Annotated in this window: 39 protein-coding genes and 1 pseudogene; 16 read left to right on the top strand and 24 right to left on the bottom strand. The window is 73.9% G+C overall.

What is annotated here, in order from left to right; all coding sequences use genetic code 11:
• Both F8274_RS11230 and F8274_RS11225 read right to left on the bottom strand, forming a co-directional pair.
• Nucleotides 1-1141, bottom strand: a pseudogene (locus F8274_RS11230) (transposase); the annotation flags it as partial.
• Nucleotides 1142-1181: 40 nt separating this feature from the next.
• On the bottom strand, nucleotides 1182-2153 hold the full coding sequence (locus tag F8274_RS11225; protein ID WP_151462232.1) for a DNA primase: 972 nt from the start codon (nucleotides 2151-2153) through the stop codon (nucleotides 1182-1184).
• Between the two features lie 147 nt (nucleotides 2154-2300).
• Between F8274_RS11225 and F8274_RS11220 the strand changes: the two genes are divergently transcribed.
• Nucleotides 2301-2642, top strand: coding sequence for a PadR family transcriptional regulator (locus F8274_RS11220; RefSeq protein WP_151462231.1), 342 nt, complete (start codon nucleotides 2301-2303; stop codon nucleotides 2640-2642).
• A 62-nt stretch (nucleotides 2643-2704) separates the two neighbouring features.
• On the opposite strand, the gene F8274_RS11215 is transcribed toward F8274_RS11220, so the two are convergent.
• The 10 genes from F8274_RS11215 to deoC form a co-directional block, all read right to left on the bottom strand.
• A complete protein-coding gene (locus tag F8274_RS11215) occupies nucleotides 2705-3394 on the bottom strand; it encodes a permease prefix domain 1-containing protein (RefSeq protein ID WP_151462230.1) in 690 nt (229 codons plus the stop codon).
• Nucleotides 3395-3452: 58 nt separating this feature from the next.
• Nucleotides 3453-5195, bottom strand: coding sequence for a thiol reductant ABC exporter subunit CydC (gene cydC, locus F8274_RS11210; RefSeq protein ID WP_151462229.1), 1743 nt, complete (start codon nucleotides 5193-5195; stop codon nucleotides 3453-3455).
• Entirely contained in the window at nucleotides 5192-6868 is a 1677-nt protein-coding gene (cydD, locus tag F8274_RS11205; RefSeq protein ID WP_151462228.1) for a thiol reductant ABC exporter subunit CydD, read from the bottom strand. The genes cydC and cydD overlap by 4 nt, the downstream gene beginning before the upstream one ends.
• The gene (locus F8274_RS11200) at nucleotides 6865-7896 is read right to left on the bottom strand and encodes a cytochrome d ubiquinol oxidase subunit II (protein ID WP_151462227.1); all 1032 of its coding nucleotides are present in this window, start codon (nucleotides 7894-7896) and stop codon (nucleotides 6865-6867) included. The genes cydD and F8274_RS11200 overlap by 4 nt, the downstream gene beginning before the upstream one ends.
• An 11-nt stretch (nucleotides 7897-7907) precedes the next feature.
• Nucleotides 7908-9155: a cytochrome ubiquinol oxidase subunit I gene (locus F8274_RS11195; protein WP_151462226.1), complete on the bottom strand. Its 1248-nt coding sequence runs from the start codon at nucleotides 9153-9155 to the stop codon at nucleotides 7908-7910.
• Between the two features lie 100 nt (nucleotides 9156-9255).
• Nucleotides 9256-10161, bottom strand: coding sequence for a M56 family metallopeptidase (locus F8274_RS11190; protein WP_151462225.1), 906 nt, complete (start codon nucleotides 10159-10161; stop codon nucleotides 9256-9258).
• Between the two features lie 10 nt (nucleotides 10162-10171).
• Complete coding sequence (locus F8274_RS11185) at nucleotides 10172-10600, bottom strand: BlaI/MecI/CopY family transcriptional regulator (protein WP_151462224.1); 429 nt, start codon at nucleotides 10598-10600, stop codon at nucleotides 10172-10174.
• A gap of 32 nt (nucleotides 10601-10632) precedes the next feature.
• Nucleotides 10633-11457 (bottom strand): aldehyde dehydrogenase family protein, encoded by an 825-nt coding sequence (locus tag F8274_RS11180; protein WP_151462223.1) that lies wholly within the window; start codon nucleotides 11455-11457, stop codon nucleotides 10633-10635.
• Entirely contained in the window at nucleotides 11450-12880 is a 1431-nt protein-coding gene (locus tag F8274_RS11175) for an aldehyde dehydrogenase family protein (RefSeq protein ID WP_151462222.1), read from the bottom strand. Before F8274_RS11175 ends, F8274_RS11180 begins: the two co-directional genes overlap by 8 nt.
• Before the next feature lie 5 nt (nucleotides 12881-12885).
• Entirely contained in the window at nucleotides 12886-13845 is a 960-nt protein-coding gene (gene deoC / locus F8274_RS11170; protein WP_151462221.1) for a deoxyribose-phosphate aldolase, read from the bottom strand.
• A gap of 127 nt (nucleotides 13846-13972) precedes the next feature.
• Between deoC and upp the strand changes: the two genes are divergently transcribed.
• Complete coding sequence (gene upp, locus F8274_RS11165) at nucleotides 13973-14605, top strand: uracil phosphoribosyltransferase (protein WP_151462220.1); 633 nt, start codon at nucleotides 13973-13975, stop codon at nucleotides 14603-14605.
• Between the two features lie 97 nt (nucleotides 14606-14702).
• Nucleotides 14703-15380 carry a GPP34 family phosphoprotein gene (locus F8274_RS11160; RefSeq protein WP_151462219.1) on the top strand — a complete coding sequence of 226 codons (678 nt, stop codon included), beginning with the start codon at nucleotides 14703-14705 and terminating at the stop codon, nucleotides 15378-15380.
• Nucleotides 15381-15450: 70 nt separating this feature from the next.
• Here F8274_RS11160 and F8274_RS11155 read toward each other — a convergent pair whose 3' ends face one another.
• Nucleotides 15451-17115: a phospho-sugar mutase gene (locus F8274_RS11155; protein WP_151462218.1), complete on the bottom strand. Its 1665-nt coding sequence runs from the start codon at nucleotides 17113-17115 to the stop codon at nucleotides 15451-15453.
• Nucleotides 17116-17164: 49 nt separating this feature from the next.
• A complete protein-coding gene (locus F8274_RS11150; protein WP_151462217.1) occupies nucleotides 17165-19201 on the bottom strand; it encodes a serine/threonine-protein kinase in 2037 nt (678 codons plus the stop codon).
• Between the two features lie 204 nt (nucleotides 19202-19405).
• Here F8274_RS11150 and F8274_RS11145 point away from each other — a divergent pair, with 204 nt between their 5' ends.
• Both F8274_RS11145 and F8274_RS11140 read left to right on the top strand, forming a co-directional pair.
• Nucleotides 19406-20989, top strand: coding sequence for a methylmalonyl-CoA mutase (locus F8274_RS11145; protein WP_151462216.1), 1584 nt, complete (start codon nucleotides 19406-19408; stop codon nucleotides 20987-20989).
• Nucleotides 20990-21627: 638 nt separating this feature from the next.
• Nucleotides 21628-22887, top strand: a complete 1260-nt coding sequence (locus tag F8274_RS11140) for an amidohydrolase (protein WP_151462215.1) — start codon at nucleotides 21628-21630, stop codon at nucleotides 22885-22887.
• Here F8274_RS11140 and F8274_RS11135 read toward each other — a convergent pair.
• Nucleotides 22844-23803, bottom strand: coding sequence for a DUF4349 domain-containing protein (locus F8274_RS11135; RefSeq protein ID WP_192579785.1), 960 nt, complete (start codon nucleotides 23801-23803; stop codon nucleotides 22844-22846). The two genes, F8274_RS11140 and F8274_RS11135, sit on opposite strands and share 44 nt — an antisense overlap.
• A 122-nt stretch (nucleotides 23804-23925) precedes the next feature.
• On the opposite strand from F8274_RS11135, the gene F8274_RS11130 reads away from it, so the two are divergent.
• The 4 genes from F8274_RS11130 to F8274_RS11115 are packed head-to-tail and all read left to right on the top strand — an operon-like array spanning nucleotide 23926 to nucleotide 27292.
• The gene (locus F8274_RS11130) at nucleotides 23926-24555 is read left to right on the top strand and encodes an MBL fold metallo-hydrolase (RefSeq protein WP_151462214.1); all 630 of its coding nucleotides are present in this window, start codon (nucleotides 23926-23928) and stop codon (nucleotides 24553-24555) included.
• A 6-nt stretch (nucleotides 24556-24561) separates the two neighbouring features.
• Entirely contained in the window at nucleotides 24562-25503 is a 942-nt protein-coding gene (locus tag F8274_RS11125; RefSeq protein WP_151462213.1) for a hypothetical protein, read from the top strand.
• Between the two features lie 43 nt (nucleotides 25504-25546).
• On the top strand, nucleotides 25547-26287 hold the full coding sequence (locus F8274_RS11120; RefSeq protein WP_151462212.1) for a hypothetical protein: 741 nt from the start codon (nucleotides 25547-25549) through the stop codon (nucleotides 26285-26287).
• A 42-nt stretch (nucleotides 26288-26329) separates the two neighbouring features.
• Nucleotides 26330-27292: a GNAT family N-acetyltransferase gene (locus F8274_RS11115; protein ID WP_151462211.1), complete on the top strand. Its 963-nt coding sequence runs from the start codon at nucleotides 26330-26332 to the stop codon at nucleotides 27290-27292.
• Between the two features lie 72 nt (nucleotides 27293-27364).
• On the opposite strand, the gene F8274_RS11110 is transcribed toward F8274_RS11115, so the two are convergent.
• A complete protein-coding gene (locus F8274_RS11110) occupies nucleotides 27365-27820 on the bottom strand; it encodes a gamma-glutamylcyclotransferase (RefSeq protein WP_151462210.1) in 456 nt (151 codons plus the stop codon).
• Nucleotides 27821-27985: 165 nt separating this feature from the next.
• Between F8274_RS11110 and F8274_RS11105 the strand changes: the two genes are divergently transcribed.
• Nucleotides 27986-29389, top strand: coding sequence for an NAD(P)H-quinone dehydrogenase (locus tag F8274_RS11105; protein WP_151462209.1), 1404 nt, complete (start codon nucleotides 27986-27988; stop codon nucleotides 29387-29389).
• Here the strand turns inward: F8274_RS11105 and F8274_RS11100 are convergent.
• From F8274_RS11100 to F8274_RS11085, 3 genes are all read right to left on the bottom strand, one after another.
• The gene (locus F8274_RS11100) at nucleotides 29367-30050 is read right to left on the bottom strand and encodes a DUF998 domain-containing protein (protein WP_151462208.1); all 684 of its coding nucleotides are present in this window, start codon (nucleotides 30048-30050) and stop codon (nucleotides 29367-29369) included. The two genes, F8274_RS11105 and F8274_RS11100, sit on opposite strands and share 23 nt — an antisense overlap.
• A gap of 98 nt (nucleotides 30051-30148) precedes the next feature.
• Complete coding sequence (locus tag F8274_RS31895) at nucleotides 30149-30847, bottom strand: helix-turn-helix domain-containing protein (RefSeq protein ID WP_225853720.1); 699 nt, start codon at nucleotides 30845-30847, stop codon at nucleotides 30149-30151.
• Between the two features lie 68 nt (nucleotides 30848-30915).
• Entirely contained in the window at nucleotides 30916-31530 is a 615-nt protein-coding gene (locus F8274_RS11085) for a DedA family protein (RefSeq protein WP_151462206.1), read from the bottom strand.
• Nucleotides 31531-32053: 523 nt separating this feature from the next.
• On the opposite strand from F8274_RS11085, the gene thrS reads away from it, so the two are divergent.
• Nucleotides 32054-33271: a threonine--tRNA ligase gene (thrS, locus tag F8274_RS11080; protein WP_151462205.1), complete on the top strand. Its 1218-nt coding sequence runs from the start codon at nucleotides 32054-32056 to the stop codon at nucleotides 33269-33271.
• 46 nt (nucleotides 33272-33317) lie between these two features.
• Here thrS and F8274_RS11075 read toward each other — a convergent pair whose 3' ends face one another.
• From F8274_RS11075 to F8274_RS11065, 3 genes are all read right to left on the bottom strand, one after another.
• A complete protein-coding gene (locus tag F8274_RS11075; RefSeq protein WP_151462204.1) occupies nucleotides 33318-35408 on the bottom strand; it encodes an ABC transporter ATP-binding protein in 2091 nt (696 codons plus the stop codon).
• A gap of 76 nt (nucleotides 35409-35484) precedes the next feature.
• Nucleotides 35485-37218, bottom strand: coding sequence for an ABC transporter ATP-binding protein (locus F8274_RS11070; RefSeq protein ID WP_151462203.1), 1734 nt, complete (start codon nucleotides 37216-37218; stop codon nucleotides 35485-35487).
• On the bottom strand, nucleotides 37212-37733 hold the full coding sequence (locus F8274_RS11065; RefSeq protein ID WP_151462235.1) for a MarR family winged helix-turn-helix transcriptional regulator: 522 nt from the start codon (nucleotides 37731-37733) through the stop codon (nucleotides 37212-37214). The genes F8274_RS11070 and F8274_RS11065 overlap by 7 nt, the downstream gene beginning before the upstream one ends.
• Nucleotides 37734-37884: 151 nt before the next feature.
• Between F8274_RS11065 and F8274_RS11055 the strand changes: the two genes are divergently transcribed.
• Entirely contained in the window at nucleotides 37885-38433 is a 549-nt protein-coding gene (locus F8274_RS11055) for a TetR/AcrR family transcriptional regulator (protein ID WP_151462202.1), read from the top strand.
• Nucleotides 38434-38470: 37 nt separating this feature from the next.
• On the opposite strand, the gene F8274_RS11050 is transcribed toward F8274_RS11055, so the two are convergent.
• Nucleotides 38471-39910, bottom strand: coding sequence for a GuaB1 family IMP dehydrogenase-related protein (locus F8274_RS11050; protein WP_151462201.1), 1440 nt, complete (start codon nucleotides 39908-39910; stop codon nucleotides 38471-38473).
• An 81-nt stretch (nucleotides 39911-39991) separates the two neighbouring features.
• Complete coding sequence (locus F8274_RS11045; protein ID WP_151462200.1) at nucleotides 39992-41743, bottom strand: biotin carboxylase N-terminal domain-containing protein; 1752 nt, start codon at nucleotides 41741-41743, stop codon at nucleotides 39992-39994.
• Between the two features lie 132 nt (nucleotides 41744-41875).
• Between F8274_RS11045 and F8274_RS11040 the strand changes: the two genes are divergently transcribed.
• From F8274_RS11040 to F8274_RS11025, 4 genes are all read left to right on the top strand, one after another.
• A complete protein-coding gene (locus F8274_RS11040; RefSeq protein WP_151462233.1) occupies nucleotides 41876-42475 on the top strand; it encodes a PadR family transcriptional regulator in 600 nt (199 codons plus the stop codon).
• 121 nt (nucleotides 42476-42596) lie between these two features.
• Entirely contained in the window at nucleotides 42597-43556 is a 960-nt protein-coding gene (locus F8274_RS11035) for an ATP-binding cassette domain-containing protein (RefSeq protein ID WP_151462199.1), read from the top strand.
• Nucleotides 43557-43573: 17 nt separating this feature from the next.
• Entirely contained in the window at nucleotides 43574-44329 is a 756-nt protein-coding gene (locus tag F8274_RS11030) for an ABC transporter permease (protein ID WP_151462198.1), read from the top strand.
• 63 nt (nucleotides 44330-44392) lie between these two features.
• Nucleotides 44393-44986: sugar MFS transporter (locus tag F8274_RS11025; RefSeq protein WP_151462197.1), on the top strand; the 594-nt coding region annotated here is incomplete at its 3' end.

The raw sequence follows: 44986 nt of genomic DNA, 5'->3' as shown, positions 1-44986 counted from the left end.
CGAGCGGCCGCGGTGAGGGCGGGGCGGCCGGACCGGCCGGCTCGGGACGGCTGCGCCGACCCACCAGCCCGGAGACCGGCTCGGGACGGCCGCGTCGCGCGGCCTGCTCCGCGACGGGCTCGGGCTCGGCGGGGCGCACCGGGCGCAGCCCGGCGGCGGCCGACGGGACCAGCTCCTCGACCTGCTCGCCGCGGCGCGCGGCGGCGCGGCGGCCCGGCGCCGGAGCGGGCGTGGTGACCCGGGCGCTGAGCGCGCCGACCAGCGCGTCGCAGCCGGCGTCGCAGGCTCGGACGGAGGCGACGGCCTGCCGCACGGTCTCGGCGACGGCGGTGGTGAGCGCCCGGTTGACGGCGGCCCGCCGGGGCGTCTCGGAGATCGCGACCCGCAGCGCGGTCACCGCGTCGTTGATGGTGTCCGCGTCGGCGACACCCTCGGCGGCCAGGTGGGCGGCGACGGCGTCCGCCGCCACGGCGACCTCGCGGCCCCGGGCCACCGTGCCGGCGAGCATGCCCGGCTCGGGCAGCGCGTCGAGGATGGCCAGGGAGACCGGCTCGGCCGGGTCCGGGTAGGCGCGCAGCGCGGCCGGGTAGAGCTCGCGGAGCACCTCGCGCAGCGCCACCGCGGCGGAGTGCCGGCCGCTGGCCAGTGCCGCGTGCGCGGAGAGGACCTGCTTGTAGTTGGCGAGGTCGCGTGGCGCCGGGAGGGTCACCGCGGAGAGCGCGCCGGCCTGGAGCGCACGGGCCAGCCCGACCGCACGACGCTCGGCCGGCGGGGACTGCATCTCCTCCAGCGAGTCGTCGTCCGCGAAGCGCTCGGCGAAGTCGTCGACCGAGTCGTCGTCCGCGATCGCCAGCGGCCGACCCGCCGCGCTGAGCAGCGAGGTGACCGTGTGGTCGTCGCTGTCGGCCGCGATGGCCGCACCGCTCGGCCCGCCCGACCGCTCCACGAGCAGCGCGACCAGTTGGGCGTAGCCAGCCGGGTCGTCACCGATCTCACAGACATGCAGCAGACGGCCTGCGTCGTCGACCACAGCGGACGTCAGCGTCGATTCGACCGAAGCCGACCGGTCGGCCGAATCCGCCGAGGCCAGACCGCAGTACACGCGCACGAGCGCCACGGCGTCGTCCTCCTCCCGGGACACAGGTCTTGCTCTGCCAGAGACTGATGCTCCCCGCTCCGGGTCAGTCGCGCCAGTCCACAACAGCAGAGATCTTGCCGACAATGGTGCGCCAACCCAAACTTGCGGTTTGTGCCCCGATTTTCTTCAGCCGGCGCCGGCCCAGGAATCCACCGATTCCGCCGTTGACAGAACTGCGCAGCGCCTCGTCCAGGTCATCCAGGCTGGAGCCTGCGGAGAGCATGTCGAGCACCGCCGGTAGCCGCAGCGCGTACGCCAGGTCACGGGCGACCTCACCGGCTTCGATCAGCAGCGTCGGGTCCCACGCGTCGTGGCCGCCGCGGAGGTTCTCCACTACCAGGTCGAGCTCGTAGGTGTCCTCGTCCAGCGGGGCGATGTCGGCGGGTTCAACCCGTTCGGACAGTTCATTCCAGCTGTCCAGTTGAGACAGGTCGTTCGGCGCACCGGAACGGATGAAACTGACCAGCGACTCCGGGGTCTTGAACAGCAGCAGCTTGCCGCGGTGGGTGAGGAAGACGGGCACCTCCTCGTCACCCGCGGCGTCCGCCTCGTCCTCGTCCTCGTCCGCCTCGTCCTCGTCGGCGGCCTCGGTGGCCTCGTCGGCGTCCTCGTCGGCGGCCGCCTCGGCCTTGCCGCGGCGGCGGCGCCCGGCCCGCTTCTCGGCGTCGGCGTCCTCGTCCTCCTCGGCGGCGAGGGCGGCGAACTCCTCGTCGAGGATCACCACCTCCTCGTCGTCCTCGGTCTCGACGACCTGGCGACGGGCCAGGAAGGGGTCGTCCTCGTCGCGCTCGGCGACGTCGGTCGGGGTCAGCTCGCGCGCCGGCCGGTACGCCCGCAGCGTGAAGCCGGTGCCGGCGGGCAGGGCGATCTCCACCGGGTCGATCCGCAGCTCGTCCCAGAGCGCGCGGTCGGCCGCCGGGCGGTCGACCTCGACCTCGTCTGCTGCGGTCGACGCGGTGGTGTCGTCGAGCTCGGGCTCGTCGGCGTCGGGCCGTTGGGGCGACTGGCGGGCCACGCTGACCTCCGTGTGCTTTCGGGTTGCCCACCCGGCGACGGTCGGCCGCCGAGTGACTCTGCGCACATACCCTAGTGGGCGTCCCGCCGTCGCCGGGAGCCGCACCCCGGTGGCGTCCCGACCCGCGGACAAGTAGTCTTGCTACGCATGAAGGCCCAGGCGCTGCACGGACACCTCGATGCGCTGCTGCTCGCGGTGCTGGAGCAGGGCGCGCTGCACGGTTACGCGATCATCGAGGCGCTCCGGGCCCGCAGCGGCGGCACCCTGGACCTGCCCACCGGCACCATCTATCCGGCGCTGCGCCGCCTGGAGCGGGCCGGCTACGTGGCCAGCGCCTGGAGCACCGTCAACGGCCGGGAGCGGCGCACCTACGAGCTCACCGACGCCGGCGGCCTGGCGCTCGCCGGGGAGCGCGCGGGATGGCGCGAGTTCAGCGCCACGGTCGGCCGCTTTCTCGGCACCGACGAACCGCCGGCCACCCCGGCCTGAGCGAGGCCCGTGGCGGGACAGCGGGTCACCCGCCGCGCACGCGGGGGCCGGCGATCCGGGGGTCAGCCGGCGACCCGCAGGCCGCGGGCGCTCAGCAGCCAGTAGCGGGCCGCCCGGGCCAGCGCGAACCAGGCGGCGCTGACGAGCACCGCCCCGATGATCATCGGGGGCCAGGTGAGCGCCGCGTCCCAGAGGTGGACCGACCAGCCGAACAGCGCCACGCCGGCCCCCGCGCCGACCGCCAGCCCGCCGGTCAGCCCGAAGCCCACCGCGCGGGCCAGCCGGGGCAGCCGTGGTGTGGCGTACCGGGCGGCGAGCAGGTTGAGCAGCAGCCCGACCAGCGCCAGCCCGGCGACCACGGCCCAGATGCCGTTGACCGAGGCGGAGAGGAGCAGGTAGGCCTCCGGCGGGCGCGGGCCGTCGCTCCAGCTCGCCCCCCGCCAGGTCAGGTCGCCGCCGACCATGAGCACCGCGGCCACCGCCAGCGCCCGCAGGGCCAGCCCACGCAGCGCGCCGGCGGCCAGCTCGGCCTGGTAGCCGGGCGCGAGCTGAGCCGGACTGCCGAAGTCGGCCACCGCCCGCCGCTCGGCCTCCGCCACCGGCAGGCCCCCCTCGCGGTACGCCTCGACGGCATCCTCCAGGGCGTGCCGCGCCTCGGTCAGCAGGTCCGCCTTGAGCCGGGCCGGCCCGTGCAACTGCCCGGCCAGCTCGCGCAGCCGTTCGTCGACGTGGATCTCCTCGTACCCCCGCATGGCACCACCCTGCCACCGCACCGGGCCGGCCGCGTCGGGGAAAATCCCGGAAAGCGGCTCAGGGGGCCAGGGCCAGGTAGCCGCGCTCGGCCGCCTCCTGGAGCAGCCACTGCTCCCGGTACCAGCCCGGCCGGGCCACCAGCTCCTCGTGCCGGCCGCGCTGCACCACCCGGCCCGCGTCGAGCACCACGATCTCGTCCAGCCCGGCGAGGCCGCTGAGCCGGTGGCTGATCAGCAGCACCGAATGCCCGGCCGGGGTGGCGGCCAGCGTCGAGGCGAGCACCGCGTCCGCGGCCGCCGGGTCGAGCCCCTCGGTCGGCTCGTCGAGCACCAGCACCGGCGGGCCGGCCAGCAGCGCCCGGGCCAGCGCGAGCCGCTGCCGCTGCCCGCCGGAGAGCTGCCCGCCCTGCTCGCCGACCAGGGTGTCCCAGCCGTCGGGCTGGGCGCGTACCCAGTCCAGCAGGCCGGCGGCCCGGGTGGCGGCGGCCAGCTCCGCCTCGTCGGCGCGGGGCCGCCCGAGCAGCAGGTTCTCCCGGACCGTGGCGTGGAAGACGTACGCCTCGGCGAGCAGGCCGCCGACCACCCGGGGCAGTTCCTCGTCCGCCAGGTCAGACACGTCCACGCCGTCCACGGTGATCCGGCCGGTGTCGGGGCGTACCGAGCCGGTGAGCGCGGCGGCCAGGGTGCTCTTACCGGCGCCGCTCGGCCCGACCACGGCCACCCGGCGGCCGGCGGGCAGGTCCAGGTCGACCCCGGCGAGGGCGGGCGCCGCCCCCTCCCGGTAGCGGACGGTCACGCCCGAGAACCGGACGTCGTGCCCGCCGGACGCCGGTCCGACGGGTGCGGTGGGCGCCGGTTCCCCGGCCTCGGTGAGCAGGTCGGCCACCCGGGCCAGGCCGGCGCGGAGCTGGGTGCGCTGCCGGGCCGCCCCGACCAGCGCGAGGGACACCTCGACGGCGGCCAGCGTGCCCACCGCCAGGACGCCGACGAGCACCCCGCCGACGCCCGCGCGCAGGGCCACGACCACCACGGCGGCGGCGGTGAGCCCGCCGACCAGCACCCCGGCCGCGTCCACCGCGAAGCCGGTCGCGGCGAGCCGGCGCTCCAGCCGGGCCAGGCGACCGGCCCGGGTCTCGGCGGCGGTCAGGGCCGTGCCGGTCGCGCCGAAGGCGGCCAGGTCGGCGGCGCCGTGGGTCAGGTCGACCGCGTCCACCGCGAGCGCGCCGCGCAGCGGGGCCACCTCGTCGGCGGCCCGCCGGGTCAGCCCGGCGGCCAGCACGGGCAGCGCCACCCCGGCCACCAGCAGCCCGGCGGCGAGCACGCCCGCGGCCGGCAGCGAGATCAGCGCGGTGCTCCCGACGGCCAGCACGCTCACGAGCGCGGCCGCCGCGCCCGGCACCAGCACCCGCAGCAGCAGGTCCTGCACCGCCTCCACGTCGGAGACCAGCCGGCTCAGCGCGTCGCCGGTGCGCTGGGCGGTGGCGTCGCGCCGGGCCACCAGGGTGGCGAAGACCCGGGCCCGGACGTCGGTGATCATGCGCAGCACCGCGTCGTGCCCGGCCAGCCGCTCGGTGTAGCGGAACACGCCCCGGCTCACCGCGAGCGCGCGCACGGCGACGATCGCCACGGTCAGCCGGTCCAGCGGCGGCCGGCCGGCGGCGCTCATCAGCAGCCACGTGGCCGTGGCCATGAGGGCCAGCCCGGCGAACTCGGTGGCCGCGGCGAGCAGCCCGGCGCCCAGCAGGCGGCCCAGGTAGGGCCGGGCCAGCCGCAGCACCGCCCGCTCGGGTCCGTCGGTCATGGCGTCCCCTTCCCGGCCGGTACGCGGCTCAGCTCGGTGACCCGGCCGTCCTCGACGCGGAGGATCCGGTCGGCGTCGGTCAGCAGCGCGGGCCGGTGCGCGACCAGCAGCGCGGTACGCCCGGCGACCAGGCGCCGGGTGGCCGCGAGCACGACGGCCTCGCTGGCGCTGTCCAGGCGGGCGGTCGGCTCGTCGAGGAGCACGAGCGGGGCGTCCCGGAGGAACGCCCGGGCCAGCGCGACCCGCTGCCGCTGCCCGCTGGACAGGCCGTGCCCGCGCTCGCCGAGCGTGGTGCGGAGCCCGTCGGGCAGGGCGGCGACCACCTCGTCCAGCGCGGCGTCGGTGACCGCGCCGGCCAGCGCGGCGTCCGGGGTGTCGGGGGCACCCAGGCGGATGTTGTCGGCCAGCGAGCCGGCGAAGAGGTGGGCCCGCTGGGGCACCCAGGCCAGCTCCCGCCGCCACGCGTCGAGGTCGACCCCGGCGAGGTCCACCCCGTCGACGGTCACCCGGCCGGCGGTCGGGGTGACGAAGCCGAGCAGCAGGTTGAGCAGTGTGGTCTTGCCCGCCCCGCTGGGCCCGATGACGGCGATCCGCTCGCCGGGGCGGATGGTGAGCGTGACGTCCCGCAGGGCCGTGGTCCGCTCGTACGCGACGGTCACGCCCTCGAAGCGGATCTCGCCCCGGCCGTCCGGCGCCGGCCCGGCGGTTCCCGGTGCGGCGGCCTCCGGCGTCGCGGAGAGGGTGAGCGCCTCGTCCAGCGCGGTGAGCCCCTCCATGCTGGCGTGGAACCGGCTGCCGGCGGCCCGTAGCGGCAGGTAGGCCTCCGGGGTGAGCAGCAGCACCAGCAGCGCGGTGGAGAGGGTGATCCCGCCGCCGAGCAGCCGGATGCCGACCGGCACGGCGACCAGCGCCACGGAGAGGGTGGCGACCAGTTCGAGGACCAGCGCGGACAGGAAGGCGATCCGCAGGGTCTTCATGGTGGCCTGGCGGTGCCCGTCGGCCATCCGGCGCACGACGTCGACCTGGGCCCGGGCCCGGCCGAACGCTCGCAGCGTGGGCAGCCCGGCCACCATGTCGAGGAAGTGCCCGCCGAGCAGCGACAGCCGCCGCCACTGCCGCTCGGTGGCGGCCTGCGCCTGCCAGCCGAGCAGCGCACCGAAGACCGGGATGAGCGGGATGGTCAGCGCGATGATCAGCGCGGAGCTCCAGTCGGCGAGCACGATCCGGGCCAGCACGGCCAGCGGCACGGTCACGCTCAGCACGAGCTGCGGCAGGTAGCCGGTGAAGTACGGGTCGAGCGCGTCCAGGCCGCGCCCGGCCAGGGTGGCGAGCTGCCCGGCCCGGCGGCCGGCGACCCAGGTGGGGCCGTGCCGGCCGACCGCGCGCAGCAGGTCGGCCCGGAGCGCCGCCTTGACCGTGGCCGCCGCCCGGGCCGCCACGGTGCCCTGCGCCCAGCTCACCAGCGCGCGGGCCGCGACCGCCGCCCCGAAACCGGCAAGCGCCGGTCGGTGCAGCCGCCCGTCGATCGCGGTGGCCAGCAGGGTGGCCAGTGCGGTGGCCTGCGCGACCACCAGCAGGGCGGTCAGCCCGCCGAGCACCGCGAGCACGGCGAGGTCGCGCCGGGCCGCGGGGACCCGGCGCAGCAGCCGCGGGTCGAACGGGCGGCGGTTCACCAGTACACCGGTGCCCTGCCGTCGGTCCGTCCCCGGAACACCCACCAGCACATTGCCTGAAAGCCTAGTAGGGCCGGAACGAGCGGCAGCGCCAGCCAGCCCAGCAGCGCCAGCGTCGGCCCGCTCGCGGCCGCGTCCGCCACGGTCAGCACCGCCGCGTCGGTCAGCTGCGGCGCGGCCGCCGGGTCGACGGTGGAGACCAGCACCCGGGGCCAGAGCGCCGCGCCGACCAGCGGCACCGGCAGGGCCAGCGCCACGCTGGTCGCGGCGAAGGCCAGGCCGGCCCGGCCCCGGCGCAGCGCCGCGCGGGCCATGAGCAGCGTCGCCACCAGCGCCAGCGGCAGGAGTACGGCGACCGCCGGGCGGGCCACCGCGGCGCGTACCCGATCGGAGAGCAGGCCCAGGGCGGTGGCGGTGGCGACCGCGGTGAGCGCCGCCGGCATCAGGCCCCGGGCCAGCCGGGCGACCGACGGCACGTCGGCGACCGGCAGCCGCAGCGTGAGGAAGGTCGCACCGTGCACGGCGACCAGCGCGAGCAGCGCGAGCGCGGCGGCGGCCACGAACGGGGTGAACAGGTGGCCGACCCCGGCGGGGTGTCCGTCGCCGGCCGGCGGCACGCCCTGGAGCAGCCCGCCGAGCAGTGCTCCCCAGCCGAGCGCGGCGAGCACGCTGCCGGCCACCACCACCCGGTCCCAGAAGGCGCGGGCCGTCCCGCCGCGCGGCCGGCTGCGCAGCTGCACCCCGGCCGTCACGAGCACCACCCCGGCGAGCGCCCCGAGCACGGCCGGATAGAGGCCGGAGAGCAGCTCGCCCTCCAGGGTGGGGAAGGCGCCGAACAGGATGCCGACCGCGGCCACCAGCCAGACCTCGTTGCCGAGGAAGAACGGCCCCACCGCGTTCAGCGCGGCCCGGCGGGCCCCGGGCGTGGCGCCCCGGGCCAGCAGCAGCCCGACGCCGTAGTCGTAGCCGCCGAGCACGAGGTAGGTGGCGAAGAAGAGGCCGAGCAGGGCGTACCAGGCGAGTTCCACGGCGGGCTCCCTCAGGCGAACACGGGGTGGGGGTGGTGGTCGGCGTCCGGCGCGGGCGGCCGGCCGAGCGCGGGGTCGTGCGCGCCCCGGGCGGCGTGCCGGACCAGCAGCACCCAGTTGGTGACGGCGAGGGTGCCGAGCAGCAGGGTGAAGCCGATGAGCGAGGTGAGCATCAGCCCGGGGCTCACCGGCGAGACGGCCTGGCCGGTCGGCAGCAGCCCGTACGCCACCCAGGGCTGGCGCCCCACCTCGCGGGCGATCCAGCCGAGGATCACCGCGACGAACGGCAGCGGCACGGCGAGGAGCACCAGCCAGAGCGGGAACTTCAGCCGGATGATCCAGTCCCGCCAGAGCAGCGGCAGCAGGAACCAGGCGCAGCCCAGGGTGAAGCCGATGAGGATCATGAAGCCGAGGCCGACGCTGGACAGTGCCGGCGGGGTGTAGTCGCCGGGGCCGAACCGCGTCGTCCAGTCGGCGACCAGCGCGTCGCGGTCGGCGCCGCCGCCGAACTTGGTCGGTTGGAGTTTCCCGACCGGGCCGAACTGCGCGAACCCGAAGCCCTGCAGCGTGGTCACCGCGAGCGCCGCGGTGATCAGGCCGATCCGCAGCGATTTCCGGAAGAGCGCGTAGTCCGGGGTGCGCCGGAGCAGGTGTGCGGCGCTGACCGCGGCCATCAGCATCCCGCCGGTGACGAGGCCGGCCGAGACCACGTGGCCGAAGGCGAAGCCGAGGGTGGGGTTGGTGAGCAGCGCGCCGAAGTCGGTGAGGTGGGCGACGCCGTCGCGCACCTCGTAGCCGACCGGGTGCTGGAGCCACGCGTTGGCCACCATGATCCAGAACGCCGAGGCGTACGCGGTGAGCGCGACCCCCCAGAGCAGCGCCAGGTGGATGCCGCGCCGCAGCCGGTGCCAGCCGAAGATCCACATGCCGAGGAACGTGGACTCCAGGAAGAAGGCGACAAGCGTCTCGATGGCCAGCGGCGCACCGAACACGTTGCCCACGTAGCGCGACAGGCCGCTCCAGTTCAGCCCGAACTGGAATTCCATGACGATCCCGGTGGCGATCCCCAGCACGTAATTGAGCACGTAGAGCTGGCCCCAGAAGCGGGTCAGCCGCTCGTACACCGGCTTGCCGGTGACGAAGCCGGCGGTCTGGAGGCCGACCAGCAGGGTGACCAGGCCGAGGGTGACCACCACGAACAGGAAGTGGATCGAGGTGGTCGTGGCGAACTGCAGGCGGGCGAGGAGCAGGGGATCCATGGCCGTCCTCCCACTAGTTGACTCGCTTGTCATAGCGAGCCTACACGTAGGCTCGCTACCTATGAGGTCCGGTGGCGGCCCGGAGTCGGGTTCCCGTCCGTCAGCTCAGGAAGAGGGAGATCGGCAGGGCGACCAGCATGGTCGCGACGGACAGCGCGGTGGCCCCGAGCACCCGCGGCGGCCGGTCGGCCACCATGAGCCGCTGCACCCGCACGTCGAGATCCCGGTCGCCCAGGCCCAGCGTGCCGGCCGGGGTGACCCGGTGCCCGGCGGCGGCGAACCGGCGCAGCGCCCCCGCCAGGGGCGCCCCGGCGTGCAGCTCCCGGGCCTTGTCGTCGGCGCGCATCTCGACCAGCAGCGCCACCCGCTCGTGCGCGTCGCGCACCCAGCGGAACCAGGGCAGCGCCCGGCAGAGCGCCGTGAACGGCAGCAGCACCAGGTCGTGCCGCTCCTGGGCGTGCGCCCGCTCGTGGGTGAGCACCGCCGCCAGCTCGGCGCGGTCGAGCAGGCTGAGCGTGCCGGCGCTGACCACCACCCGCGGCTTCACCCCGGGCAGGCAGTACGCGGCCGCGCTCGGGTGGTCGAGCACCAGCGCGCCGGGCACCGTGGGATCCCGCCGGGCGACCAGGCTGAGCAGCTCCCGGTGCCGGCGCTGGGCGCGCACGGTGCCGTGGATGCTGCGCACGGTCGTGGTGAGCAGCACCGCGCCGATGCCGAAACCGACCCCGACCAGGCCCAGGTGCGGCGCGCCCAGCCCGGCCGGCAGCGTGCCGTGGGCCAGGTCGTCGACGAGGGTCAGCAGCGCGCTCCCGGTCGGCAGCTCGTACGCGCTCAGGCCGAGCGCCATGGGCAGCCCCATGGCGGAGAGGCCGAGCGCCAGCCCGACCGCCTGCCAGCAGACGATCGCCACCCGCGGGGCCTGCCAGGTCCACCGCGCGGCGGCCAGGACCTGCGCGGTCAGCCAGCAGGCCAGGATGGTCGCGGCGAAGTGCAGGGCGTACGCCACGGCGGCCGCCCTACCGGTCCGTCGCCTCGTCGAGCGCCGGGCCGCCGGCCCGCGGGTCCTCGACCCGGTCGGTCAGCCCCGCCTCGGCGCTGAGCGCCGCGCGCAGCACCTCCGCCTCGGTGCCGGTCACCGAGCGGGCGAAGCGCACCAGCGCGGCGTCCCGGCTGCCGCCGAGGTCGAGGGCGTCGAGCATGAGCTGGGCGATGTGCGCCTCGCGGGTGGCGGCGGGCCGGTAACGCCAGGCCCGCCCCTCCCGCTCGCGCTGCACCATGCCCTTGCCGGCCAACCGGTCGAGCACGGTCATCACCGTCGTGTAGGCCAGCTCACGCCCGTCGAGGGCGTCGGCGACCTCGCGTACGGTCACGCCGTCCGACGTGCCGGGGACCGAGTCCCACAGCACGTCCATCACCGCACGTTCCAGATCACCGAGCCGAGTCACCCCGTAATCCTACCTCGCGTAGTAGAAGGCGTTCAGACGCCCTTCGGGTGCCAGACGGTCTTCGTCTCCAGCAGCGTGGTCATCCGGGTGATGCCCGGATCGGCGTACCAGTCGTTGTCGGCCGGGGCCGGCCGGAGCACCCGCTTGAGGTTCTCCGCGGCCTTGACCTCCAGCTCGGCGGCCAGGTCGGCGTCGGCGACCCCGGTCAGGTCGATGGCGTTGACGTCCATGTGCGCGGCCAGCGTCGGCACGGTCTCCGACAGCCGGCCGGTGAGGATGTTCACCACCCCGCCCGGCAGGTCGGAGGTGGCCAGCACCTCGGCCAGGGTCACGGCCGCCAGCGGCGCCGACGGGGAGGCGGCCACCACCACGGTGTTGCCGGTGACGACCGCCGGGGCGATCACGCTGACCAGGCCGAGCAGCGCCGGGGACTCCGGGGCCACCACGGCCACCACGCCGGTCGGCTCGGGCGCGGACAGGTTGAAGTACGGCCCGGCCACCGGGTTCGCCCCGCCGTAGACCTGCGCGAGCTTGTCGGACCAGCCGGCGTACCAGACCCACCGGTCGATGGCCGCGTCGACCTCGGCGGCGGACGCGCCCAGGGCGACGAACTGGTCCCGCCGGCCCTCCAGCATCTCGGCGACCCGGTAGAGGATCTGACCGCGGTTGTACGCGGTCGCCCCGGCCCAGCCCTTCACGGCCGCGCGGGCGGCGAGCACGGCGTCCCGCGCGTCCTTGCGGGAGGCCAGCGACACGTTGGAGTCCTGCACGAGATACGACCGTCCCGACTCGCTACGGGGGAACTTCCCGCCGATGAAGAGCTTGTACGTTTTGCGTACCGCGACCCGCTCAGACATTGAGGTACGCCTCCAGCCCGTGCCGGCCGCCCTCGCGGCCGTAGCCCGACTCCTTGTAGCCGCCGAACGGCGAGGTGGGGTCGAACTTGTTGAACGTGTTGGCCCAGACCACGCCGGCGCGCAGGCGGTCGGCCATCCACAGGATCCGGGAGCCCTTGTCGGTCCAGATCCCGGCCGACAGCCCGTACGGCGTGTTGTTGGCCTTCTCCACGGCCTCGGCCGGGGTGCGGAAGGTCAGCACGGACAGCACCGGGCCGAAGATCTCCTCGCGGGCGATCCGGTGCGCCTGGGTGACGCCGGTGAAGATGGTCGGCGCGAACCAGAAGCCGCGGTCCGGCAGCTCGCACGGCGGCGACCAGCGCTCGGCGCCCTCGGCGGCGCCGGCCTCCGACAGCTCCCGGATGCGGGCCAGCTGGGCGGACGAGTTGATCGCGCCGATGTCGGTGTTCTTGTCCAGCGGGTCACCGACCCGGAGCTGGGCCATCCGCCGCTTCAGCGACTCCAGCACCCGGTCGGCGACGTTCTCCTGGACCAGCAGCCGGGAGCCGGCACAGCAGACGTGCCCCTGGTTGAAGAAGATGCCGTTGACGATGCCCTCGACGGCCTGGTCGATCGGGGCGTCGTCGAAGACGATGTTGGCGGCCTTGCCGCCCAGCTCCAGGGTGAGCTTCTTGCGGGTGCCGGCGACCGAGCGGGCGATGGCCTTGCCGACCTCGGTGGAGCCGGTGAAGGCCACCTTGTCCACGCCCGGGTGCTCGACCAGGGCGCGGCCGGTCTCGCCGGCGCCGGTGACGATGTTGACCACGCCGGCCGGCAGGTCGGCCTGCTGGCAGATCTCGGCGAAGAGCAGCGCGGTCAGCGGGGTGGTCTCGGCCGGCTTGAGCACCACCGTGTTGCCGGCCGCGAGCGCCGGGGCGATCTTCCAGGCCAGCATGAGCAGCGGGAAGTTCCACGGGATGACCTGCGCGGCAACCCCGAGCGGGCGGGGGTTCGCGCCGAAGCCGGCGTGCTCCAGCTTGTCGGCCCAGCCCGCGTAGTAGAAGAAGTGCGCGGCGACCAGGGGCACGTCGACGTCGCGGGACTCCTTGATCGGCTTGCCGTTGTCCAGCGACTCCAGCACGGCCAGCTCGCGGGAGCGCTCCTGGATGATCCGCGCGATGCGGAACAGGTACTTGGCCCGGTCCCGGCCCGGCATCGGACCCCAGACGCGCTCGTACGCCTCACGGGCGGCGCGGACCGCGCGGTCCACGTCCTCGCTGCCGGCCTCGGCGATCTCGGCCAGCACCTCCTCGGAGGCCGGGTTGATCGACTTGAAGCTGCCGCCGTCGGTCGGGTCGACGAACTTGCCGTCGACGAAGAGCCCGTACGAGGGCTTGATGTCCACCACCGAGCGCGACTCGGGGGCGGGTGCGTATTCGAACATCGCGCTCAGTCCAGTGTGAAGTAGTCGGGGCCGGCGTAGACGCCGGTCGTCAGCTTGGTGCGCTGCATGAGCAGGTCGTTGAGGAGGCTGGACGCCCCGAACCGGAACCAGTCCGGGTCCAGCCAGTCCGGGCCGACGGTCTCGTTGACCATGACCAGGTACTTGATCGCGTCCTTGGTCGTCTTGATGCCGCCGGCCGGCTTCACGCCGACCTGGCGCCCGGTGGCGGCGCGGAAGTCCCGGACCGCCTCCAGCATGACCAGGGTCACCGGCGGGGTGGCCGCGACCGGCACCTTGCCGGTGGACGTCTTGATGAAGTCCCCGCCGGCCAGCATGGCCAGCCAGGAGGCGCGGCGCACGTTGTCGTAGGTGGCCAGCTCGCCGGTCTCCAGGATCACCTTGAGGTGGGCGTCGCCGCAGGCCTCCTTGGTGGCCACGATCTCGTCGTAGACCTCGGAGTAGCGGCCGGCCAGGAACGCGCCCCGGTTGATCACCATGTCGATCTCGTCCGCGCCGGCCGCGACGGCCGCCCGGGTGTCGGCGAGCTTGACCTCCAGCGGGGCCTGGCCGGACGGGAAGGCGGTCGCCACGCTGGCCAGGTGCACGCCGGACCCGCGCAGCACCTCGGCCACGTACGGGACCATGGCCGGGTAGACGCAGACCGCGCCGACATGCGGGCAGGACGGGTCGGCCGGGTCGGGACGCAGCGCCTTGGCGGCGAGCGCCCGCACCTTGCCGGGGGTGTCCGCCCCTTCGAGGGTGGTCAGGTCGACCATCCGGATCGCCAGGTCGATGGCCTCGGCCTTCGCGGTGGTCTTGATGGAGCGGGTGCCGAGCTGTGCCGCCCGCTGCTCCGCGCCGACCTGGTCCACGCCGGGCAGGCCGTGCAGGAAGGTCCGCAGAGCGGTCTCGGATCGTCCCAGCTCGGAGAGATCCGACCGGGCCGACGTCGCTGTCGCCGTCATGCCCCGAATACTACGCACCCGCGCGTCGAGTGATCTTGGTCACGGCGGGCCCGCGGCACGTGAGCCCGGTCGCTGGTCCGCCCGCACCCGCGATGCGCCCGCCCCGCGACCGGTAGGTTGAGCGATCGTGGACGTACACGTCATTGACCACCCGCTCGCCCAGGCGCGGCTGACCGCCATGCGGGACGCCCGGACCGACTCCGCGTCGTTCCGGGCCGCGCTGCACGAACTCACCACCATGCTGGTGTACGAGGCCGCGCGCTCGTTCCCCGTCGAGAAGTACCCGGTGCAGACCCCGGTCACCGGCACCGAGGGCACCCGGCTGGCGAACCCGCCGCTGCTCGTGCCGGTGCTGCGGGCCGGCCTCGGCATGGCCGACGCCGCGCTCGGCCTGCTCCCCGAGTCGTCGATGGGCTTCGTCGGCCTGGCCCGCGACGAAAAGACGTACGAGCCGCGCGCGTACATGGAGTCGCTGCCCCGGGACCTCGCCGGCCTGCCGGTGCTGGTGCTCGACCCGATGCTGGCCACCGGCGGCTCGCTGGAGCACTGCTGCCAGCTGCTCGCCGACCGCGGCTGCACCGACATCACCGTGCTCTGCGTGCTGGCCGCGCCGGCCGGCATCGAGCGGCTGGAGCGGTCCGGGCTGCCGTTGCGCCTGGTCACCGCGTCGATCGACGAGGGCCTCAACGACCGGATGTTCATCGTCCCGGGCCTCGGCGACGCCGGGGACCGCCAGTTCGGCGGCATGCCCCGCTTCTGACCACGGACCGGCCCGCCGGCAGCGCCGGCGGGCCGCCCCGACACCGGACCCGGCGAGTCCGTGCGCGGGGTGCGCCCAGCCGCTACCGTCTCGGGCCATGACTGGTGTTGCGCTCGCCGAAGAGCTGCTGCTCCTCGCCTATGACGACGAAACCGGCAAGGCGACCATGCCGCGGATCAGCCTGGACCTGGGCATGGCCGCCGCGGTGCTGGTCGAGCTGGCCCTGGCCGGCCGGATCGCGTACGCCGACGGGAACCTGGCGGTGCTCGACCCGGCGCCGACCGGGGAGCCGATCGCCGACGAGGTCCTCGTCCGGATCGCCGCCGACACCCCGCACACCCCGTCGTCGTGGGTGCAGCGGCTGCGGCACGGCCTGCGCGACCGGATCCTCGGCGACCTCTGCGGCCGGGGCGTGGTCCGGGACATCGACGAGACCGAGCTGGGCTTCATCCACGTGCACCGTTACCCGGTCGCGGACGCCTCGGTGGAGGCCGACATCCGGCAGCGGCTGGCCGAGGCGCTGACGGTCGGGCAGCTCCCCGACGAGCGGACCGCCGCGCTCGCCACCCTGGTCGCGGTGCTGCGGATGGAGCCGGCGCTTGGCCTGACCGGCTCTGCCGCCGACGAGGCCGGCAAGCGCCTGGAGGAGATCGCCACGGGCGCCGGCTTCTCCGGCACGGTGAGCCTCGACGACAGCGTCGTCCGCCCCTCGGTGAGCCTGGTGATCGCCGCCCTGGCCCAGGCGATCGACGCCGCCCTGGGCAAGCGCCCCTGACTGGTCGATCAAGAGGTTTGCGTCCGGGTAAGCGCTCGCCGGGACGCAAACCTCTTGATCGACGCCGGGGTCAGAGGCCGAGGGCGGTGGCGATCTCGGTGCGGAGGGCCGTTACCGCCGTTTGGGCGCGGTGGCGGGCCGTCGCGACGTCGCCGTCCGTCACCGGCTCCACCACCTCCAGGTACGCCTTGAGCTTCGGCTCGGTGCCGGAGGGGCGGATCACCACGCGGGCGGCGTCGGTGCGCAGGATCACCACGTCCGCCTCGGGCAGCAGGTCGGACGCCTCGGTGACCGGGTGCCCGAGCAGGGTGGTCGGCGTGGCCGCCCGGATGCGGGACATCGCGTCGGCGATCAGCCGCAGGTCCTCGACCCGGGCCGAGAGCTGGTCGGTGTGGTGCACGCCGAACTCGGCGGCCAGCTCGTCCAGCCGGTCGGTCAGCGTCCGGCCCTCGGCCTTGAGGCCCGCAGCCAGTTCGGCGACGGTCAGCGCGGCCGTGATGCCGTCCTTGTCCCGGACGTGCTCCGGCGCGACGCAGTAGCCGAGCGCCTCCTCGTAGCCGAAGACCAGCGGCTGCCGGCCGCCCCCGGCCCGGACGATCCACTTGAACCCGGTCAGCGTCTCGTCGTAGGGCAGGCCCCGTGCCGCGGCCATGGCCCGGAGCAGGGTGGAGGAGACGATCGTGGTGGCGTACAGGCCGGTCACGCCGCGCCGCATCAGGTGGTCGGCGAGCAGCGCGCCCACCTCGTCGCCGCGCAGCATCCGCCAGGTCCCGTCCGCCGGCACGGCCACCGCGCAGCGGTCCGCGTCCGGGTCGTTGGCGATGGCGATGTCCGCGCCGGTGCTGCCGGCCAGCGCGACCAGCTTGTCCACCGCGCCCGGCTCCTCCGGGTTGGGGAAGTGGACCGTCGGGAAGTCCGGGTCCGGTTCAGCCTGCTCGGGCACCACGCCGGGCGTCGCGAAACCGGCGTGCGCGAACGCGGCGGTCAGCACCGCGGCGCCCACCCCGTGCAGCGGCGTGTACGCCACCTTGAGGTCCCGCGGGCCGGCCGGGTCGACCACCGCGGCGGCCCGCTCCACGTACGCGGCGACCAGGTCGTCGCCGAGCACCTGGCCGGCCGGGCCGAGCGGCACCCCGGCCAGCGGGCCGACCGCCCGGATGGCGGCCTCGATGCCGGCGTCGGCCGGCGGCACGATCTGCGCGCCCGCGCCCAGCTCCCCGCCGAGCTGCGCGCCCAGGTAGACCTTGTAGCCGTTGTCCTGGGGCGGGTTGTGGCTGGCCGTGACCATCACGCCGGCCACGGCGCCGAGGTGCCGCACCGCGAAGGCGAGCACCGGGGTGGGCAGCGGGCGGGGCAGCAGCAGCGCCGGGCGACCCGCGCCGGTGGCCACCTGGGCGGTGCGCTCGGCGAAGGCCCGCGAGCCGCGCCGGGCGTCGTACCCGATCACCAGGGGGCCCTCGCCGCCCTGGTCGGCGAGCCAGCCGACCAGCCCGGCCGCGGCCTGGGTGACCACCGCGAGGTTCATCCCGTTCGGGCCGGCCCGCAGCGGTCCGCGCAGCCCGGCGGTGCCGAAGGTCAGCGGGCCGGCGAACCGGTCGGCCAGCTCGGGCGCGCTGCCCGGTAGCCCGGCGAGGACGGCGCGCAGCTCGTCCTGGTCGGCCGGGTCGGGGTCGTCGTCGAGCCAGCGCTCGGCCCGGGTGCGAAGGTCGTCAAGGTCAGTGGTGTCCGCCGCCATTGCCTCATGAAAGCATGGCGGCGGATCACCACCGGCCGTCGGCCTCGACTCAGTTGGCTCCGGTGAGCTGGAACGACTGCGCCATCGCCTCGAAGATCGGCTTGCTCGCGGCGAAGTCGGCCTCGTTCGCGGTCAGGTAGAACGAGTAGACCTTGCCGTCCTGCACCACGCCGCGCCACATGCCGTGCCGCTTCGCGTCGCCGTCGCCGCAGGTGTATTCGAACCCGGCGGCCGGTTTGCCGGCCAGCGTCGACTCGCTCATCTCCAGCTGCTCGTAGGGCTTGGCGCAGGACTTGCTCTTGTCCCGCAGGTTGCGGGAGGCGAACTCGGCCCAGCTGACCGAGGTGCCGCTCCAGTCCTCGGCGAGGATGCGCACCTTGCGGCCCTCGACGCTCGGGTCGACGAAGTCGACGAAGACGCCGCCGGTCTTGCGGTCCCAGCCCTTCGGGACCTGCACGTTGACGCCCTTGACCGACTGCGCCTGCATCTCGACCGGGGGAGCCTCGGCCGTCGTGCTGGGCAGCGCGCCCACGATCGGCGGGGGCGCGTCGTCGCCGCCGCTGGTCAGCGCGATCACGCCGACCAGGAGCAGCACGGCCACGCCGCCGGCGGCGGCGAGCTGCACCTTACGCGGCCAGCTCCTGACCCGGCCGAGGAGCTGGCCGCCGACACCCTTGGCCCGGCCGAGCGCGCCGCCGTCGGCCGGCGCGCCGCCCGGGGCCGTCGTCCACGGCTGGCCGGTGCCGGGCACCGACCACTGGTTGCCGCCGTAGACCGGCTGCGTGGCGTCGGCGCCCCGGCCGTAGACCGGCTGGGTGGCATCCGGGTGGCCGGGCACCCGCTGGGTGGCGTCCGGGCCGGCGGTGTGGCCGAGCCGCTGGGTGGCGTCGGGCGAGATGCGCTGGGTGGCCTCCGGTGCCGCGCCGGACGCGGACATCGCCCCGGTCGGGGTGTGCAGCGGGCCGGCCAGCGCGTCGGCGCTGGTCTCGTCGAGCGCGGCGGCGCCGGCCGCCGTGGAGTCCGGCCGCTCGCCGCGGCGCAGGGCGGCGAGCCGGTCGGTCAGCGACTCGCCGGGCCCGATCATCGCCCGGCCGCCGATCTGGCCGCCCGGCTTCGGCTCGGGCGTGATGATCGCCGGCGGGGTCGACGGCCGCTGCACCGGCACCACGGCGTACGGGTCGGTGACCGAGTTGACCGCCGTGGCGGTGCTGGTCAGCGGGCCGGCCAGCAGCTCGCGCAGCATGCCCCGGGCGGTGTGCACGTCCAGCCGGCGGGCCGGGTCCTTCTCGAGCAGGCCCATGAGCACGCGGGTCAGCGGGCCGCTGCGCTGCGGGGTGGCCGGCGGGTCCTCGACCACCGCGTGCATGGTCTCGATCGGGTCGCCCTTGTCGAACGGCGGACGCCCCTCGACGGCGGTGTAGAGCGTCACACCCAGCGAGAAGAGGTCGCTGGGCGGGCCGAACTCCTGGCCCATGGCCCGCTCGGGGGAGATGAAGTGCGGCGAGCCGAGCACCATGCCGGGTGTGGTGAGCTGCACGTCGGTGGGCATCCGGGCCACGCCGAAGTCGGTCAGCACGCACCGGCCGTCGGTGCAGATCAGCACGTTGGCCGGCTTGACGTCCCGGTGCAGCACGCTCATGGCGTGCGCCACCTCCAGCGCGCCGAGCAGGGCGATGCCGATCTTGGCGACGGCGCGGGGGGCGACCGGCCCGTCCTCGATCACCATGTCGGCCAGGCTGCGGGCGTCCAGCAGCTCCATGACGATCCACGGGCGGCCACCCTCGGTGACCACGTCGTAGACCTGGACCACGGCGGGGTGCTGGATCGCGGCGGCCGCGCGGGCCTCGCGGAGGGTCCGCTCGTACAGTGCGTCGCGGTCGCTGGGGGCGAGCCCCGGCGGGAGGACGACCTCCTTCACCGCCACGTCGCGGCGCAGCAGCGTGTCTGTCGCGCGCCAGACCGTGCCCATGCCGCCGTTGCCGACCGGCGAGCGCAGCGAGTAGCGGCCACCGATGGTGGTGCCGGGTGCTGCGCGTCCAGTGGGGGGACTGGCGGGTCCGCCGCTCCACGTCGGGATCTGAGTCACAGAAAAGCCACCGGGGGATATCGAGGGGGCTGGGACACAACCCCACTATCTTGCTGGTTCCGACGCCCGATGCGAAACCCGACGCGGCGGACGTTTACCTACTCGACGGTATGTGGCCAGGTACTCACCTCCGGTCGCTGCGCGCCGCCGTGGTGTGCGGTATCCCTCACCCAACGAACGGCGGCCGCGTCCTACCATCCGGTAATGAGCGAAGCGCGGTCAAGCGAGTCGGGTTTCCCGATCAAGGGCGTCTACACGGCGGCCGACCTTCCGGAGGACCTGGACTCCCGGCTGGGCGGCCCGGGCGAATACCCGTACACCCGCGGGGTCTACCCGACGATGTACACGTCGCGACCGTGGACCATGCGGCAGTACGCGGGCTTCGGCACGGCCACGGAGAGCAATGCCCGCTACCACCAGCTGCTGCGCGCCGGCACCATGGGCCTCTCCGTCGCCTTCGACCTCCCCACCCAGATGGGGTACGACTCCGACGACCCGATCGCGCACGGCGAGGTGGGCAAGGTCGGGGTCGCCATCGACTCCATCGAGGACATGCGGACGCTCTTCGACGGCATCCCGCTGGACAAGGTCTCCACCTCGATGACCATCAACGCGCCCGGGTCGGTGCTGCTCCTGCTCTACCAGCTCGTGGCGGAGGAGTCGGGGGTGCCGGGCTCGGCGCTCAACGGCACCATCCAGAACGACATCCTCAAGGAGTACATCGCCCGGGGGACGTACATCTTCCCGCCGAAGCCCTCGCTGCGGCTGGTGGCCGACACCTTCGCCTACTGCCGGGCCGAGGTGCCGAAGTGGAACACGATCTCCATCTCCGGCTACCACATGGCGGAGGCCGGCGCGTCGCCCGCGCAGGAGATCGCCTTCACCCTGGCCAACGGGGTGGAGTACGTCCGCGCGGCGCTCGCCGCCGGGCTGGCCGTGGACGACTTCGCGCCCCGGCTGTCGTTCTTCTTCGTGGCGCGCACCACGCTGCTGGAGGAGGTCGCCAAGTTCCGGGCGGCCCGGCGCATCTGGGCCCGGCTCATGCGCGACGAGTTCGGGGCGAAGAACCCGAAGTCCATGATGCTGCGGTTCCACACCCAGACCGCGGGCGTGCAGCTCACCGCCCAGCAGCCGGAGGTGAACCTGGTCCGGGTGGCGGTCCAGGGCCTCGGCGCGGTGCTCGGCGGCACCCAGTCGCTGCACACCAACAGCTTCGACGAGGCGATCGCGCTGCCCACCGAGAAGGCGGCCCGGCTGGCGCTGCGCACCCAGCAGGTGCTGGCGTACGAGACGGACCTGACCGCCACCGTCGACCCGTTCGCCGGGTCGTACGTGGTGGAGGCGATGACCGCCGAGCTGGAGACGGCCGCCGACGAGCTGATGCAGCGGGTCTTCGACCACGGTTCGGCGGTGGACGCCATCGAGGCGGGCTTCCAGAAGCGGGAGATCGAGCAGTCCGCGTACCGGATCGCCCAGGAGATCGACTCGGGTGAGCGGGTGGTGGTCGGGCTCAACCGGTTCCAGATCGACGAGGAGGAGCCGTACGAGCCGCTGCGGGTCGACCCGACGATCGAGGTGGGCCAGGCGGAGCGGCTGGCCAAGCTGCGCGCCCAGCGTGATTCCGGTGCCGTCGAGCGCGCGCTGGTCGAGCTGCGCGCCGCGGCCGAGGGCGACGCCAACGTGCTCTACCCGATGCGGGAGGCGCTGCGCGCCCGGGCGACCGTGGGTGAGGTGTGCGGGACGCTGCGCGACGTGTGGGGGATCCACCGGCCGAGCGACCGGTTCTGAGGCGACGACGGCGGTCCGGCCGGCACTCCGCGCGGGGTGCGGCCGGGCCGCCGTCGCGTTTCCGACCGCGCTGACCTGGGCGAACGGTGTGCGGCGGCGTACAGTCGGTGGTCTCCCCGCACGCGGCGGGGGCGGCGACGGCTCGGTGCGGATCCTTCCCCGGGCGGCGCCGCCCGGGCGCCGCTCCCGGAGCCGTCGGGCAGCGTGGCCGGAGCCGGCGCGCGTGTGCGGATCGGGATTGCGGGTAACCCGCTCGGGTGAACGGGACGGACAGCCTGTGCGGTCGTACTCCGGGCCGGCATGTCACCGTGAGGAGTCGTCCGACAGCCGACCGTTGTCGCGCAATTGTCCGAGCGGCAGTTAATTGTCGCGACTAATGCGACAATTCGGAACGACGGCCAGCGTTTTGGTGACCGTTGAATCGGTTACGCGTTGTAGGAGGTGGGGGGCAGATGACGGCGTTCGACCGCGATCTACCTGCTGTCCCGCAGATATTCGAGCCCTCCCACCAGGGCATTCGTGACGCTGCGCGGTCCGACCGCTACGCGAAAGATGTTGCGCAGCGTCACCGCCGGAGGTCTAGGCTGTCTGCTGTTCTCCCCGATGATCCATCCATCTCTAGTGATCGAGAATTCGACGTGACGAGTGCGTTGACGCTGCCGTCCGGCAGCCCGCTGGCGTCGTCCTGGCCGGAGGCGCCGACCGGGTCCCAGCCCCTGCCCATGGAGCTCGACCATCTGCTCGCGCTGCGCGTACCCGGCCTCATCGCCACCCGCCGTCACATCCACTCCCACCCGGAGCTGTCGGGCGAGGAGTTCGAGACGGCCGCCCTCGTGCACCGGGAGCTCTCCCTCGCCGGGCTGAAGCCGCGCCTGCTGCCGAAGGGCAACGGCGTCATCTGCGACATCGACGGGCGCCCGGACGGCCCGGTCATCGCGCTCCGCGCCGACATCGACGCGCTGCCGCTGAGCGACCCGAAGGACGTGCCGTACCGGTCCACCGTGGACGGCGTCTGCCACGCCTGCGGGCACGACGTGCACACCACCGTGATGCTCGGCGTGGGCATGCTGCTCGCCCAGCTCGCCGACCTCGGCCAGCTCGACGGCCGGGTGCGGCTCATCTTCCAGCCGGCCGAGGAGATCCTGCCCTGTGGCTCGCTGGAGGTCATCGAGGCCGGCGGCCTGGACGACGTGGTGCAGATCTTCGCCGTGCACTGCGACCCGAACCTGCCGGTCGGCAAGGTCGGCCTGCGGGTCGGCCCGATCACCGCCGCCGCCGACAACGTCACCGTCCGGCTGACCGGCCCCGGTGGGCACACCGCCCGCCCGCACCTGACCGTCGACCTGGTCGACGCGCTCGGCCGGCTGGTCACCGAGGTGCCGACCCTGGTCAGCCGCCGGGTGCCGGCCAACAGCGGGCTGCTGCTGGTGTTCGGCCACGCCTCGGCCGGCACCCGCTACAACGTCATCCCCTCCGAGGCCTGCGCCGCCGGCACCCTGCGGGTGATGGACCGGGACACCTGGGACCAGGCCCCGAAGATCGTGGCTCAGGTGGTGCGGGACGTCCTCGCCCCCACCGGCGCCACCGTCGATCTGGAGTACCTGCGCGGCCGCCCGCCGGTCACCAACGACGCCCGGGCCATCGGCGTGTTCACCGCCGCCACCGCGGCCGCGCTCGGGCCGGAGGGCATCGCGGAGACCCCGCAGAGCATGGGCGGCGAGGACTTCTCCTGGTACCTGGAGCACGTGCCCGGCGCGCTCGCCCGCCTCGGCGTCGGCCGGAACGGGCCCAACGTGGACCTGCACCGGGCCTCGTTCGACGTGGACGAGCGCGCCATCCCGGTCGGCGTACGCCTCATGGTCCAGACCGCGCTGCGGGCACTGGCGGCGGCCCGCTAGGGACCGGGCCGTCCGGCAGCGCCGGGCCGCCCGGCGGCGTACGGCGACCGCGCCGGCGGGCCAGGGCCAGCACGAGCGCCACCGGCACGCCGATCGCCACCGCGAACGGCAGCACCGCGCCCAGCACGGTGAGCGCCACCCGTAGCGAGCCCAGGAACGCCGACCAGCCGCCCCGCAGCCCGGCCAGGAAGCCGAGGTCCTCCTCGTCCCCGACGGCCGGGGCGTCCGGACCGACGAAGGTCACCGTGATGGTGGAGAGCGCCGTCAGGTCGGCGAGCCGCCGCTTCTTCGCCTCCAGCGAGGCCAGGTCCGCCTCCCGGCGACCCACCTCGTTCTCCAGCGTGACCAGGTCGTTGATCGAGGTGGCCCGCGCCAGCAGCCGCCGGGCGCTGTCCACCCGGGCGCGCTGGGTGGCGATCCGGGCGTCCAGGTCCACGGTCTCCTCGGTGACGTCCTCGGTCCGTACCTCGCGCCGCTCCTGCTCGCCGAGCCGGACGAGCGCCTCCAGCACGGTCGCGAACCGGTCCGCCGGCACCCGCAGGGTCAGCTCGGCCCGGGCGTCCGCCGCGTCGCTGTTGCGCTGGTCGCCGCCGACGAAGCCACCGGCCGCCGTCACCGCCGTGCTCGCCTCGCGGGCCGCCCGCTCCACGTCGTCCACCCGCACCTGGAGCGTTCCGGTGTAGATGATCGCCCGCTGGTCGACCCGCAGGTCCGCGCCGCCCGCACCGGGCTGCGCCTTCTCGGGCGCCGCCTGGTCCCGGTCCACCGCCCCGCCCGCCACCTCCTGCGGCTGCGCCGCCGAACCCGCGCTGTCGGTCCCCGCACTGCCCGCGCTGCAGGCGCCGGCGCCCAACACCACCAGCAGCCCGGCCGCCGCGAGCGCCCGGCCCCGGCGGCGGCTGTCCCGTATCCTCATGTCCGCGCTCCGATCCTTCGACGGCCCCGCTGCGGGACCGATACGTCGGACGCGACGCGACACCGCGCCGGTTCCGGCAGACTGCGCTGAGGACGTCACGATTCGATAATCGAGGAGTCACGATGCAGGTCACCAAGTACGCCCACTCCTGCCTGAAGCTGGAGCACGACGGGGGAGTGCTGGTCGTGGACCCCGGAGTCTTCAGCGGCGCCGAGGCGCTGGACGCGGCGGACGCGGTGCTCATCACCCACGAGCACCCGGACCATGTGGACGTCGAGGCGCTGACCCGGGCGCTGGACCGGCGGCCCGCCCGGGTGTACGGCCCGGCCTCCCTCGCCGGGGTGCTCGGCGACGCCGCCGAGGCACTGACCGTGGTCACGCCCGGCGAGACGTTCACGGCGGCCGGGATGGCGGTCCGCGCGTACGGCGGCCAGCACGCGGTCATCCACCCGGACATCCCCGTCGTCCAGAACGTCGGCTACGTGTTCAACGACGTCGTCTACCACCCGGGCGACGCGCTCGTCGTCCCCGACGACGTCCAGGTGGACACCCTCTTCGCCCCGATCCACGCGCCCTGGTCGAAGTTCTCCGAGGTGGTCGACTTCATCCGCGCGGTCGCACCGCGGCGGGCGTTCGCGCTGCACGACGCGCTGCTCAACGCCAACGGCTTCGGCGTGCTCGACCGCCAGTACACCGCGCTGTCGAAGACCGAGTACCGGCGCCTGGAACCGGGCACCCGGATCGACGCCTGAGCGGGCATGGCCGGTCCACCCCCCGACCTGGTCCAGCGGCTCTACGCGACGCCGCCGGACCGGTTCGTCGCGGCCCGGGACGCCGCGGTCGCCGAGGCGCGCCGGGCCGGCGACCCGAAGGGCGCCCGGGAGATCGGCAAGCTGCGCCGGCCCACCGTCGCCGCCTGGCTGGTCAACCTGCTCGCGATCCGTCGCCCGGAGCTGGTCGCCGACCTGGCGCAGCTCGCCGAGTCGCTCCGCTCGGCGCAGCGGGACCTGCGCGGCGGCAAGCTCCGCGAGCTCTCCGCGCAGCGCCGGGCCGTCGTGGGCGCGCTCGTCGCCGAGGTACGCAAGCTGGCCGCCGCCGAGCCGGCCGCCCCGCCGGTCGGGAAGCTGCCGCTGGGCGAGGTCGAGGCGACGTTGAACGCCGCGCTCTCCGACACCGAGGTGGCCGAGCAGGTACGCGCCGGGCGGCTGCTGCGGTCCACCCACTACGCCGGGTTCGGCGAGGTGCCCCGGCCGCAGCTGCGGCTGGTCACCGGGGGCGGCGAGGAGGAACCCGCCGTACCCGACCGGGCGGCCGACCGCGCCGAGAGCCGGAAGGCGCGCGACCAGCGGGCCGCCGAGCGGGCGGCCCGGGCCGAGCGGGCGAAGCGCCGCCGGGCCGTGGAACGGGAGCTGGCCAGGGCCCGCGACGACCAGGAGCGGGCCGAGGCGGAGCTGACCGGGGCCACCGACACGGAACGTGACGGCGTGGCGACGCTGGACCGGATCGAGACCGAACTGGCCGAGCTGGAGCGCCGCCGGGCCGTTGCCGAGCAGGAGCTGAGCCGGGCCAAGCTGGCGCGGCGCGGCGCGGAACGGTCGCTCACCGCCGCCCGCCGGCGCATCGGCGAGGTGGAGGCCGCGTTGGAGGCGCTGGACGCCGAAGAGGGGGATGCCGCGGAGGGTGGCGACGAGGCAGACTGATCGTGATGGATGACCACGGTGGACGGACGGTGGGGTGCCGCCGATGACCCCGGAGCAGGTCGCCGCCGCCAGCAAGCCGCTGGTGCTGGAGCTCGGGGAGGCGTTCTCCCGCTGCCCGTCGACGCTGCGTCGGGCCCGGCTGCTGGGCATCTCCGGCTGGGCGTTCTACATCACCGGCCGGGCCGGCGCGCTCGGCGACGTCCGCGCCGAGACGGTCGCCGCCGCACTCGGCTTCATCGCGCCGGAGGCGGTCGCCGACGGCTGGGACGCCGCCGTGCGCACCGTGCCGCCGCTGGAGGTCGCGGGCGCGAACCTGGCCGAGTGCTGCCGCTGGGGCGGCACCAACCTGGGCGACGCCCCGGAAGCCGCCCGCCTCGCCGCGCTGCTGCGCCAGGTGGTCGACGCGGCGGACGGCAGCGGCATGCCGCTGTTCGCCGCCTGGCGGGCCATGCCGGTCGACGCCGCCACGCCGGGCGCCCGGGCGGCCGTCGCGCTGCTGCTGCTCCGCGAGCATTTCGCCGGGGCGTACCTGCTGGCGGTGCGGGCCGCCGGGATGACACCGCTGGAGGCGGTGCTGGCCGGGCCCGAGGGCGACGCCGGGGCCTCGGCGTGCGGCTGGTCACCGCCGTACCCGCCGGTGGGGCCGCTGGTACGGCGGCGGCTCTGGGCCGAGGCGGTGACCGACCGGCTGGTGTCCCCGGCGTTCCGGGCGCTGGGCCCCGGCGAGGGCGCGGAACTGCTCAACCTGCTCACCGCCGCGCGACTGCACGTGCGCGGCGGATAAATGGGAAGCGCGGCCGCCGGGGCGGCTGTCAGGATCTGCCGCGTGACGCTCCCCGCCGGCTGGACCGCCCGCCGCCCCACCCTCGACGACGTGCCCGCGATCCTGGCGGTGGTGCACGCCGCCGACACCTTCGCCGTCGGCTACCCGGACTTCGACGCCGAGGACGTGCGGGACGCCCTGACCGCGCCCTTCGTCGACCCGGCCCGGGACTCGTGGCTGGTCACCGACCCGGACGGCACCGCGGTGGCCTGGGCGATCCTGAGCAACCCCGCCGGGGCCGGCCGGGAGTGGGTGGACGTCTCGGTGGACCCGGACCGTGCCGCCGACCTGCGCGCCCCGCTGCTGGCCCGGCTGCTCGACCGGGTCGCCGAGCGGGCGGCCGAGCGTGGCCTGCCCGCCCTCACCGCCCGGACCGGGGTCTGCGCTCCCGAGACCCGCTGGGCCGGGGAGCTGGTCGAGGCCGGCTTCACCCGGATCAAGCGGTACATCCGCATGACCCGGTCGCTGGCCGACCTGCCCGTCGAGCCGGCGCCCCCGGCCGGGGTGACCGTCCGGACGCTGCACGCCGACGACGAGGCCGACCTGCGGCTGTTCCACCGGATCTTCGACACCGCGTTCCGGGACACCCCCGACTACGAGCCGGTCGGCTTCGACCAGTGGCGCGAGCAGCTCCCGTCGTACGGCAAGGTGTGGGACGAGTGGTTCCTGGCCGAGGTCGACGGCGAGCCGGCCGGCGCCCTCCAGTCCTCCGACCAGGCGCTCGACCAGGACATGGGCTGGGTCCGGACGCTGTCCGTGCTGCCCGCGTACCGGCGGCGCGGGGTGGGGGCGGCCCTGCTGCGCCGGGCCTTCGCCGTCTACGCGGCCAAGGGCCGGGCGGGGGCCGGCCTCGGCGTCGACCTGGCCAACCCGACCGCCCCGGTCACCCTCTACCGCTCCGTCGGGCTGACCGAGGGGCGCTGGACCGACATGTACGAGCGGAGCGTCCCCGCCGCGGGTGTGTGATAGGCGACCCGCCGCGGGGTCGCCGCCCGGCCCGGGAGCCGGCCGGAGCAGACTGGAGAGGTGGGAGACGCGCTAAGCGGACGCGGTGCCGGTGGGGCGGGACCGCAGCTCGGTGACGTAGTCGTCCGGCGCGCCCGCCTTCTCCGCCGCGTTCGCGATCTCCGACAGGTACCACGACGTCGGCAGGCCGCCCTCGTACCCGTCGAAGACGTAGACCCAGGCGGTCACGTCCCCGTCCAGCGTCGAGACCCGCACGGTCAGCTTCCGGTACGTCCCGGAGGTCACACCCTCGATCTCGTCGAGCTGGGCCGCGTCGTACGGGTGGATGTCGTAGAGCGCCACGAAGACCCGGTCGCCCGGCGACTCGACCACGGTGCTGACCGAGCCCTCCCAGCCGATGACGTCCTCGCCCGCGAAGGTGACCCGCCACCCCTCCAGCCAGCCGGTGCCCACCATCGGCGAATGCGGACAGTAGGCACGCATGCGGGCGGGGTCCAGGTTTGAGCCGTAAGCGGCGTAAAGACGCACGGCGATGACGATAGCCCGGCCGACGGGTGGGGGAGAATACGACGGTGCGTGTCGAGCGCGACGGGGAGAAGAAAGTCACTGTGAGCATTGATCGGGGGCGAGCGCGGTGAGCGCGAGGAGTGCAGCGGAGCGGAGCCCCGCAGTCGCGAACGAAAGGATGGCTCCGTGAGCCAGATCGTGATCATCGGCGGCGGACCGGCCGGCTACGAGGCGGCGCTGGTCGCCGCCCAGCTGGACGCTGATGTCACCGTGGTCGAGGCGGAGGGGGCCGGCGGCGCCTGCGTGCTCTCCGACTGCGTGCCGTCCAAGACCTTCATCGCCAGCTCCGAGGTGGTCACCGGCTACCGGGACACCGAGGAGTTCGGGGTGCACTCCGACGGGCTGGAGGCCGTCACGGTCGACGCCCGGACCGTGCACGAGCGGGTGAAGCGGCTCGCCCTGGCCCAGTCCGCCGACATCCACGCCAAGCTGGTCAAGGCCGGCGTCGAGTTCGTCGCCGGCTCCGCCCGGCTCGGCGAGGACACCCTCGGTCACACCCACCGGGTGATCGTCACCCCGGCCGACGGCGGCGCGGAATACTCGATCGCCGCCACCACCGTGCTGATCGCCACCGGCTCCACCCCGCGCCAGCTCCCCACCGCCGTGCCCGACGGCGAGCGCATCCTGACCTGGCGCCAGGTGTACGACCTGCCCGAACTGCCCGAGCACCTCATCGTGGTGGGCTCCGGCGTGACCGGCGCCGAGTTCGCCAGCGCCTACCTGGCCATGGGGGTCCAGGTCACCCTGGTCTCCAGCCGGGACCGGGTCATGCCGCACGAGGACGCCGACGCCGCCTCGGCGATCGAGCGGGTGTTCCGGAACCGGGGCATGACCATCCTCAACAACTCCCGGGCCGAGGCGGTCCGCCGGATCGGCGACGGCGTCGAGGTGACGCTCGCCGACGGCCGGGTGGTCGCCGGCTCGCACGCGCTGATCGCGGTCGGCTCGATCCCCAACACCGCCGACCTGGGCCTCGCCGAGTACGGCGTCGAGCTGGCCCGGGGCGGCTACGTCACGGTCGACCGGGTCTCCCGGACCAACGTCCCCGGCATCTACGCGGCCGGCGACTGCACGGGGGTGCTGCTGCTGGCCAGCGTCGCCGCCATGCAGGGCCGGATCGCCATGTGGCACGCGCTCGGCGAGGCGGTCCGGCCGCTGCGGCTGCGTACCGTCGCGGCGAACGTCTTCACCGACCCGGAGCTGGCCACCGTCGGCGTCTCGCAGGACGAGGTCGACGCCGGCAAGGTCCCGGCCCGCCAGGTGATGCTGCCGCTCTCCGGCAACGCCCGGGCGAAGATGGCCGACCTGGCCGACGGCTTCGTGAAGCTCTTCTGCCGGCCGGCCAGCGGCCAGGTGATCGGCGGCGTGGTGGTCGCGCCGAAGGCCAGCGAGCTGATCCTGCCGATCACCATGGCGGTGGAGAACAACCTCACCGTCAACGAGCTGGCCCAGACCATCACCATCTACCCGAGCCTGTCCGGCTCGATCACCGAGGCCGCCCGCCAGCTCATGCTCCACGAGCTGGAGTGAGCTCACGGTCCTGCGCAGCCGCCGCCAGCTCGGCGAGGTGGGGGTGTTCCCGGAGTCGGGGCACCGCCACCTCGCCGATCTCGCGGCGGAGCAGGGTGCCGGCGACCACCGCGAGCAGGGCGACCTCGGCGAGGATGAGCAGGCGCTCGGCGAGGCCGATCAGCACCCGGTCACCGGGGTAGGCGGACCAGACCATCGCCGCGGCCAGCACGAGACTGGTCAGGACGAGCCCGCGCACCCACCCGGCGGCCCGCCCGCCGAGCCGCCGGGCGACCAGCCAGCCGGCGACGGGCAGGGCCAGGAAGGCCACCACCGAGGCGTACCGGTGCACGTAGGCGGCGGCGTCCATGGGCAGCCCGGGCTCGTTGGTGGGCACCACGGCGGCGGCCATCAGGCCGGCCGACCAGGCCACCAGCAGCGCCCCCGCGAGGCGGCCGGCGCCGGCCCGGCGCAGCGCCGGCAGGAGGACGATCGTGGCCGCCGCGAGCACCGCCATGGCGGCGTCGATGACGCCGCCCCGGTCGGAGACGGCGAAGTCGCTGACGGTCAGCGACCAGGGGTTCAGGTTGTCGTTCACCTCGAGGTGACCGACGACGGCGAGCACCGCCGCCAGGGCGATCCCGCCGAGGGCCAGCAGACCACTGCTCCGGGTTCCAGACATGCCTCAGCCTGTCGCCGAAACCGCCCGAAACGGATCCGGGGCCACCACCCACTTCATTCCGGGGGTCGCCCCCTACCGGTTTTTGGGGTGGACGGGAATCAGGCCACGTTGAGCTGGATGTTTCCGATCCGGGCGACGACGTCGAGATGCCCGCCGAGGCCCGTCACGTAGGCCCTCAGCGTCTCCAGGTTGGTGCTCTCCCCGTTCTCGATCTGGCTGATTCTCGCCTGGGACAGACCAGCGGCCTCAGCCAGCTGCGTCTGGGTCATGCCCAACTGCTTACGGATCTCGGCAAGCTGCGCACCGCTGACCGAGGCGAGCATCTGCTCCCGCAGATGTGCGCGCCGAGCCACACGGTCGGGCTCGTCCCAGGTGGGATCGACCTTCCTGACCTTGGCTTTGACGTCGCGCCAGTTCAGTCCATCGGTCATTGCTGGTCTTCCTTCAAGCTGATGAGGTGCTCCTGAAATCGGGCGTCCGCCAAGGGGATGGCCGTCCGGTGACCAACTCTGCCACTGTCCCGACTTGTCACCGGCGACCAGGAATACCGCTTCCCGTAGGCGATCGAAGGCGAAAATCATCCGCACCTCCGTCGCTCCGGTCGAACCGGGTCGTAGCTCCTTCATGTGATGGAACGCGCTGCCTCTCAGGCGATCGACCAAGGGGCGACCCAGCGCCGGGCCGTGCTCGCCGAGCAGGTCGATCGCTTCGCTGACCAAATCAGCCGTGAGGGGATCGGTCCCGCACAGGTCAAGGAACCAGGCTTCGACCTCCGGATGCAGCTTGATCTCCCACATCTGGTCAATATAAGTCGAGCTTATATCGCCTGACGTTCAGACACACCAGGAAGCGAAAGGACGGGCGGTCAGTCGACCGTCACCTCGACCTCGGGGCGGGAGTGGCGGGCGCTGATCACCGTCATGGCCCAGCCCGCTGCCGCGAACCCGGCCGCCGCCGCCCCGCCGATCAGCAGCAGCCGCCACGCCGACTCGGTCAGCGCCGCGCCGCCGAGGTGACCGACCATCGTCCCGTACGCGGCCCAACAGATGGCCGCGGCCGCCTCGTAGAGGACGAAGAGGCGGTAGGGGTAGCGGCTGCGCCCCGCCGAGAAGCAGGCCGCCATCCGGCCCCCGGGCACGAACCGGCAGAGCAGGATCACCAGCGGCCCCGGTTCGCGCAGCCCACGGGTGACGCGGGCGGCGGCCCGCCGGGCCCGTCCCGGGGTGGCGTGTTTCGGCTCGCGGCGGGTCGGGGCGGTCCGCCCGAGCAGATAGCAGGCGAGGTCGCCGGCGAAGACGCCGAGCGCGCCGACCGCGATGGTCAGCGGCAGGCTGAGCCCGCCGTAGACGGTCAGTGCCCCGCTGGTGATCATGACGACCTGGGTCGGCACCACCGGCACGAAGGCGTCGGCGATCAGCAGCGTGAGCAGCACCGCGTACGCCCAGGTGGGCGACGCGACGTCAGAGATGAGTTCGGCCACGACCGCCACCTCGCCGGAGTTCCCCGTTGTACCGCACCGAGCCTGACGCCGTGTCCCGCGTCACCGCGAGCAGCCCTGCCCGGCGGTGACGGCCGACACCCGCAGGCCACTGGTGTTCAACGATGCGGCGACGCCGAATGTGACGACCGGCCGGGGTGCCGCCGAGCGCCGGTGCGGGCGGCGGATCGTCGATCCGCGGCGTACCGTTGTCCGCGCGCGGCTCCGGAGGCGTCGGGTCCCCCGTTCCCGACGGCCGGACCGCCGCGGGTCGCCGGCAGGTCCCGTGCCGGCGACCCGCCCCCACCGCACCGGCTCCGGGTGCGTCGCGAAATCCAGGTGCGTCCGCCGATTCTCCGCGCGTACCGTCGCCGCATGCGCAGCGCGGTGGTGACCACGACGCCGGGAATCCCCGGCCCGCCGCACTGACGTTTCCGTCGACGAGGCCCCGGGGCGATCCGCTCCGGGGCCTCGCGGCGTTCCGGGTCAGTTCGCCTCCGGGTCGTACCCGATCAAGGAGAGCGACATGATCGACCATCGCAGGCTCGGCCGGGACCTGGAGCTGTTCGTCTCGGACCCGCTGGCCGGCGCCGGGCTGCCGATCTGGCTGCCGGCCGGGGCCGCCGCCCGGCACGCCGTCGAGGAATACGTGCGGGAGTTGGAGCGCCGGGCCGGCTACCGGCACGTCTACTCGCCGCCGCTGGGCAAACGGGAGCTGTTCGAGCTGTCCGGTCACCTCGGCTACTTCGCCGACGACATGTTCCCGCCCCTGCGGTTGAGCGCCGACGACGAGTTCGTGCTGCGCCCCGCGCTCTGCCCGCACCACGCGCTGGTCTTCCGCGCCCGAGGCCGCTCCTACCGGGAGCTGCCGCTGCGGATCGCGGAGATCGGCGGGATGTACCGGGCGGAGCGCTCGGGCGTGCTGGGCGGGCTGTCCCGGGTACGGGCCATCTCGCTCAACGACGCCCACAATTTCTGCGCCCTGGAGCAGGTGGGCGACGAGGTGCGCGAGATCCTCCGGCTGATCCGGGAGGCGCACGCGGCGCTCGGCGTCCGGCCGGCCGGGTTCCGGCTGTCGCTGCGCGGGCCGGGGGAGAGGTACGTGGGCGACGACGCCGACTGGGCGCGGGCCGAGGACCTGCTCCGCGCGGCGCTCGACGGGGTCGACCACCACGAGGGCCCCGGCGAGGCCGCCTTCTACGGCCCGAAGATCGACATTCAGGTCGTGGACGCGGCCGGCCGGGAGTCGACCATCTCCACCGTTCAGCTCGACTTCGACAAGCCGGAGCGGTTCGACCTGTCGTACACCGACGCGGACGGGCGCCGGAAGCGACCGGTCATGGTGCACCGGAGCCTGGTCGGCAGCATGGAGCGGCTCTTCGCGTACCTCATCGAGGTGCACGCGGGCGCCTTCCCGGCCTGGTACGCCCCGGTGCAGCTGGTCCTGCTGCCGGTGGACGACGGGCAGTCCGGCGCGGCCGTCGACCTGTGCCGCCGGGCCGAGGCGGCCGGGCTGCGCGCCGAGGTCGACCTGGCCGGCTCGCTGGGCGCCCGGATCCGTGACGCGGCCCGCCGGAAGGTCCCGTACGTCGGTGTGATCGGTCCCCGGGAGGCGGCCGAGGGCGCGGTCTCGCTGCGCCTGCGGGACGGGCGCGGGCTCGACCCGATGCCGGCGGCCGACGCGCTGGCGCTGGTCGGCGGCGTGGTGGCCGCCCGCTCGGCCCACCTGCTCCCGCCGGCCTGACCGCCGACGGGTCGCTCCGGCCGGGTCGCCCCTCGTGGCGTCCACGTCAGCGCCCGGCCGGCGCGGCCGCCGGCTTTCCGGGCGGCCCGCCGCCGGGCCGTCCGGGCGGTCCGCCGGCCGGCAGCGGCGCGGCAGCCTCCTCGTCGACCACCGCCGCGCTGAACTGCGACCGGTAGAGCTGGGCGTAGGCGCCGTTCGCGGCGACCAGTTCGTCGTGCGTGCCCTGCTCGACGATCCGGCCCTGGTCCATCATGAGGATCAGGTCGGCGTCGCGGATGGTGGAGAGCCGGTGCGCGATGACGAAGCTGGTCCGCTCGGTGCGCAGCGCCGCCATGGCCCGCTGGAGCAGCACCTCGGTACGGGTGTCGACCGAGCTGGTCGCCTCGTCGAGGATGAGCAGCGACGGCTCGGCGAGGAACGCCCGGGCGATGGTGATGAGCTGCTTCTCACCGGCGCTGACGTTGCTGCCCTCCTCGTCGATCACGGTGTCGTAGCCGTCGGGGAGGCTGCGCACGAACCGGTCCACGAAGGTGGCCCGGGACGCGGCCAGGATCTCCTCCTCGGTGGCGGTCGGCCGCCCGTACGCGATGTTGTCCCGGATCGTGCCGCCGAAGAGCCACGTGTCCTGGAGCACCATGCCGATCCGGCCGCGCAGCTCGTCCCGGCGCAGGGAGCTGATGTCCACCCCGTCCAGCGTGATCCGGCCGGCGTCCAGCTCGTAGAACCGCATGATCAGGTTGACCAGCGTGGTCTTGCCGGCACCGGTCGGACCGACGATGGCCACCGTGTGGCCGGGCTCGGCCACCAGCGAGAGGTCGTCGATCAGCGGCTTGTCCGGGTCGTACCGGAAGGAGACGTGCTCGAACTCGACCCGGCCGGTGACCCGGGGCGGCGCGGGCCGGTCCGGTGCCTGCTCCTCGGCGTCGAGCACCTCGAAGACCCGCTCGGCCGAGGCCACCCCGGACTGGAGCAGGTTGGCCATCGACGCGATCTGGGTGAGCGGCTGGGTGAACTGCCGCGAGTACTGGATGAACGCCTGCACGTCGCCCAGGCTCATCGAACCGGAGGCCACCCGCAGCCCGCCGACCACGGCGATCGCCACGTAGCTGAGGTTTCCCACGAACATCATCGCCGGCATGATGATCCCGGAGATGAACTGAGCCCCGAAGCTGGCCCGGAACAGCTCCTCGTTCTTGGCCGCGAAGGCGGCCTGCGCCTCGCGCTGCCGGCCGAAGACCTTGACCAGCTCGTGGCCGGTGTACGTCTCCTCGATCAGGCCGTTCAGCTCGCCGGTGTGCCGCCACTGCGCGATGAACCGGCGCTGCGACCGCTTGGCGATCTGCTGGGTGACGACCACCGACAGCGGCACCGCCACCAGGGCGACGAGGGCCAGCAGCGGCGAGATCCAGACCATCATGGCCAGCACGCCGACCACGGTGAGCAGCGCGCTGAGCAGTTGGCTGAGCGTCTGCGACAGGGTCTGCGAGATGTTGTCGATGTCGTTGGTGACCCGGCTCAGAAGCTCGCCGCGGGGCTGCTTGTCGAAGTAGGGCAGCGGCAGCCGGTTGAGCTTCTCCTCCACCTCGGCGCGCAGCCGCAGCACGGTGCGCTGCACCACCCCGTTGAGCAGCCAACCCTGCCACCACATCAGCAGGCTGGCGCCCAGGTAGAGGGCGAGCGCCAGGGTGATGGTGCGGGCCAACGCCGGGAAGTCGATGCCCGCTCCGGGCACGACGTCCATTCGGGCCAGCATGTCGGCGAAGTTGTCGTTGCCGGCGGCCCGGGCCGCCGCCACCGCCTGCTCCTGGGTGGTGCCGGTGGGGATCTGCCGGCCCACCACCCCGGCGAAGATGAGGTCGGTGGCGTGCCCGAGGATCTTCGGCCCGATCACGCTCGCCCCGACGCTGGCCACCGCCAGGGTGATGATCGCGGTCAGCGAGAACCGGTGCGGCCGGAGGCGGCCCAGCAACCGGCGGGCGGACGGCCCGAAGTTCATCGACTTCTCCGCCGGCATGGCGGCGCCCATCCACGGCGGACCGCCGCCGCCGCGCCGGGCGGCCGCCGCGGGCAGCCGCTGCGGCGGCCCCCCGTCGGCCTTCGCCTCCGGCGCCGGCTTCTGCCCGGGTACGGCGGTCATGCCGTCACCTCGCTACGCTCGGCGCCGTCCTGACCCCCGCGGCGACTGCGCTGCCTGGTTCGCTCGCTGCGCTCGCTCATGCCGTCACCTCCGCCGTCTGCTGGGACGCCACGATCTCCGCGTACGTCGGGCAGGTCACCAGCAGGTCGTCATGTCGTCCCATCCCGACGACGCCCCCGTCCTCGAGCACGATGATCTGGTCGGCGTCGACGATCGTGGACACGCGCTGCGCCACGATCACCACCACCGCGTCCGCGGTGACCGGCCTCAGCGCGGCCCGCAGCCGGGCGTCCGTGCCGAGGTCGAGCGCGGAGAAGGAGTCGTCGAAGAGGTAGATCTCCGGCTGGCGGACCAGCGCGCGGGCGATCGCGAGCCGTTGCCGCTGGCCGCCGGAGACGTTCGTGCCGCCCTGCGCGATCGGCGCCTCCAGGCCGCCCGGCATCTCCGCGACGAAGTCGCGGGCCTGGGCGATCTCCAGCGCCGACCACAGTTCGGCGTCGGTGGCGTCCGGGTTGCCGTAGCGGAGGTTGCTCGCGACGGTGCCGCTGAACAGGTACGGCCGCTGCGGCACCAGCCCGATCCGGCGCCACACCTCGTCGGGCTCCAGCAGCCGTACGTCCACCCCGTCGACCAGCACGGCGCCGGCGGTCGGGTCGACCAGCCGCGGGATCAGAGTGAGCAGGGTCGTCTTGCCGGCCCCGGTGGAGCCGATGATGGCCGTGGTCCGGCCGGGGTGGGCCTGGAACGAGATGTCGTGCAGCACCGGCGCGCTCGCCCCGGGGTACTGGAAGGCGACCCGGCGGAACTCCAGCTCGGCGCGGCGGGTCATGGCGATCATCGGTTCGACCGGCGGCACCACCGACGAGTCGGTGTCCAGCACCTCGACGATCCGTTCGGCGCAGACCGCCGCGCGGGGCACCATCATCAGCATGAAGGTGGCCATCATGACGGCCATGAGGATCTGCATCAGGTACTGCAGGAAGGCGGTGAGCGCGCCGACCTGGATCTGACCGGAGTCCACCCGTTCCGCGCCGAACCACAGCACCGCGACGCTGGAGACGTTCAGCACCAGCATGACCACCGGGAAGATCAGGGCCTGGAGCCGGCCGATCCGCAGGGCGGTCGCGGTGAGGTCGGTGTTCGCCACCCGGAAGCGCTCGGTCTCGTACGGCTCGCGGACGAAGGCCCGGACCACCCGGATGCCGGTGATCTGCTCGCGCAGCACCCGGTTGACCGTGTCGATCCGCGTCTGCATGAGCCGGAAGCCCGGTACCATCCGCCGGGTGATCAGGCCGAGCGTGATCGCCAGGACCGGCACGCAGACCAGCATCAGCCAGGAGAGCCCCACGTCCTCCTGGAGCGCCATCACCACGCCGCCGACGCTCATGATCGGCGCGGCGACCAGCATGGTGCAGCTCATCAACACCAGCATCTGCACCTGCTGGACGTCGTTGGTGTTCCGGGTGATCAGCGAGGGCGCCCCGAACCGGGCCACCTCGCGGGCCGAGAAGCTGTTGACGTGCGCGAAGATGCCGGCCCGGACGTCCCGGCCGAAACCCATGGCGGTCTTCGCGCCCAGGTAGACGGCGACGATCGAGCAGGCGATCTGGAGCAGGCTGACGAGCAGCATCCAGCCGCCCGTACGCATGATCTGGTCGGTGTCGCCGAGGGCCACGCCCCGGTCGATGATGTCGGCGTTGAGGCTCGGCAGGTAGAGCGACGCCATCGTGCCGACGAACTGGAAGGCCACCACCGCGGCCAGCAACCGCCGGTACGGGCGCAGGTGGGTACGGAGCAGGCGGATCAGCACGGACGGCTCCCCGATGGGTCTTCGGTGTCGGACTCGCTGTTCCGGTTCAACCGGCGAAGGTCCCCATCGGACATGCTCGTGATGATTTCCGTGAGGAACTCCCGGATCACCGCCTGCTTCGCCGGGTCCGCGTCGACCGAGGTCAGCGGCCGGTTGCTGTGGATCAGGTCGATGATGGCGAGGGCATGCTCCCGGCCCTTGTCGGTCAGGCTGAGCTGCACGCTGCGCCGGTCGTCGGGGTCCCGCCGCCGGGCCACGAAGTCGTCGCGCTCCAGGGTGTCGACGATGCCGGTGAGGGTGGCCGGCCGGACGAAGCACCGCTCGGCCATCTCCCGGTGCGTGCTGTCGCCGGCCCGCAGCAGGACGAGCAGCACCCGCATGCCGGCCGAGGTGAGGCCGTGGTGTTCGGCGAGGTAGCGGCCCCAGTGCTGCTCGACGATGTGCCCGGCGATCGAGACGAGCCGGCCGAGCGGCGCGTGCTGGAGCGCGTCGGGGAAGCGGACGAGCGGTCCCATGTTCACGGGCGTCAGGTTAGCCCCCGAACCATCAGGCCCCAAACTATTTACGCCGTCGGCCGAACACCGCCGCCAGGGCCGCGGCGAAGAGCGCCGGGAGCGCCATCGGGGTGCCGAGCTATCTTGTCAATGGCAAGTTAGACTTCTGCCCATGAGCCAGTCCCGCGCGTACCACCACGGCGACCTGCGCCGCGCCCTGCTCGACGCGGCCGTGGAGGTGATGGCCGAGTCCGGCCCCGCCGCGCTGAGCCTCCGCGACCTGGCCCGCCGGGCGGGCGTCTCGCACGCCGCGCCCGCCCACCACTTCGGCGACAAGGCCGGGCTGCTCACGGCGCTCGCCGCCCAGGGCTTCGAGCTGCTGGCCGAGGCGCTGCGCGACGCCGGCGACGACCTGGTCGACACCGGGGTGGCGTACGTGGGGTTCGCAGTCCGGCGCCGGGCACACTTCGAGGTGATGTTCCGCCCCGACCTCTACCGGGCCGACGACCCCGAGGTGGTGGCCGCTCAGGCCCGGGCCGGCGAGCTGCTGCGCACCGGCGTGGCCCGGCGCACCGGCCGGGGGCCGGACGTCGACGCGCTGGCGGCCTGGTCAATCGTGCACGGCTTCGCCACGCTCTGGCTCTCCGGTGCCCTGCCGCCCCGGGTCGGCCCGGACCCGGAGGCCGCCGCCCGTATCGTCATCAGCCGGCTCTTCCCCTGACGGCCGGGCCCCTCGGCGCGGGACCCGGCCCTCGGGGTCACCAGCTCGTCGGCAGCGGCATGCCCTCGGTGTAGCCGGCGGTGCTCTGCACGCCGACCAGCGCCCGCTCGTGGAACTCCTCCAGGTTGCGCGCGCCCGCGTAGGTGAACGCGCTGCGCACCCCGGAGATGATCTCGTCGATCAGGTCCTCGACGCCCGGCCGGGCCGGGTCCAGGTACATCCGGGCCGAGGAGATGCCCTCCTCGAAGATCGCCTTCCGGGCCCGGTCGAACGCGCTGTCCTCGGCGGTCCGGGCGCTCACTGCGCGCGCCGAGGCCATGCCGAAGCTCTCCTTGTAGCGCCGGCCGTCGGCGTCGGTGTAGAGGTCGCCGGGGGACTCGTAGGTGCCGGCGAACCAGGAGCCGATCATGACGTTCGAGGCGCCGGCCGCGAGCGCCAGCGCCACGTCCCGCGGGTGGCGGACGCCGCCGTCGGCCCACACGTGCCGGCCCAGGGAGCGGGCCGCCGCGGCGCAGTCGAGCACCGCGGAGAACTGCGGGCGGCCCACGCCGGTCATCATGCGGGTGGTGCACATGGCGCCCGGCCCGACGCCGACCTTGATGATGTCGGCGCCCGCCTCGACCAGGTCGCGTACGCCGTCCGCGGTGACCACGTTGCCCGCCGCCACCGGAACACCGGGGTCGAGCTTGCGGACCGCCCGCAGCGCCGAGATCATCCGCTCCTGGTGCCCGTGCGCGGTGTCCACCACGAGGGTGTCCACCCCGGCCTCCAGCAGCGCGGCCGCCTTGCCGGTCACGTCCCCGTTGATGCCCACCGCGGCGGCGACGCGCAGCCGGCCCCGGTCGTCCACGGCCGGCCGGTAGAGCGTGGCGCGCAGCGCGCCCGACCGGGTCAGCACCCCGACCAGGCGACCCTCGGCGTCCACCACCGGGGCGAGTCGCCGCCGGCCCGCCGAGAGCCGGTCGAAGCCGGTGCGCGGGTCCGCGTCCGCCGGCACGGTGTGCAGATCGGTCGACATCACGTGCCGGAGCTGGGCGAAGCGGTCCACCCCGACCGTGTCCGCCTCGGTGACCACGCCCAGCGGGCGGCCGGCCTCGTCCACCACGACCACCGCGCCGTGGGACCGCTTCGGCAGCAGGTGGATGGCGTCGCCGACGGTGTCCGTGGGGCCGAGCGTGATCGCGGTGTCGTGCACCAGGTGCCGCTGCTTGACCCAGGCGACGACGTTCGCCACCACCTCGATCGGGATGTCCTGCGGGATCACCGCGATGGCACCGCGCCGGGCCACCGTCTCGGCCATCCGCCGGCCGGCCACCGCGGTCATGTTCGACACGACCAGCGGGATGGTGGTGCCCGTGCCGTCGGCCGCGGCCAGGTCGACGTCGAGCCGGGAGCCCACCTCGGAACGGTTGGGTGCCATGAAGACGTCGTTGTAGGTCAGGTCGTGCGCGGGAACCGCGCCATGAAGGAACCGCACCCGGCCATCATTCCTGCTCGCGGTCGGTCCCGCCGCCGCTGGTGGCCCAAACCACCCCGGCCGGCGGGACGCCACCCGCCGTCAGGAGATGGTGCAGATGGCCGCGCCGGCCGTGATCACCGCGCCGACCTCGGCGGACAGGCCGCTGACCGTGCCGGCCTTGTGGGCGTGCAGGGGCTGCTCCATCTTCATGGCCTCCAGGACCACCACGAGGTCGCCCTCGGCCACGGTGTCCCCGTCCGCCACGGCGATCTTGACGATGGTGCCCTGCATGGGCGAGGTGAGCGCGTCGCCGCCGACCGCGCCGCCGGCCTTGGCGCCGCCGCCCCGGCGGGCCGGCTTCTTCGCGGCGGGTGCCGCGGTCGCCGTACCCGCGCCGAGGCCGGCCGGGAGGCTGACCTCCAGCCGCTTGCCGCCCACCTCGACCACGACGGTCTCGCGCTCGGCCGGGCCCTCGACGGCGCCGGCGGGGGCGGTGAAGGCCGGGACCGTGTTGTGCCACTCCGTCTCGATCCACCGGGTGTGCACGGTGAACGGCTCGGCCGCGAACGCCTCGTCGCGGACCACCAGGCGGTGGAAGGGCAGCGCGGTGGCCATGCCCTCGACGACCATCTCGTCCAGCGCGCGGCGGGCCCGCTCCAGCGCCTCGGTGCGGGTCTCGCCGACGATGATCACCTTGGCCAGCAGCGAGTCGAAGTTGCCGCCGATCACGTCGCCGGCCGAGACGCCGGTGTCCACCCGCACACCCGGGCCGGTGGGCAGCCGCAGCGCCGTGATGGTGCCCGGGGCCGGCAGGAAGTTGCGGCCCGGGTCCTCGCCGTTGATCCGGAACTCGATGGCGTGCCCGCGCGGCGTCGGGTCCTCGGTGAACCGCAGCTTCTCGCCGTCGGCGATGCGGAACTGCTCACGGACCAGGTCGATGCCGGCGGTCTCCTCGGTCACCGGGTGCTCCACCTGGAGCCGGGTGTTGACCTCCAGGAAGGAGATGGTGCCGTCCGCGCCGACCAGGTATTCCACCGTGCCGGCGCCGTGGTAGCCGGCCTCCCGGCAGATCGCCTTGGCGCTGTCGTGGATCTGCCGGCGCTGGGCCTCGGTGAGGAACGGCGCCGGGGCCTCCTCGACCAGCTTCTGGTGCCGGCGCTGGAGCGAGCAGTCGCGGGTGCCCACCACGATCACGTTGCCGTGCTGGTCGGCCAGGACCTGCGCCTCGACGTGGCGGGGCTGGTCCAGGTAGCGCTCGACGAAGCACTCGCCCCGGCCGAACGCGGCGACCGCCTCGCGGGTGGCCGACTCGAACAGGTGCGGGATCTCCTCCATGGTGCGGGCCACCTTGAGGCCGCGCCCGCCGCCGCCGAAGGCCGCCTTGATGGCGACCGGCAGGCCATGGTCGACGGCGAAGGCCATCACCTCGTCGGCGTTGCCGACCGGGTCCGGGGTGCCGGGGACCAGGGGCGCGCCGGCCCGCTGGGCGATGTGCCGGGCGGTCACCTTGTCGCCCAGGTCGCGGATCGCCTGCGGGGTGGGGCCGATCCAGGTCAGCCCGGCGTCGATGACGGCCTGGGCGAAGTCGGCGTTCTCGGAGAGGAAGCCGTAGCCGGGGTGCACCGCGTCGGCGCCGGCCGTGGCGGCCACGTCGATCAGCTTGTCGATCCGCAGGTAGCTGTCGGCCGCCGTGTCGCCGCCCAGGGCGTACGCCTCGTCGGCGAGGGTGGCGTGCAGGGCGTCCCGGTCGGAGTCCGCGTAGACGGCGACGCTCGCCAGGCCGGCGTCGCGGCAGGCGCGGATGACGCGGACGGCGATCTCGCCGCGGTTGGCGATGAGTACCTTGCGCACCTTGGTGGCTCCTCCCGAGGTCGTTGCCGGGAGTGTATCGGCCGGGGGATTCGGCCCTAACGATCGCTCAGTGTGGGATGCCGCACTGTAGTCAAATTTGGCTATTACGCTTGTCCGGTGTCGGCAACACGGATGATGATTCTGGGCCTGGTGCGGTGGATGCAGCCGGTGCACGGCTACGACGTACGCCGCGAACTGCTGAGCTGGAGCGCGGACAAGTGGGCCAACGTGCAACCCGGTTCGATCTACCACGCCCTGCGCAAGCTCACCGACGAGGGCCTGCTCCGGACCGTCTCCGTCGAGCAGGTCGGCGCCCGCCCCGCCCGCACCACCTACGAGGTGACGCCGAAGGGGGACGAGGAGTTCGAGACCCTGCTGCGGGCGCAGTGGTGGCAGCTCAACGAACCGCCCGACCCGTTCGTGGCGGCCTTCTCGTTCCTGCCGGCCATGCCCCGCGACGAGGCGGCGGCGGCGCTGCGCAACCGGGCGAACCTCATCCGCGCCGGCGTCGAGTCGATGCGCGCCTCGCTGGACTCGGACTGGGTCCGCAACCGCAAGCCGGTGCACGTGGGCTGGATGTTCGAGCTGTGGCTGGCGCGGGCCGAGGCGGATATGGCCTGGTGCGAGCGGATCGCCGAGCGGATCGAGTCCGGAGTGTCGTACCTGCCTGCTGGGCTGGAGCAGGCCGAGGGGTGGTCGGGCTGGAAGGACGGCGCTCCCGACGCGGAATAATCAACGTTGACCACAAGAGTTATATCGCGTTAGTCTCTGCGCGAGCCGTGGGGAAGCCGTGCGTCCTCCTCGCGGACCATCGGCGGCCGGTCGTGTCCGGCCCGGAGGACCAGGAGCAGACATGATCGAGACCAGGGGGCTGCGGAAGTCGTTCCGCTCCCGCGCGGGTCGCGAGACAAAGACCGTGGACGCGGTCCGTGGCGTCAACCTCGAGGTGGCCGAGGGGGAGATCTTCGGTTTCCTCGGCCCCAACGGCGCCGGCAAAACCACCACCCTGCGGATGCTCGCCACCCTCATCGAGCCGGACGGCGGCGAGGCCACCATCGCCGGCGCCGACCTGCGCAAGGACCCGGCCGAGGTGCGCCGGCGCATCGGCTACGTGGCCCAGGGCGGCAGCACCTGGGACGAGTCCACCGCCCGGGAGGAGCTGGTGCTCCACGCCCGGCTCTACGGCATCGGCAAGGCCGACGCGCACCGCCGCGCCACCCGCGCCCTGGACGCCTTCCAGCTCAGCGAGTACGCCGACCGCAAGTGCAAGACCTACTCCGGCGGCCAGCGCCGGCGGGTCGAGATCGCGCTCGGCATCATCCACGAACCGAAGATCGTCTTCCTGGACGAGCCGACCACCGGCCTCGACCCGCAGAGCCGGGCGCACATGTGGGACGAGATCCGCCGGCTGCGCACCGAGGGCATGACCGTCTTCATCACGACGCACTATCTCGACGAGGCCGACGCGCTCTGCGACCGGATCGCGATCATGGATCACGGCGAGGTGGTCGCGGAGGGCACCCCGGCCGAGCTGAAGCGCGAGATCTCCGGCGAGGTGGTGCTGGTCGGCCTCGACGCCGCCACCACACCGCACGCCGCCGAACTGCTCGACACCGAGGCGTACGTCAGCAAGCTGGAGACCGCCGACGAGGGCGGCCTGCGCCTCTACGTCGACGAGGGCGCCACCGCCATCCCGCAGGTGCTGCGCCGCCTCGACCACGCCGGGCTGGAGCTGCGCTCGATCGAGCTGCACCGCCCCAGCCTCGACGACGTCTTCCTCACCAAGACCGGCCGCTCGCTGCGCGAGTCCTGAGCATCGGGAGCACTGTCATGAAACTCGCCCGCGACACCTGGCTGATCTTCCAGCGCCAGATCCAGCTGCTGCTGCGCAACCCCGTGTGGGTCTTCGTCGGCGTCTTCCAGCCGGTGATGTACCTGCTGCTCTTCGCCCCGCTGCTCAAGCCGGCGCTCAACGCGCCGACCCAGGCCGCCGCGTACAAGATCTTCGTGCCCGGCCTGCTCGTGCTGCTGGCCATCTTCGGTGGCCTGTTCCAGGGCTTCGGCCTGATCGCCGAGCTGCGCGCCGGGGTCATCGAGCGGTCCCGGGTCACCCCGGTCAGCCGCCTCGCCCTGCTGCTCGGCCGCTCGCTGCGGGACGTGGTCTCGCTGGTCGCGCAGGCGGTCATCATCACCCTGCTGGCGCTCCTGTTCGACCTGCGCGTCTTCATCGGCTACCTGCTGCTCGCGTACCTGATGCTGGCCCTCATCGCGCTCATGACCTCGGCCGTCTCCTACGGCGTCGCGCTCAAGGTCAAGAGCGAGGACGCCCTGGCCCCGCTCATGAACACCGTGGCCCAGCCGGTGCTGCTGCTCTCCGGCATCCTGCTGCCGCTGACCTTCGCCCCCGGCTGGCTCCAGGGCGTCGCCAAGTGGAACCCGTTCTCCTGGTCGGTCGACGGCGTCCGGGCGCTCTTCGCCGGTGACCTGAGCAACGACAAGGTCTGGCAGGGCCTCACGATCGTCGCGGTGCTCGCCGTCGCGGGCGTGTTCTGGGCGGCGCGGCAGTTCGCGCGCAGCGTCCGCTGACCCGACGAGAGCTGCCTCTCACCTGGGGCGGGGTGCCGGCCGGCCGCAAGTACCGTAAGGCCGGTGCCCCGCCTCACCCGTGACCGGACGACCTGGCTGACCTACGCCCAGCTGGGCCTGTGGGGCTTCTTCCTCTACGGGTTCGGTCCGGTCGTCCCGCTGCTCCGCGACGAGCAGGGCACGAGCGCCGCCGTCGCCGGGCTGCACAGCACCGGCATCGCCGTCGGAGCGCTCGCCGGCGGGGCGCTCTTCGCGCCCGCCGCCCGCCGCCTCGGCCGCGGCCCGGCCATCTGGCTCGGCCTCGCCGGCGTGGCCGCCGGCGTCACCGCCCTCGGCCTGCTCCACCCGCTGCCCGCCACCATCGCCGCCGTCGCGGTGATCGCCACCTTCGGCATGATGGTGATCAGCGGGGTCAACGTGGTGCTCACCGCCCACCACGGGCCTGGCGCGCCCGCCGCGCTCAGCGAGGCCAACGCCGCCTGCGCCGGCATGGGAATCCTCGCGCCGCTGGTCATCGGCGCGACCGTGGACGCCGGCCTCGGCTGGCGGCCCGCGATGGCCGCCGAGGTCGGGCTGATCACCCTGGTCGCCCTCGCCGCCCTGACCTTCCGGGTACGCCTGCCGAAAACCGCCCCCGCTACCGCGGCTGCCGCCACC

It is taken from the genome of Micromonospora sp. AMSO31t, assembly GCF_008868175.1.
Lineage (GTDB): Bacteria > Actinomycetota > Actinomycetes > Mycobacteriales > Micromonosporaceae > Micromonospora.
Note: the sequence above shows the minus strand (reverse complement) of the source record. Positions and strands in the feature narration are given on the sequence as shown.

What these genes read in the sequence shown, in the direction of transcription:
- thrS (WP_151462205.1), top strand. Translation starts at nt 32,054, where the DNA reads ATGATCGACCATCGCAGGCTCGGCCGGGACCTGGAGCTGTTCGTCTCG.
- F8274_RS11145 (WP_151462216.1), top strand. Translation starts at nt 19,406, where the DNA reads ATGAGCGAAGCGCGGTCAAGCGAGTCGGGTTTCCCGATCAAGGGCGTC.
- F8274_RS11180 (WP_151462223.1), bottom strand. Translation starts at nt 11,457, where the DNA reads ATGTCTGAGCGGGTCGCGGTACGCAAAACGTACAAGCTCTTCATCGGC.
- F8274_RS11215 (WP_151462230.1), bottom strand. Translation starts at nt 3,394, where the DNA reads ATGCGGGGGTACGAGGAGATCCACGTCGACGAACGGCTGCGCGAGCTG.
- F8274_RS11125 (WP_151462213.1), top strand. Translation starts at nt 24,562, where the DNA reads ATGGCCGGTCCACCCCCCGACCTGGTCCAGCGGCTCTACGCGACGCCG.
- F8274_RS11130 (WP_151462214.1), top strand. Translation starts at nt 23,926, where the DNA reads ATGCAGGTCACCAAGTACGCCCACTCCTGCCTGAAGCTGGAGCACGAC.
- F8274_RS11030 (WP_151462198.1), top strand. Translation starts at nt 43,574, where the DNA reads ATGAAACTCGCCCGCGACACCTGGCTGATCTTCCAGCGCCAGATCCAG.
- F8274_RS11055 (WP_151462202.1), top strand. Translation starts at nt 37,885, where the DNA reads ATGAGCCAGTCCCGCGCGTACCACCACGGCGACCTGCGCCGCGCCCTG.
- F8274_RS11120 (WP_151462212.1), top strand. Translation starts at nt 25,547, where the DNA reads ATGACCCCGGAGCAGGTCGCCGCCGCCAGCAAGCCGCTGGTGCTGGAG.
- F8274_RS11175 (WP_151462222.1), bottom strand. Translation starts at nt 12,880, where the DNA reads ATGTTCGAATACGCACCCGCCCCCGAGTCGCGCTCGGTGGTGGACATC.
- F8274_RS11160 (WP_151462219.1), top strand. Translation starts at nt 14,703, where the DNA reads ATGACTGGTGTTGCGCTCGCCGAAGAGCTGCTGCTCCTCGCCTATGAC.
- deoC (WP_151462221.1), bottom strand. Translation starts at nt 13,845, where the DNA reads ATGACGGCGACAGCGACGTCGGCCCGGTCGGATCTCTCCGAGCTGGGA.
- F8274_RS11100 (WP_151462208.1), bottom strand. Translation starts at nt 30,050, where the DNA reads ATGTCTGGAACCCGGAGCAGTGGTCTGCTGGCCCTCGGCGGGATCGCC.
- F8274_RS11155 (WP_151462218.1), bottom strand. Translation starts at nt 17,115, where the DNA reads ATGGCGGCGGACACCACTGACCTTGACGACCTTCGCACCCGGGCCGAG.
- F8274_RS11065 (WP_151462235.1), bottom strand. Translation starts at nt 37,733, where the DNA reads ATGGGACCGCTCGTCCGCTTCCCCGACGCGCTCCAGCACGCGCCGCTC.
- F8274_RS11075 (WP_151462204.1), bottom strand. Translation starts at nt 35,408, where the DNA reads ATGACCGCCGTACCCGGGCAGAAGCCGGCGCCGGAGGCGAAGGCCGAC.
- F8274_RS11040 (WP_151462233.1), top strand. Translation starts at nt 41,876, where the DNA reads ATGATGATTCTGGGCCTGGTGCGGTGGATGCAGCCGGTGCACGGCTAC.
- F8274_RS11220 (WP_151462231.1), top strand. Translation starts at nt 2,301, where the DNA reads ATGAAGGCCCAGGCGCTGCACGGACACCTCGATGCGCTGCTGCTCGCG.
- F8274_RS11195 (WP_151462226.1), bottom strand. Translation starts at nt 9,155, where the DNA reads ATGGATCCCCTGCTCCTCGCCCGCCTGCAGTTCGCCACGACCACCTCG.
- F8274_RS11035 (WP_151462199.1), top strand. Translation starts at nt 42,597, where the DNA reads ATGATCGAGACCAGGGGGCTGCGGAAGTCGTTCCGCTCCCGCGCGGGT.
- cydC (WP_151462229.1), bottom strand. Translation starts at nt 5,195, where the DNA reads ATGACCGACGGACCCGAGCGGGCGGTGCTGCGGCTGGCCCGGCCCTAC.
- F8274_RS31895 (WP_225853720.1), bottom strand. Translation starts at nt 30,847, where the DNA reads ATGTGGGAGATCAAGCTGCATCCGGAGGTCGAAGCCTGGTTCCTTGAC.
- F8274_RS11135 (WP_192579785.1), bottom strand. Translation starts at nt 23,803, where the DNA reads ATGAGGATACGGGACAGCCGCCGCCGGGGCCGGGCGCTCGCGGCGGCC.